Annotated in this window: 46 protein-coding genes and 1 pseudogene (2 of these 47 only partly in view); 16 read left to right on the top strand and 31 right to left on the bottom strand. The window is 67.3% G+C overall.

Annotation, left to right across the window (positions count from 1 at the left end):
• The 9 genes from deoA to AC1DW0_RS03060 form a co-directional block, all read right to left on the bottom strand.
• Positions 1 to 960, bottom strand: the 5' portion of a protein-coding gene (gene deoA, locus AC1DW0_RS03100) for a thymidine phosphorylase (RefSeq protein ID WP_477944902.1). 351 nt of this gene lie to the left of the window's left edge; the window shows 960 of its 1,311 coding nt (coding positions 1-960); the start codon lies at positions 958 to 960; the stop codon falls past the left edge of the window.
• A 2-nt stretch (positions 961 to 962) separates the two neighbouring features.
• Positions 963 to 1,727 carry a deoxyribose-phosphate aldolase gene (gene deoC / locus AC1DW0_RS03095; RefSeq protein WP_056196095.1) on the bottom strand — a complete coding sequence of 255 codons (765 nt, stop codon included), beginning with the start codon at positions 1,725 to 1,727 and terminating at the stop codon, positions 963 to 965.
• Positions 1,724 to 2,560: a purine-nucleoside phosphorylase gene (locus AC1DW0_RS03090; protein ID WP_457354927.1), complete on the bottom strand. Its 837-nt coding sequence runs from the start codon at positions 2,558 to 2,560 to the stop codon at positions 1,724 to 1,726. Before AC1DW0_RS03090 ends, deoC begins: the two co-directional genes overlap by 4 nt.
• A 9-nt stretch (positions 2,561 to 2,569) precedes the next feature.
• Entirely contained in the window at positions 2,570 to 2,986 is a 417-nt protein-coding gene (cdd, locus tag AC1DW0_RS03085) for a cytidine deaminase (protein WP_157281421.1), read from the bottom strand.
• Position 2,987: 1 nt separating this feature from the next.
• On the bottom strand, positions 2,988 to 3,953 hold the full coding sequence (locus AC1DW0_RS03080) for an ABC transporter permease (protein WP_457354929.1): 966 nt from the start codon (positions 3,951 to 3,953) through the stop codon (positions 2,988 to 2,990).
• On the bottom strand, positions 3,953 to 5,056 hold the full coding sequence (locus AC1DW0_RS03075) for an ABC transporter permease (RefSeq protein ID WP_457354931.1): 1,104 nt from the start codon (positions 5,054 to 5,056) through the stop codon (positions 3,953 to 3,955). Before AC1DW0_RS03075 ends, AC1DW0_RS03080 begins: the two co-directional genes overlap by 1 nt.
• Positions 5,053 to 6,585: an ABC transporter ATP-binding protein gene (locus AC1DW0_RS03070; RefSeq protein ID WP_477944901.1), complete on the bottom strand. Its 1,533-nt coding sequence runs from the start codon at positions 6,583 to 6,585 to the stop codon at positions 5,053 to 5,055. The genes AC1DW0_RS03075 and AC1DW0_RS03070 overlap by 4 nt, the downstream gene beginning before the upstream one ends.
• An 8-nt stretch (positions 6,586 to 6,593) precedes the next feature.
• Positions 6,594 to 7,577 (bottom strand): BMP family lipoprotein, encoded by a 984-nt coding sequence (locus AC1DW0_RS03065; protein WP_056196083.1) that lies wholly within the window; start codon positions 7,575 to 7,577, stop codon positions 6,594 to 6,596.
• A gap of 81 nt (positions 7,578 to 7,658) precedes the next feature.
• Positions 7,659 to 9,008, bottom strand: coding sequence for an MATE family efflux transporter (locus AC1DW0_RS03060; RefSeq protein WP_457447021.1), 1,350 nt, complete (start codon positions 9,006 to 9,008; stop codon positions 7,659 to 7,661).
• A 345-nt stretch (positions 9,009 to 9,353) separates the two neighbouring features.
• On the opposite strand from AC1DW0_RS03060, the gene acnA reads away from it, so the two are divergent.
• The 7 genes from acnA (at position 9,354) to AC1DW0_RS03025 (ending at position 18,450) form a co-directional block, all read left to right on the top strand.
• Positions 9,354 to 12,065: an aconitate hydratase AcnA gene (gene acnA / locus AC1DW0_RS03055; protein WP_477944900.1), complete on the top strand. Its 2,712-nt coding sequence runs from the start codon at positions 9,354 to 9,356 to the stop codon at positions 12,063 to 12,065.
• Positions 12,066 to 12,324: 259 nt separating this feature from the next.
• A complete protein-coding gene (locus tag AC1DW0_RS03050) occupies positions 12,325 to 13,398 on the top strand; it encodes a M35 family metalloendopeptidase (protein WP_477944899.1) in 1,074 nt (357 codons plus the stop codon).
• Positions 13,399 to 13,543: 145 nt separating this feature from the next.
• Positions 13,544 to 13,996, top strand: a complete 453-nt coding sequence (locus tag AC1DW0_RS03045; protein WP_457354940.1) for a hypothetical protein — start codon at positions 13,544 to 13,546, stop codon at positions 13,994 to 13,996.
• Between the two features lie 74 nt (positions 13,997 to 14,070).
• Positions 14,071 to 15,186, top strand: a complete 1,116-nt coding sequence (locus AC1DW0_RS03040) for an acyltransferase family protein (RefSeq protein ID WP_477944898.1) — start codon at positions 14,071 to 14,073, stop codon at positions 15,184 to 15,186.
• Positions 15,183 to 15,626: a helix-turn-helix transcriptional regulator gene (locus AC1DW0_RS03035; protein WP_477944897.1), complete on the top strand. Its 444-nt coding sequence runs from the start codon at positions 15,183 to 15,185 to the stop codon at positions 15,624 to 15,626. The genes AC1DW0_RS03040 and AC1DW0_RS03035 overlap by 4 nt, the downstream gene beginning before the upstream one ends.
• A gap of 40 nt (positions 15,627 to 15,666) precedes the next feature.
• The gene (locus tag AC1DW0_RS03030) at positions 15,667 to 16,077 is read left to right on the top strand and encodes a VOC family protein (protein ID WP_477944896.1); all 411 of its coding nucleotides are present in this window, start codon (positions 15,667 to 15,669) and stop codon (positions 16,075 to 16,077) included.
• Positions 16,078 to 18,450, top strand: a complete 2,373-nt coding sequence (locus AC1DW0_RS03025; protein ID WP_477944895.1) for an ATP-binding cassette domain-containing protein — start codon at positions 16,078 to 16,080, stop codon at positions 18,448 to 18,450.
• On the opposite strand, the gene AC1DW0_RS03020 is transcribed toward AC1DW0_RS03025, so the two are convergent.
• Together AC1DW0_RS03020 and AC1DW0_RS03015 are read right to left on the bottom strand one after the other, a co-directional pair.
• Positions 18,447 to 20,114 (bottom strand): ATP-binding protein, encoded by a 1,668-nt coding sequence (locus tag AC1DW0_RS03020; RefSeq protein ID WP_457354950.1) that lies wholly within the window; start codon positions 20,112 to 20,114, stop codon positions 18,447 to 18,449. The two genes, AC1DW0_RS03025 and AC1DW0_RS03020, sit on opposite strands and share 4 nt — an antisense overlap.
• A 9-nt stretch (positions 20,115 to 20,123) precedes the next feature.
• Positions 20,124 to 21,056, bottom strand: coding sequence for a hypothetical protein (locus AC1DW0_RS03015; protein ID WP_457354952.1), 933 nt, complete (start codon positions 21,054 to 21,056; stop codon positions 20,124 to 20,126).
• A gap of 493 nt (positions 21,057 to 21,549) precedes the next feature.
• On the opposite strand from AC1DW0_RS03015, the gene AC1DW0_RS03010 reads away from it, so the two are divergent.
• Positions 21,550 to 23,661, top strand: a complete 2,112-nt coding sequence (locus tag AC1DW0_RS03010) for a TonB-dependent receptor plug domain-containing protein (protein WP_056196057.1) — start codon at positions 21,550 to 21,552, stop codon at positions 23,659 to 23,661.
• On the opposite strand, the gene AC1DW0_RS03005 is transcribed toward AC1DW0_RS03010, so the two are convergent.
• The 5 genes from AC1DW0_RS03005 to AC1DW0_RS02985 form a co-directional block, all read right to left on the bottom strand.
• The gene (locus tag AC1DW0_RS03005; RefSeq protein WP_477944894.1) at positions 23,649 to 24,431 is read right to left on the bottom strand and encodes a citrate/2-methylcitrate synthase; all 783 of its coding nucleotides are present in this window, start codon (positions 24,429 to 24,431) and stop codon (positions 23,649 to 23,651) included. The two genes, AC1DW0_RS03010 and AC1DW0_RS03005, sit on opposite strands and share 13 nt — an antisense overlap.
• Complete coding sequence (locus tag AC1DW0_RS03000; protein ID WP_477944893.1) at positions 24,428 to 25,228, bottom strand: citrate synthase family protein; 801 nt, start codon at positions 25,226 to 25,228, stop codon at positions 24,428 to 24,430. The genes AC1DW0_RS03005 and AC1DW0_RS03000 overlap by 4 nt, the downstream gene beginning before the upstream one ends.
• Positions 25,225 to 27,078 carry a thiamine pyrophosphate-binding protein gene (locus AC1DW0_RS02995; RefSeq protein WP_477944892.1) on the bottom strand — a complete coding sequence of 618 codons (1,854 nt, stop codon included), beginning with the start codon at positions 27,076 to 27,078 and terminating at the stop codon, positions 25,225 to 25,227. Before AC1DW0_RS02995 ends, AC1DW0_RS03000 begins: the two co-directional genes overlap by 4 nt.
• 310 nt (positions 27,079 to 27,388) lie before the next feature.
• A complete protein-coding gene (locus tag AC1DW0_RS02990; protein ID WP_477944891.1) occupies positions 27,389 to 28,633 on the bottom strand; it encodes a M28 family metallopeptidase in 1,245 nt (414 codons plus the stop codon).
• Between the two features lie 33 nt (positions 28,634 to 28,666).
• The gene (locus AC1DW0_RS02985; RefSeq protein ID WP_477944890.1) at positions 28,667 to 29,578 is read right to left on the bottom strand and encodes a DUF6929 family protein; all 912 of its coding nucleotides are present in this window, start codon (positions 29,576 to 29,578) and stop codon (positions 28,667 to 28,669) included.
• A gap of 158 nt (positions 29,579 to 29,736) precedes the next feature.
• Between AC1DW0_RS02985 and AC1DW0_RS02980 the strand changes: the two genes are divergently transcribed.
• Together AC1DW0_RS02980 and AC1DW0_RS02975 are read left to right on the top strand one after the other, a co-directional pair.
• Positions 29,737 to 30,156: a hypothetical protein gene (locus AC1DW0_RS02980; protein WP_477944889.1), complete on the top strand. Its 420-nt coding sequence runs from the start codon at positions 29,737 to 29,739 to the stop codon at positions 30,154 to 30,156.
• A 113-nt stretch (positions 30,157 to 30,269) separates the two neighbouring features.
• Entirely contained in the window at positions 30,270 to 31,175 is a 906-nt protein-coding gene (locus tag AC1DW0_RS02975; RefSeq protein WP_477944887.1) for a TIR domain-containing protein, read from the top strand.
• Between the two features lie 81 nt (positions 31,176 to 31,256).
• Here the strand turns inward: AC1DW0_RS02975 and AC1DW0_RS02970 are convergent, their stop codons facing one another.
• The 11 genes and pseudogenes from AC1DW0_RS02970 to AC1DW0_RS02920 form a co-directional block, all read right to left on the bottom strand.
• Complete coding sequence (locus AC1DW0_RS02970) at positions 31,257 to 31,589, bottom strand: cation transporting ATPase C-terminal domain-containing protein (RefSeq protein WP_477944885.1); 333 nt, start codon at positions 31,587 to 31,589, stop codon at positions 31,257 to 31,259.
• Positions 31,590 to 31,731: 142 nt separating this feature from the next.
• A pseudogene (locus AC1DW0_RS02965) lies at positions 31,732 to 32,108 on the bottom strand (VIT1/CCC1 transporter family protein); the annotation flags it as partial.
• Between the two features lie 37 nt (positions 32,109 to 32,145).
• Entirely contained in the window at positions 32,146 to 32,463 is a 318-nt protein-coding gene (locus AC1DW0_RS02960; RefSeq protein WP_477944883.1) for a chaperone modulator CbpM, read from the bottom strand.
• Between the two features lie 5 nt (positions 32,464 to 32,468).
• A complete protein-coding gene (locus AC1DW0_RS02955; protein ID WP_477944881.1) occupies positions 32,469 to 33,437 on the bottom strand; it encodes a DnaJ C-terminal domain-containing protein in 969 nt (322 codons plus the stop codon).
• A 22-nt stretch (positions 33,438 to 33,459) separates the two neighbouring features.
• The gene (gene arsA / locus AC1DW0_RS02950) at positions 33,460 to 35,508 is read right to left on the bottom strand and encodes an arsenical pump-driving ATPase (protein ID WP_477944879.1); all 2,049 of its coding nucleotides are present in this window, start codon (positions 35,506 to 35,508) and stop codon (positions 33,460 to 33,462) included.
• Between the two features lie 39 nt (positions 35,509 to 35,547).
• Positions 35,548 to 38,205, bottom strand: coding sequence for a bifunctional acetate--CoA ligase family protein/GNAT family N-acetyltransferase (locus AC1DW0_RS02945; protein ID WP_477944877.1), 2,658 nt, complete (start codon positions 38,203 to 38,205; stop codon positions 35,548 to 35,550).
• 161 nt (positions 38,206 to 38,366) lie between these two features.
• Positions 38,367 to 39,440 carry an NAD(P)-dependent alcohol dehydrogenase gene (locus tag AC1DW0_RS02940; protein ID WP_477944875.1) on the bottom strand — a complete coding sequence of 358 codons (1,074 nt, stop codon included), beginning with the start codon at positions 39,438 to 39,440 and terminating at the stop codon, positions 38,367 to 38,369.
• Positions 39,441 to 39,578: 138 nt separating this feature from the next.
• Positions 39,579 to 40,058, bottom strand: coding sequence for a carboxymuconolactone decarboxylase family protein (locus AC1DW0_RS02935; RefSeq protein WP_457354985.1), 480 nt, complete (start codon positions 40,056 to 40,058; stop codon positions 39,579 to 39,581).
• Between the two features lie 48 nt (positions 40,059 to 40,106).
• Entirely contained in the window at positions 40,107 to 41,057 is a 951-nt protein-coding gene (gene sigJ / locus AC1DW0_RS02930) for an RNA polymerase sigma factor SigJ (protein ID WP_477944872.1), read from the bottom strand.
• Positions 41,058 to 41,114: 57 nt separating this feature from the next.
• Positions 41,115 to 42,923 (bottom strand): glycoside hydrolase family 9 protein, encoded by a 1,809-nt coding sequence (locus AC1DW0_RS02925; protein WP_477944870.1) that lies wholly within the window; start codon positions 42,921 to 42,923, stop codon positions 41,115 to 41,117.
• Complete coding sequence (locus tag AC1DW0_RS02920) at positions 42,920 to 44,041, bottom strand: hypothetical protein (protein WP_477944868.1); 1,122 nt, start codon at positions 44,039 to 44,041, stop codon at positions 42,920 to 42,922. The genes AC1DW0_RS02925 and AC1DW0_RS02920 overlap by 4 nt, the downstream gene beginning before the upstream one ends.
• Positions 44,042 to 44,358: 317 nt before the next feature.
• On the opposite strand from AC1DW0_RS02920, the gene AC1DW0_RS02915 reads away from it, so the two are divergent.
• The 4 genes from AC1DW0_RS02915 to AC1DW0_RS02900 all read left to right on the top strand — a co-directional run bounded on the left by AC1DW0_RS02915 (position 44,359) and on the right by AC1DW0_RS02900 (position 50,587).
• A complete protein-coding gene (locus AC1DW0_RS02915) occupies positions 44,359 to 45,609 on the top strand; it encodes an ROK family transcriptional regulator (protein ID WP_477944866.1) in 1,251 nt (416 codons plus the stop codon).
• Positions 45,610 to 45,673: 64 nt separating this feature from the next.
• On the top strand, positions 45,674 to 46,615 hold the full coding sequence (locus AC1DW0_RS02910; RefSeq protein ID WP_477944864.1) for a carbohydrate kinase family protein: 942 nt from the start codon (positions 45,674 to 45,676) through the stop codon (positions 46,613 to 46,615).
• A gap of 10 nt (positions 46,616 to 46,625) precedes the next feature.
• Entirely contained in the window at positions 46,626 to 47,864 is a 1,239-nt protein-coding gene (locus AC1DW0_RS02905; protein ID WP_477944862.1) for an MFS transporter, read from the top strand.
• A gap of 77 nt (positions 47,865 to 47,941) precedes the next feature.
• A complete protein-coding gene (locus tag AC1DW0_RS02900; protein ID WP_477944860.1) occupies positions 47,942 to 50,587 on the top strand; it encodes a TonB-dependent receptor in 2,646 nt (881 codons plus the stop codon).
• A 353-nt stretch (positions 50,588 to 50,940) separates the two neighbouring features.
• Here AC1DW0_RS02900 and AC1DW0_RS02895 read toward each other — a convergent pair whose 3' ends face one another.
• The 3 genes from AC1DW0_RS02895 to AC1DW0_RS02885 all read right to left on the bottom strand — a co-directional run bounded on the left by AC1DW0_RS02895 (position 50,941) and on the right by AC1DW0_RS02885 (position 55,474).
• A complete protein-coding gene (locus tag AC1DW0_RS02895; protein ID WP_457393400.1) occupies positions 50,941 to 51,369 on the bottom strand; it encodes a hypothetical protein in 429 nt (142 codons plus the stop codon).
• Between the two features lie 133 nt (positions 51,370 to 51,502).
• The gene (locus tag AC1DW0_RS02890) at positions 51,503 to 51,985 is read right to left on the bottom strand and encodes a hypothetical protein (RefSeq protein WP_477944858.1); all 483 of its coding nucleotides are present in this window, start codon (positions 51,983 to 51,985) and stop codon (positions 51,503 to 51,505) included.
• A gap of 225 nt (positions 51,986 to 52,210) precedes the next feature.
• Positions 52,211 to 55,474 carry a hypothetical protein gene (locus AC1DW0_RS02885; protein ID WP_457393404.1) on the bottom strand — a complete coding sequence of 1,088 codons (3,264 nt, stop codon included), beginning with the start codon at positions 55,472 to 55,474 and terminating at the stop codon, positions 52,211 to 52,213.
• Between the two features lie 522 nt (positions 55,475 to 55,996).
• Here AC1DW0_RS02885 and AC1DW0_RS02880 point away from each other — a divergent pair.
• Together AC1DW0_RS02880 and tsaA are read left to right on the top strand one after the other, a co-directional pair.
• Positions 55,997 to 56,392 (top strand): YciI family protein, encoded by a 396-nt coding sequence (locus AC1DW0_RS02880; RefSeq protein ID WP_477944856.1) that lies wholly within the window; start codon positions 55,997 to 55,999, stop codon positions 56,390 to 56,392.
• A gap of 30 nt (positions 56,393 to 56,422) precedes the next feature.
• Positions 56,423 to 56,830: a tRNA (N6-threonylcarbamoyladenosine(37)-N6)-methyltransferase TrmO gene (gene tsaA / locus AC1DW0_RS02875; RefSeq protein ID WP_477944854.1), complete on the top strand. Its 408-nt coding sequence runs from the start codon at positions 56,423 to 56,425 to the stop codon at positions 56,828 to 56,830.
• Here the strand turns inward: tsaA and AC1DW0_RS02870 are convergent.
• A protein-coding gene (locus AC1DW0_RS02870) for an ankyrin repeat domain-containing protein (RefSeq protein ID WP_477944853.1) crosses the window boundary here: on the bottom strand, positions 56,827 to 57,171 show its 3' portion. The gene runs 399 nt beyond the window's last position; 345 of the gene's 744 nt are visible here — the last part of the coding sequence; the start codon falls outside the window, past its right edge; it ends in the stop codon at positions 56,827 to 56,829. The two genes, tsaA and AC1DW0_RS02870, sit on opposite strands and share 4 nt — an antisense overlap.

The following is a 57,171-nucleotide window of genomic DNA, read 5'->3' as shown; positions in this document are numbered from 1 at the left end:
CGGGCCGCCCAGGGCAACCACCATCTTGGCGAACTTCTCGGCAGCGGCGCCGGAGTCCAGCGCAGCCTGCAGCTTGACGCGAGCGCCAGCGGTGTTGGCAGCCAGGCCGCCCAGCACCAGCATCTCGGCGCACAGCGCCAGCGTCACTTCGTGCAGGCGCGGCTCGCGGGCCTCGCCCTTCAGGTAGCGGATGGTCTCGATCACTTCGAGCGAGTTGCCGACATCGCTGCCCAGGATCTGGTTCATGTCGGTGATCAGCGCACGCGTCTTCAGGCCCGCGCCACCGGCGACCGCGACGATGCTCTCGGCCAGCTCCTTGGCGAACTCGGGCGTGGACGCGAAGGCACCGTTGCCGCACTTGATGTCCATGGCCAGGCCTTCGAGGCCGGCAGCCAGCTTCTTGGACAGGATGCTGGCGGTGATCAGCGGCACGCTCTCGACAGTGGCCGTCACGTCGCGCGTCGCGTAGAAGCGCTTGTCGGCGGGGGCGAGGTCGGCCGTCTGGCCAATGATGGCGCAACCCAGCGAGCGCACGATCTGGTCGAACCCGGCCGGGTCGGGCGTCGTCGTGTAGCCGGGAATGGCCTCCAGCTTGTCGACCGTGCCGCCGGTGTGGCCCAGGCCCCGGCCGGCAATCATCGGCACATAGCCGCCGCAGGCCGCCACCATGGGCGCCAGCATCAGGCTGACCTTGTCGCCCACGCCGCCGCTGCTGTGCTTGTCCAGCACGGGGCCGGGCATGTCGGGCCAGCGCATGACGCGGCCGGAGTTCATCATCGCGCGGGTCAGCAGCACGGCTTCGTCGCGGCCCATGCCCTTGAGGAACACGGCCATGCCGAGGGCGGCCACCTGGCCTTCGCTCCAGGAGTTGTCGACGAGGCCGCGGACGAAATGGTTGATCTGCGCTTCGTTGAGCGCCTGGCCGTCGCGCTTGGCGCGGATGATTTCTTGAGCAAGCATGGTCAGTAGGCCGCGGTGACAGCGGCGGATTGAGCGCCGGAGAGCACGGCTTCGATGTCGGTGAGCAGGCCGCTGGCGCCAAAGCGCAGGCGTTGCGGGTTGAGAGCGGCAGCGCCCAGGGCGGCTTCGGCCTGGGCGATATAGCCCGCGGCGTCGGCCACCGAGCGCACGCCGCCCGAGGCCTTGAAGCCGGCGGCGGACAGGCCGCTCGCGGCGATCTCCTTCAGCATCACGGCCGCCGCGGCCGGCGTGGCGCCGACTGGGGTCTTGCCGGTGCTCGTCTTGACGAAGTCGGCACCGGCCGCCAGCGCCAGGCGCGTGGCCTGGGCGATGCGCTCGGGCGTGGCCAGTTCGCCGGATTCGATGATGACCTTGAGCGTCAGCGGCCGGCTGGCGAAGCGGACCTCGGAAAGAAACTCGCTCACCTCGGTGCTGTCACCGGCAATCAGCGCGCGCCAGGGCAGCACGACGTCGACCTCATCTCCGCCCGCCTGCGCAATCTCCGTGACATCAGCCAGCGCGCGAGCCTGGTCCAAAGCGCCATCGGGAAAGTTTGCAACCGCCGCGACCTTGATGGATGCCGGCAAGGCGGCGCGCGCTTGGGCAACGAAACGCGGCCAGACGCAGACAGCGGCCACGGGGCCATGCGGCGACTGCGCACGGCGGCACAGCGCGTCGATGTCGGCGGCGGTGTCGGCGTCGTTCAGGCTGGTCAGATCCAGGCAGGCCAGCGCCGTACGGGCCGCGGCCTTCAGATCGGCCGTCATAGCGTCAGCTCGGCAAAGCTCGCAATGAGGGCCGCCAGAAAGCTCGCGGCGCGTTCGCCAGAGAGCTGCGCCTGCTTCAGCGTCAGATCATGCGTCAGCGCCTCAGCGGACAGGCCAGCCGCCATGTTGGTCATCAGCGCGATGCCCATCACCTTGAGGCCGGCGTGGCGGGCCAGGATGGTCTCAGGCACGGTGCTCATGCCCACTGCGTCAGCACCCCAGGCCGCAAACATGCGGATCTCGGCGGCCGTCTCGAACTGTGGGCCCAGGGCCCAGCAGTACGTGCCCTCGCCCAGCATCAGGTTCTCGCGCTTGGCCAAGGCGAGCGCGTGCTTGCGCAGGTCGGCGTCGTAGGCATTGACCATGTCGACAAAGCGATGGCTGCCCTGCTCGCCCACCAGCGGGCTGCGCTGCGGTGCGTTGATGTGATCGGCAATCAGCATCAGGCTGCCGGGCGGCATGTGGCCGCGCAGCGAGCCGGAGGCATTGGTCTGCACCAGCAGCTTCACGCCCCAGCGCTTGAGGGTGCGCAACGCGCCCGCCATGCCGGTGCAGTCGCCGCTCTCATAGGTGTGGGCGCGGCCGCGCAGGAAGATGACGCGCTGCTTGCCGATATTGCCGACGACGATCTCGTTGACATGGCCCTCGACCTTGGGCTGCGGGAAGGCCGGCAGCTCGGTATAGGGCAGGTTCTTGGCATCCTGCACATGGCTGACCGCGCCGGCCCAGCCGGAGCCGAGCACGACGGCGACTTCAGGGGCGTCGCCAAACAGGGATTGCAGCTTCTCGACGTTCGCGGAGATGGCGACGTCGAGGGTTTTGTTGTCGATCATGGGAAAACCTCAGATGTGCAAGTGACTGGGCCCGAAGCTGTGGGGCAGCAATTCGGCCAGGGTCCAGCGTTGGCGGATGCCGCCAGGATCGCCGGCAATGACGATGAGCTCTTCGGGAACGGAGAACTCCCGCAGCTTCTGGCGGCAGCCACCGCAGGGGGTGATGACATCGGGGCCGGGGCCGGTCACGAGGACGGCCCGGGCCTGCTTGCCGCCGGCCATGATCATGGCCGTCAGCGCCGAAGGTTCCGCGCACCAGCCCTGGGGGTAGGACGCGTTCTCCATGTTGGCGCCGATGTGGATGCGGCCTTGCTCGTCGAGGATGGCCGCGCCGACCTTGTATTTCGAATACGGCGAATGCGAGAACTCGCGGGCGCGCAGCGATTCGGCGAGCAGGCGGTTCAGCAGGTCCTGGGTCAATTCCATTTCAGCGCTCCTTCACGTAGGGCTTGCCCAGCGCCTTGGGGGCGATGGCAGAACCAATGAAGCCAGCCAACAGCACGACCGTCAAGATATAGGGCAAAGCCTGGATCAGCTGCACGGGTACTTCGCCGATGCCAGGCAACTGCACGCCCTGCATGCGGATCGCCACGGCATCCAGGAAGCCGAACAGCAGGCAGGCCGCCATCGTCGGCAGCGGCTTCCACTTGCCGAAGATCATCGCCGCCAGCGCAATGAAGCCGCGGCCGGCGGTCATGTTGGGCGAGAAGGACGCGTTCTGCGCCAGCGTCAGGTAGGAGCCGGCCAGGCCGCAGAGCACGCCATTCATCAGCAGCGCCTGGTACCGCAGGCCTTGCACGGACATGCCGGCCGCTTCCACCATGGCCGGGTTCTCGCCCACGGCGCGCAGGCGCAGGCCCGGTCGGGTGCGCTCCAGAAAGAACCAGACCGCAGCAACCATCAGGAAGGCGACGTAGACCAGCACGTTGTGGCTCAGCAGGCCGTGGCCGAAGACGGAGGCAAACCAGTTGCCCGGCTGCGGCTCGGCAAAGCCCTTGGCGAGGGCGGTCAGGCGCACGTCGGGCTCGATGGGCGGCGTCTGGCCACCTTGCTGGAACCAAGCGATGCCGAGCACGACGGTAAGGCCGGCGGCAATCATGTTCAGCGCGACGCCGGAGACGACTTGATCGCCACGGTTGGTCACACAGGCAAAGCCATGCAACAGCGAGGCAATACAGGCGACGGCAATGGCGGCCATCACGCCATAGGCCGTCGAATGCGTGACCGAGGCGGCGGCCGCGGCCGCGAAGGCGGCGAACAGCATCTTGCCTTCCAGGCCCAGGTCGACGACGCCGGCGCGCTCGGACAGCACGCCCGCCATCGCGCACAGCAGCAGCGGCGCGCTGACGCGCAACGTGGACGCCAGCACCGAGGCAATCAGGACTTCATCCATCAGCGGCCTCCCTTCACCATGCCGTAGAGGCGCGCAAACAGCGGCGCGCTGACCGTGGCCATCGCGCCCGAGAACAGCACGATCAGGCCCTGCGCCGTGACCACCATCTCGCGGCTGAAGCCTTGCAGCTCGAACGAGACCTCGACGCCGCCCTGGTAGAGCACGCCGAACAGCAGCGAGGCCAGCACGATGCCGACCGGATGGTTGCGGCCCATCAGCGACACGGCGATGCCGGTGAAGCCGGCGCCGGCGACGAAGTCCAGCGTCAGCTTGCCCTGCACGCCCGAAATCTCGTTGATGCCAACCATGCCGGCCAGCGCACCGGAAATCGCCATCGCGATCAGCACCTGGGCGCGCGGGCGGATGCCAGCGTAGTGGGCCGCGCGCGGTGCGCTGCCGACTGAGCGGACCGCGTAGCCGGCGGCGCTCTTCCACAGGAACCAGCCGACGAAGACGCAGGCGATCAGCGCGATGACAAGGCTGAGGTTGAGCGGCGAAGACGGCAGCTCATAGCCCAGCGCGGCGGCCATCTGGTGCAGGGCCGGCATGCGAGCGGATTCGCTGAACTCGGCCGACTCGACGGACATGCTGCCGGCCGGGCGCAGCCAGTTCACTAGCAGATAACCGTTCAGCGCCGCAGCGAGAAAGTTGAACATGATCGTCGTGATGACGATGTGGCTGCCGCGCCAGGCCTGCAGATACGCGGGCAGCGCCGCCCACAGCATGCCGAAGAAGGCCGCGGCGATGACCAGCAGCGGCAGCATGACGACGGCCGGCAGCTTGGCGCCCAGCCACAGCGCAACCAGGGCCACGCCCACGCCGCCCAGCGTCGCCTGGCCCTCGCCGCCGATGTTGAACAGGCCGGCGTGGATGGCGACCGCGACCGCCAGGCCGGTGAAGATGAAGGTCGTCGCGTAGTAGAGCGAGTAGCCCAGGCCGCGCACGCTGCCCAGGGCGCCGTTGAGCAGCACGGTCAGCGCCTGCCAGGGGCTGTGGCCGATGACCAGGACGACCAGCCCGGCCACGACCAGGGCGATGGCCAGGTTCCAAAGCGGCAGCAGGCCGATGTCGATCCAGCGGGGGAGAGTCAAAGGCTGGCTCATGCGGCAGCTCGTTCTTCTTGTGCGGCCATCAGCAGGCCCAAACGTTTTTCGTCGCAGTCTTCAATCGCCAGCTCGCCGGTAATGCGACCGCAGTTCATGACGATCACGCGGTCGGCCAGGGCCAGGATCTCGTCCAGCTCGCTGCTGACCAGCAGCACCGCGCAGCCGGCATCGCGCAGGGCGCGCAGCTGGCCGTGGATGAATTCGATGGCGCCGATGTCGACGCCACGGGTGGGCTGGCCCACCAGCAGCACGGTCGGCTGCTCGCCGATCTCGCGCGCCAGGATGAGCTTTTGCTGGTTGCCGCCGGAAAACTTGGACGAGCCCAGGTTCTCGTCGCGCGGGCGCACGTCGAAGCGTTCTTGCATGGCACGCGTCGCATCGCGCATCGCGGCGTGGTTCATCGCCGCGCCTTTGCGGTATTTGGGCAGATTCTGGTAGCCCAGCACGGCCGACTCCCAGGCTGGGAAGCTCATGACGAGGCCGACGGCGTGGCGATCCTCCGGCACATGCGCCAGGCGCAGCGGACGGGCGCGGGCCGTGTCCAACCAGGCCTCGGGCGTGAAGCTCGCGCCGCCGAGCTCCAGGCGACCACCCTCGGGCGACCGCAGGCCGGACAGAACTTCCAGCAGCTCGCTCTGGCCATTGCCCGACACGCCAGCCACGCCGACGATCTCGCCGGCCTTCAGCGTCAGGCTGACGTCCTTCAGCGCGGGTACGCCGTTGGCGTGCTTGAGGCTCAGGCCGGAGGCTTGCAAGCGCACTTCGCCGGCATGCACTTCCATGCCTTCAGGGCGACCCAGCGTGACCTTGCGGCCCACCATGGACTCGGCCAGCGACTCCTCGCTCCACTCGGAGATAGCACGCGTCTCGACCACCTGCCCCGCCCGCATCACCGTGACGGCGCTGCACAGGCTCATGACTTCCCGCAGCTTGTGCGTGATGAGGATCAGCGTCGTGCCGCGCTCCTTCAAGCGGCGCAGCGTGACGAAAAGCTGGTCGGTCTCCTGCGGCGTCAGCACGGCCGTCGGCTCGTCCAGGATCAGGATCTTGGCGCCGCGGTACAGCGCCTTCAGGATTTCCAGGCGTTGCAGCTCGCCCACGGGCAGGTCGGCCACGACGGCGTCGAGCTGCACGGTCAGGCCGGTCTCCTGCATCAACGCCTGCAGCTTCTTGCGCACCTCGGCCTTGGCCGGCGCCAGGAAGAAGCGCCCTTCGGCGCCCAGCATGATGTTTTCCAGGCAGGTCAGCGTGTCGACCAGCATGAAGTGCTGGTGCACCATGCCGATACCCAGGGCAATGGCCTGCTGGGAATTGGCGATGTGGACCTGCTGGCCGTTGACCTCGATATGGCCTGAATCGGCGTGGTAGTAGCCATACAGGATGGCCATCAGCGTGCTCTTGCCCGCGCCGTTCTCGCCCACGAGGCCATGCACGCTGCCCGCGGCGATGTCGAAGGACACCTCGCGGTTGGCCTGGACCGCGCCAAAGCGCTTGGAAATCGCCCGGAGGCGGACGGCGGGCGTCATCGCGCCGCTCAGAACTTACAAGCGTTGTCCGCCATGTAGTCGGCCACCTTCACCTTGCCGGCAATGATGTCGGCCTTGATGGCTTCGACCTTGGCCTTCAGCGGTGGCGTGATGAGCTTGGCGTTGTTGTCGTCCAGCGCATAGTCGACGCCGCCTTCCTTCAGGCCCAGCACGCTGACGCCGGGCTTCCAGGCCTTCAGCACGTTGTAGACGGCCACGTCCACATGCTTGACCATGGAGGTCAGCATGGTGCCGGGCTGGATGTGGTTCTGGTTGCTGTCCACGCCGATGGCGAGCTTGCCGGCGTCCTTGGCAGCTTGATATACACCGACGCCTGTGCCGCCGGCGGCGGCGAAGACGACGTCCGAGCCCTTGGCGAACTGGCTCTTGGCCAATTCACCGCCGCGGGTCGGGTCGTTCCAGGCGGTCGATGTGGTGCCCGTCATGTTGGCGAACACCTCGATCTTGGGGTTCGTCGCCTTGGCGCCCTGCTCGTAGCCGCACTGGAACTTGCGAATCAGCGGGATGTCCATGCCGCCGACGAAGCCGACCTTGTTGGTCTTGGTGACCAGGGCCGCCATGGCGCCGACGAGGTAGCTGCCCTCGTGCTCCTTGAACAGCAGCGACTGCACATTGGGCAGGTCGACCTTGGCGTCGATGATGGCGAACTGGGTCTTGGGGAAGTCCTTGGCCACCTGCTGCAGGGCCGACGCCTGGGCGAAGCCGATGCTGATGATGGGGCTGGCACCCCGCTCGGCCATGCGGCGGATGGCCTGCACGCGCTGGGTGTCGTTGCTGATCTCGAACTCGAGATAGGTCTTGCCGGTTTCCTTCTTCCACTGCTCGGCGCCCTGGTAGCCGGCCTGGTTGAAGGATTTGTCGAACTTGCCGCCCATGTCGAAGATCACCGCGGGCTGCTGGGCCTGGGCCATGGCCGATGCGACCAGCAGGGTCAAGGCAGCAAGACGGGGCAGAGAGGTCGTCATGGGCATGGGGTGAGCAAGGCGGAAGGGGCGCATTGTAGAAAACATCCCTCAAGTTTTACTGGATAGGAAAATACCGATTCACGCGAATCAATGGGCCCGGCTGTGGCGCAGCCGCCGGTGAGCCGCACGGGCATGGGGCAGCCAGCCGAGTGTCGCCCAACGCCGCCACATCAAAAGGCCGCGAATCCATTCATCAGCGGCATAAGCAATCCACACGCCAACCAGGCCCCACCCCAGGTAAACCCCGAGAAACCAGCTGCCGCCCGCTAGCACGATGGCCATGGAGGCCGAGCCCACCATCACCGGGTAGCGCGCATCGCCGGCGGCCCGCAGCGCGTTGATGACGACGAGGTTGAAGCTGCGCCCAGGCTCGACGAGCACCGTCCACCACAGCAGCGTGCAACCCAGCGCAATGATGGCCGGGTCGGAGGTGAAGCGGGTCAGCAGCCAGGGCCCTGCCAGCGCAAAGGCCGTCGAGACGACCAGCGCCAGCGCAATGCCCAGCGCCAGGGAACGCCGCACCAGCCGGTCAGCCCGACGCAACTTGCCCGCGCCGATCATGTGGCCGACCATGATCTCCACCGCAAAGCTGATGGCCAGGCTGAACATCAGGATCACGTGCAGGAACTGCGTCGTATAGGCGTGCGTGGCCAGCGCATGGGCGCCAAGCTGGGCCACGGCGGCCAGGCTGGTCATGAAGGCCAGGCGCCAGGAGATGTTCTCCGCCGCGCCGGGGATGCCGATGTGCAGCACCGTTCTCAACGGCGCACGCACCAGCCGCCACCAGTCGGCCGCGCGCAGCCGCAGGTTCAAGCGCGTGCGCCACAGCAAGATATGCAGCATCAGGCCCATGCCGCGCCCGCAGGTGCAGGCCAGTGCATAGCCCACCAGGCCCAGGCGCGGCATGGCCAGCAGGGCCACCACCAGCGTGACGACCTGGATGAGCACGACGACGGCCAGCGCCTCGCGGCTGCGCAGGTGCGAACGCATGACGCTGGACATGTTGGCGTTCCAGGCGTCCAGCAGCAGGGCCGGCGCCAGCGCCTGCAGCAGCGTCTTGGCCAGCGGCGCCACCTCGGGCGGTGCATTCACCAGCGTCAGCAGCGGGCCGGCCGCGAGCAGCGCCACCACAGCCCCGCCCACGCCCAGCCAGGTGCTGGCGCCGACCACGGCGCGGGCCACCGCATCGGCCTGGTCGCGCCGGCCGGCACCCAGGGCCTGGGTGACAGCCACGCTGACACCGGCACCGATGACACGGAACAATACAAAGACCGCGGCGAACACCTGGTTGGCCAGGCCGAAGGCGGCGCCGCTGTTGTCGGACAGCCGGGCGGCCAGGCCGGTGCCGATGATGCCGATGCCGATGCCCAGCAGCAGCTCCAGCAGCATCGGCCAGGTCAGCGCAAACAGACGGGGGCGAGCGGACAAGGCGGTCATTACCGGGTCTTAACGACGGGATTCACACAAGTCACGACAAGCTCGCCAGAATGGTTAGGGTCTATTGACCTGTGAATCGTCCCCGCGCTGGGGTGGCCAAGGGTGCAGAGCTAGGCGCAGTCCGCCGCCCAGGCTGGCCGCCTGGGCAAGGGCTGCAACAACGCGCTGCGCCCTTGGCCACCCCAGCCCGAAGGGTGAGGTCCCGCTCAGGGCCAACTCGTTGTTGCAAGTGCTCGCCGGGTCACCAACCCGACTGCGCCTTGCGCCTAGATTTGGCCCTGAGCGGGACCTCACGCGGGGACGACTCACAGGCCAATAGACCCCAGTCATCCTATAGGAGTAACCATGCCGAAACCCGCGGCCCACGCGTTTGCAAACACCCAGGCCAAGTTCAAGCTCGCCGCAGGCAAGTCTGGGCAGTTTTTCTCCCTGCCCAAGCTGGCCGAGGCCTACCCGAACGTGGCGCGCATGCCGATCTCGATGCGCATCGTGCTGGAGAGCGTGCTGCGCAACTGCGACGGCAAGAAGGTGACGGCCGAGCATGTCGAGCAACTGGCCAACTGGAAGCCCAACGCGGCCCGCGTCGATGAGATCCCTTTCGTCGTCGCCCGCGTGGTGCTGCAGGACTTCACCGGCGTGCCCTTGCTAGCCGACCTGGCCGCCATGCGCAACGTGGCCGCCGCGATGGGCAAGAACCCCAAGGCCATCGAACCGCTGGTGCCGGTGGACCTCGTCGTCGACCACTCGGTCATGATCGACTACTACGGCACCAAGAAGGCGCTCGACCTGAACATGAAGCTGGAGTTCGAGCGCAACCGCGAGCGCTACGAGTTCATGAAGTGGGGCATGCAGGCCTTCGACACCTTCGGCGTCGTACCGCCCGGCTTCGGCATCGTCCACCAGGTCAACCTCGAGTACCTGGCGCGCGGCGTGCACAAGGGCAAGGACGGCGTCTTCTACCCGGACAGCCTCGTCGGCACCGACAGCCACACGACCATGATCAACGGCATCGGCGTCGTCGGCTGGGGCGTGGGCGGCATCGAGGCCGAGGCCGGCATGCTGGGACAGCCGGTCTACTTCCTGACGCCTGACGTGGTCGGCTTCGAGCTGACGGGCCAACTGCGCGAGGGCGTGACGGCCACCGACCTGGTGCTCACCGTCACCGAGATCTTGCGCAAGCACAAGGTCGTCGGCAAGTTCGTCGAGTTCTTCGGCGAAGGCACCCGCACGCTGGCCCTGCCCGACCGCGCGACGATTGCCAACATGGCGCCCGAGTACGGCGCCACCATGGGCTTCTTCCCGGTCGACGAGAAGACCGTCGACTACTTCAAGGGCACGGGCCGCACCGCCGCCGAGATCGAGGCCTTCGAGGCCTATTGGCGGGCTCAAGGCATGTTCGGCGTGCCCAAGGCGGGCGACATCGACTTCACCTCGGTGGTCTCGCTGGACCTGGGCACCGTGGCGCCCAGCCTGGCCGGCCCCAAGCGCCCGCAGGACCGCATCGAGATCACGAATCTCGCCTCCACCTTCGCGCAGCTCTTCAGCAAGCCCACCGCCGAGAACGGTTTCAACCAGCCCGCGGACAAGCTGGCGCAGAACTTCGTCACCGAATCGGGCCTGCCGGTGAAGAACGGCGACGTGCTGATCGCTGCCATCACCTCCTGCACCAACACCAGCAACCCCAGCGTGCTGCTGGCCGCCGGCCTGCTGGCCAAGAAGGCGGTGGAAGCCGGCCTCACGGTCGCCCCGCACATCAAGACGTCCCTCGCGCCCGGCTCGCGCATCGTCACCGAGTACCTGGAGAAGGCCGGACTGCTGCCCTATCTGGAAAAGCTCGGCTTCAACGTCGCCGCCTATGGCTGCACGACCTGCATCGGCAACGCCGGCGACCTGACGCCCGAGCTGAACAAGCTCATCCAGGACAACGACCTCGTCTGTGCGGCCGTGCTGTCGGGCAACCGCAACTTCGAGGCCCGCATCCACCCCAACCTCAAGGCCAACTTCCTGGCCAGCCCGCCGCTGGTCGTGGCCTATGCCATCGCTGGTACCGTGACCCGCGACCTGATGACGCAGCCCGTGGGCTACAACAGCAAGGGCCATCCCGTCTTCCTGGGCGACATCTGGCCCAGCAGCGACGAGATCTACGCGCTGATGAAGCATGCGATGGACCCCGTTGCCTTCAAGGCCAACTACGACCAGGTCGCCACCAAGCCCGGCAAGCTGTGGGACGCCATCAAGGGCGTCAAGGGCCAGGTCTACAACTGGCCCAAGAGCACCTACATCGCCCAGCCGCCCTTCTTCGAGGGTTTCACGATGGTCCCACCGGCGCTGGTGTCGGGCGTCAAGGGCGCCAAGGTCATGGCGCTGTTCGGCGATTCGATCACCACCGACCACATCAGCCCGGCCGGCTCCTTCAAGGAGACGACGCCGGCCGGCCAGTTCCTGACGGCCAACGGCGTGGCCAAGGCCGACTTCAATTCCTACGGCGCGCGCCGCGGCAACCATGACGTGATGATGCGCGGCACCTTCGCCAATGTGCGCGTGAAGAACCTGATGCTGCCCGCCCGGCCCGACGGCTCGCGCGAGGAAGGCGGCTACACGCTGAAGGGCGGCCAGCAGACCACCATCTACGACGCCGCCATGGCCTATATCCAGGAAGGCACGCCCACCGTCATCTTCGCGGGCGAGGAATACGGCACCGGGTCGAGTCGAGATTGGGCCGCGAAGGGAACTCAACTGCTGGGCATCAAGGCCGTCATCGCCAAAAGCTTCGAGCGCATCCACCGCAGCAACCTGATCGGCATGGGTGTGCTGCCGCTGCAGTTCAAGGCCGGCACGAGCTGGGAGTCGCTGGGCCTGACAGGCGCGGAGACGATAGACATCGGCCTGGCCGAGGTGATCAAGCCGCAAGGCGACGCGGCGATGACGATCACCTACGCCGACGGATCGGTCAGGCAGGTACCGCTGACGCTGCGCATCGACACGGCCATCGAGGTGGACTACTACTACCACGGCGGCATCCTGCCGTTCGTGTTGAGACAGTTGCTCGCGGCCTGAGACCTCTCGCCCAAGGAGTACCTTGGTCGGTCTCCCGAGGAGACGGCGATGCTTGCCGGATTGACCGGCAAGCACATCGCCCAACGCGGGCCGGCTAGGGAGCGGCCCGGCGCTCGACCCGCAAGTCCTCCCCCTGTCTAGACAAGTACGCAGCAGGTTTATGGGACAGGTTTGTCCCACGACACGCACGCCATCCACCTCACCAGAATCCGCGGCTTCTTCAACCCAGTGCCCCGACCCGGGGCCGACAGGAGCTTGCATGAAGACCTGGTTCAAGCTGACCGCCGCTGCCCTTGCCGTTGCTGCCATGAGCAGCAGCCATGCCGCCAGTACCGAATGCCTGGATGTGCGCCTCACCAATGCCACGCCCGTCGTGAATGGCGATGTGGACGTCCACGTGGATGTCGCCGTGACCAACCAGTGCCGCACCGCCGTGCAGGTGCTGCGCTGGCAGCTACCCAGCGACACCATGAGCGGCTCGCTGTTCACCGTGACGCGCGACGACCGCCCGGTTCGCTACACCGGCGCCGTCATCAAGCGCGCGGCGCCCCAGGCCAAGGACTATGTGGAGATCGCCGCTGGCGCCACGCTGAACTACAAGGTCGAACTGACCGGCCACTACGACTTCAGCAAGAACGGCCGCTACGCCATCGAGTTCCACAGCGACCGCGGCACCCACGGCTCGGGCGCCCAGTCCATGCACAGCGCGACGACCACCTACCTGTGGGCGCAGGGCCGCAACGAGAAGCTGGACGCTGCCAGCGCCGACGACGAGGCGGCCACCACGATGCGCGCCAACGCCACCGCGGCAGCCGCCAGCATCTCCTACACCGGCTCCTGCACCAGCAGCCAGAAGTCCTCGCTGGCCTCAGCCGTCACGGCAGCCACCAACTACGCGTCCAGCTCGACCACCTACCTCAACGGCACGCCGTCGGGCACGCCGCGCTACACGAGCTGGTTCGGCGCCTACACCTCGTCACGCTGGAACACGGCCAAGGATCACTTCACCAAGGCCCGCAACGCCTTCCAGACCGCCGCCCTGACGCTGGACTGCAGCTGCAACGACAGCGGCACCTACGCCTATGTCTACCCGACGCAGCCGTACAAGATCTACGTCTGCGGCGCCTTCTGGAGCGCGCCGATGACGGGCACCGACAGCAAGGGCGGCACCCTGGTGCACGAGATGATGCATTTCAACGTCATCGCCGGTACCGACGACTGGGCCTATGGCCAGAGCGCGGCCAAGAGCCTGGCCAAGTCCAACCCGACCAAGGCGCTGGACAACTCGGACAACCACGAATACTTCGCTGAGAACAGCCCCTTCCAGAACTGAGTTCCCTCGCGTTTGACGCGCCGCCTTCGGGCGGCGCTTTTTTTGGGGGCTGCCGATCGTGCGGCCCTGGGCTAGGCTCGCAACCATGCGTCTTCACCGCCTATATCTCGCAACCGCAGCCTTGTTCACAGCCTGCCTTTCGTCCATGGCCCTTGCCGTAACGCCCCTGCAGCATGCCGAGCTGAGCTGCCAGTTCCAGGCCACACCCAAGCCCGACGGCCAGGTGTTGCTGCAATTCAAGCTGAGCAACAACGGCAAGCGCGATCTGCACCTGCTGCGCTGGGGCAGCCCCTTCGAGGGCGCCTGGTTCGGACCTTTCGTACAGGCCAGCACGCCACAGGGGAAACTGACTTTCCAGGGCGCGATGCGCAAACGCGGCGATCCGTCGGCCCAGGACTATCTGCACCTGCCAGCCGGCGAGAGCCTGAGCGCGGAACTGACGCTGAACGACGCCTTCACGGTGCCTCCCACCGGCACCCTGCGATTGAAGGCCCACTGGCATTGGCACGACATGATGCTCCGCGGCACACCGCCACGGCCGCGCGCTCAACACCGCGGTCTGGACCAGGACTGCGGCGAAGTCACGCTGAACCGCTGACGGCCTCACCTGACGAACGACTGCCGCCGACAGCGGCGTTACGCTGCCGCCCTTTCGCTCCCCCCCCGCCCTCCATGCACCGCCTTCCTGGCCTCGACCTCCTGCGCAGCATCGCCATCGTCTGGGTGATGTGCTTCCACACCTTCCTCATCGGTGGCCTGGGGCCGGACTGGACCTGGCTGACCCGCTTCGGCTGGGCGGGCGTGGACATCTTCTTCGTGCTCAGCGGCTTCCTGATCGGCTCGCAACTGCTGCGCAAGCTGCAGCGGAGCGAAGCGCTGCGCTTGAGCGACTTCTACTGGCGCCGGGCCTGGCGCATCCTGCCGGCCTTTGCCGTCGTGCTGGCCATCTACGTGGCCTTCCCGGTGCTGCGCGAGGAGCCGAACCTGGAAGCCTGGTGGCAGTTCGCCAGCTTCACGCTCAACCTGCTGATCGACTACGGCCACAACCAGGCCTTCTCGCATGCCTGGTCGCTGTGCGTGGAGGAGCATTTCTATCTGCTCTTCCCGCTCTTGGCCTGGTGGATCACACGTCGTCCCTCCGCCACACGCTTCGCCAGCCTGTGCGCCGCCCTGGTGCTGGGCGGCATTGCGCTGCGCGCCGGCATCTGGCTGCACAACGACGCCATCCAGCCGCAGCGACCCTGGTTCATCGAAGACATCTACTACCCGACCTGGACGCGCCTGGACGGTCTGTTGGTCGGCGTCATGCTGGCCGCACTGCGCGTGTATCGGCCGCAGCTGTGGACGCGGCTGCAGGCGCGCTCGACGGCCCTGCTGTTCGCCGGGCTGGCATTCGCCGCCCTCGCCTTCTGGCTGTTCCGCGACCGCACCGGCCTGGTTGCCAACGCCGTCGGCTGGCCGCTGCTGTCCTTTGGCTTCGGCCTGCTCGTGCTGTCGGCCAGCGCGCCGCAGGGCTGGCTGGGTCGCCGCGCGGTGCCGGGCGCCGGCTGGCTGGCGGCCGCCTCCTACAGCCTCTACCTGAGCCACAAGATCGCGATGCATGCCGTCCACACCTGGATCGCACCCGCGCTGCCGCTGCAGGGACCGGCCCTGTTCCCGGTCTATGCCGTCGTCATCCTGGCCGTGGGCGCCGCCCTGCACTATCTCGTCGAAAAGCCGGGCCTGCAACTGCGCGACCGCCTGGCCCGCTCGCCGCGAACCATTGAAACTGGCAGCATGCCGGCATGACGATCCAACCCGGCTCCGAACTCCATCTGCGTGACCTCGCCCGGCTGCGCCGCGTGCGCGACCGCATCGACCGCGAGTACGCCCAGCCGCTGGACGTCGAGGCCCTGGCCCACGGCGTGCACATGTCGGGCGGCCACCTCAGCCGGCAGTTCCGGCTGGCCTACGGCGAGTCGGTCTACAGCTATCTGATGACGCGGCGCATCGAACGCGCCATGGCCCTGCTGCGGCGTGGCGACCTGAGCGTCACCGAGGTCTGCTTCACCGTCGGCTGCTCATCGCTCGGCACCTTCAGCACCCGCTTCAGCGAGCTGGTGGGCCAGTCGCCAAGCGCCTACAAGCGCGACCAGGCCCAGGCGACGGCGGGCATGCCGTCGTGCGTCGCGCGCCAGGTAACGAAACCGATCAGGAATCGAGAAGCGCCGGAATCGAGCGAAACCTAGACTTCTTTCCGTGCCTTAACCACCCACGGAGATTGACCCCATGGACATCAGCATTCACTCCAGCTTCCTGCCCCAATCCGACCCGGAAGCCTCGCTGGCCTTCTACCGCGACACCCTCGGCTTCGAGGTGCGCAACGACGTCGGCTACAACGGCCTGCGCTGGATCACGGTCGGCCCGGTCGGCCAGCCCAACACCTCCATCGTGCTGCACCCGCCAGCGGTCACGCCGGGCGTCACCGAGGACGAGCGCCGCACCATCACCGAGATGATGGCCAAGGGCACCTTCGGCATGCTGATCCTGGCCACCGCTGACCTGGACAAGACCTTCGCCAAGCTGCAGGCCGAGGACGCCGAGATCGTCGAGGAACCGACGATGCAACCCTACGGCGTGCGCGATTGCGCCGTCCGCGACCCCGCAGGCAACCTGCTGCGCATTCAAGAGAAGCGCTGAATGGCCGACGCTGACAACCACGACCGCATCCGCGTGCAGGGCGCACGTGAGAACAACCTCAAGGACGTCAGCGTCGACATCCCCAAGCGGCGGCTGACCGTGTTCACCGGCGTGTCCGGCTCGGGCAAGAGCTCCCTCGTCTTCGGCACCATCGCAGCCGAGTCGCAGCGCCTCATCAACGAGACCTACAGCGCCTTCGTGCAGGGCTTCATGCCCACGCTGGCGCGGCCCGAGGTGGACGTGCTGGAGGGCATCACCACGGCCATCATCGTCGACCAGGAGCGCATGGGCGCCAATGCCCGCTCCACGGTCGGCACGGCCACCGACGCCAACGCCATGCTGCGCATCCTGTTCAGCCGCGTCGGCAAGCCCCACATCGGCCCGCCCGGCGCCTTTGCCTTCAATGTGCCCTCGGTGCAGGCGACCGGCGTCATTACGGTCGACAAGGGCGGCGCGAGCAAGGCCGTCAAGCAGACCTTCTCGCGCACCGGCGGCATGTGCCCGCGCTGCGAGGGCATGGGATCGGTGTCGGACTTCGACCTCGACCAGCTCTACGACTCGAGCAAGTCCCTCAACAGCGGCGCCATCAACATCCCCGGCTACAGCATGGAAGGCTGGTACGGCCGCATCTTCCGCGGCTGCGGCTTCTTCGACCCCGACAAGCCGATTGCCAAATTCACCAAGCGAGAGCTGCATGACCTGCTGCACAAGGAGGCGACCAAGATCAAGGTCGATGGCATCAACCTGACGTATGCCGGCCTCATCCCCTCGATCCAGAAGTCCTTTCTGTCGAAGGACGTCGATGCGCTGCAGCCGCACATCCGTGCCTTTGTCGACCGCGTCATCACCTTCCAGACCTGCCCCGAATGCCATGGCACGCGGCTCAGCGAAGCGGCCCGCAGCTGCAAGATCGGCAAGCACAGCATCGCCGACGCCTGCTCAATGCAGATCAGCGACCTGGCCGACTGGGTGCGCGGCTTGAAGGGCGCCGAGGTCGCACCGCTGCTGAAGGCCCTGAGCCATCTGCTCGATGCCTTTGCCGAGATCGGCCTGGGCTATCTGTCGCTGGACCGGCCAACCGGCACGCTGTCCGGTGGCGAGGCCCAGCGCGTGAAGATGATCCGCCACCTCGGCTCGTCGCTGACCGATGTCAGCTATGTCTTCGACGAGCCGACCACCGGCCTGCACCCGCACGACATCCAGCGCATGAACGAGCTGCTGGGCCGGCTGCGCGACAAGGGCAACACCGTGCTCGTCGTCGAGCACAAGCCCGAGGTCATCGCGATTGCCGACCATGTCGTCGACCTCGGTCCCGGCGCGGGTGCGGCCGGCGGCGAGGTCGTCTATGAAGGCAGCGTCGCCGGCCTGCGCAAGAGCGGCACGCTGACGGGCCGACACCTCGACGACCGCGCCGCGCTGAAGGACAAGGTGCGCAAGCCCGCTGGCGCGCTGAAGATTCGCGGCGCCAGCACGCACAACCTGCAGAAGGTCAACGTTGACATCCCGCTCGGCGTGCTCTGCGTCGTCACCGGCGTGGCCGGCTCGGGCAAGAGTTCGCTGATCCACGGCTCGGTGTCCAAGCTGGATGGCGTCGTCGCCATCGACCAGGCCGCCATCCGCGGTTCGCGGCGCAGCAACCCGGCCACCTACAGCGGCCTGCTCGACCCCATCCGCAGCGCCTTCGCCAAGGCCAATGGCGTCAAGCCGGCGCTTTTCAGCGCCAACTCGGAAGGCGCCTGCCCGACCTGCAACGGCGCCGGCCTGATCTTCACGGACCTGGGGCCGATGGCCACCGTGTCCACGGTCTGCGAAGACTGCGGCGGCAAGCGCTTCCAGGCGGCCGTGCTCGAATACAAGCTGGGTGGGAAAGACATCAGCGAAGTGCTGGCCATGTCGGTTGCCGAGGCGGCGGCATTCTTCTCCAAGCTCACGCCCGCTGCGCATGCGATTCTGGAAAGGCTGTCAGACGTCGGCCTGGGCTATCTCAGCCTCGGCCAGCCGCTGACCACCTTGTCGGGTGGCGAACGCCAGCGCCTCAAGCTCGCGACGCAGATGGCCGAGAAGGGCGACGTCTATGTGCTGGACGAGCCGACAGCCGGCCTGCACCTGGCCGACGTGGCGCAATTGCTCGGCCTGCTGGACCGGCTGGTGGACGCCGGCAAGTCCGTCATCGTCATCGAGCACCACCAGGCCGTCATGGCGCATGCGGACTGGATCATCGACCTCGGCCCAGGCGCGGGCCATGACGGTGGCCGGGTCGTCTTCGAGGGCACACCGGCCGATCTGATTGCCAAGCCCTCAACCCTGACGGGCGAGCATCTGGCGGACTACGTCGGCGCGGCCAAGCCCAAGGCGCGAGCCAAGAAATCCTAGGCCTGCACCGGCACGCTGATCTCGAACCAGAACCGGCTGCCTTGCGCCAGCCGGCTCTCCAGTTTGATCTCGCCGCCCATCATGCGCACCAGCTGCCGGCTGATGGCCAGGCCCAGGCCCGTGCCACCGACACGCTGCTCGGCATTGCCGGCCTGCTCGAAGGGCTCGAACAGGCGGTAGACCTGGTCGTCGGCGATGCCCACGCCGGTGTCCTGCACTTCGAAGCACAGCCGCACATGGCCCGGCTCGGTGTCGGCCAGCGGCGGCAGGGCGCGTGCCATCAGCAGCACGCCGCCGACATGGGTGAACTTGACCGCGTTGCCCAGCAGGTTCAGCAGGATCTGGTTGAGCCGCTTCTCGTCGGCCAGCACGACCGCTGGCAGCTGCGGGTCGAGCTGCAGATCGAGCGTGATGTGCTTGCCCTCGGCCATCACGCGCACGATGTCGATCACGGCCTGCAGGCGCGGGACCAGTTCGACGGGACCGATGCGCAGCTCGGCCTTGCCGGCCTCGATGCGCGACAGGTCGAGGATGTCGACAATCAACGTCAGCAGGTGCTGGCCGCTGCTGTGGATGATGTCCAGGCCGTTGCGCTGCTTCGGCGTCAGGCCGTCGTCCATCTTCAGGATCTGCGCATAGCCCATGACGGCGTTCAGCGGCGTGCGCAGCTCGTGGCTCATGCGCGCCAGGAACTGGCTCTTGGCGCGGCTGGCGATCTCGGCACGCTCCTTGGCGTCGCTGAGTTCCAGCGTGCGCTCGGTCACCAGGTCCTCGAGGTGGTCACGGTGGGCGCCAAGTTCGGTCTCGCGCTCCTGCAGCGCAGTGATCATGCGGTTGAAGGTCTCGGCCATCGCCGCGATGTCCCGCGGGCCGCCGGCCGGCGCACGGGCATCGTTGTCGCCCAGCTCGACCCTCTCCATGGCCTCGGACAAGGCACCCAGCGGCCGCGTCAGGCGCAGGATCAGGAAGCGCACCGCCAGCAGGAAGATGGTTGCAAACAGCACGGCCACGCCGAAGTTGGCGAGGAAGAGCGAGGCCTGGGTGCGGTGCAGCGTCGCCTTGCTCAGCACGATGCGCACATGGCCGAGCAGTTGCGCGGGGCGCAGCGTCACGTCAAAGGGTGAGGCCTCGGGGCGAGTCCAGACCGGTGCGGCGAAGGCCCAGCTGTCTTCCGTCTCCTGGTCGAGCCAGGGTTCGCTGGCCGCCGGGTCGGGCACGGCCGGTGACGTGGTTGTGGGCAGGCGGTCCCGCTCGGGGCCCAGCGCCAGCAGCAGCCGGCCCTTGGTGTCGCGGATCTCGATGCCCATCACGTCCGGGAAGGCCAGCGAGGCGCGCACCGCCTCCTCGGCGTTGTCGGCAGCGGCGTACAGTAGGGCCAGCGAGCTGTTGGACGCCAGGTTGGCTGCCACGCGCCCCCCCTGCTCCATCAGCATGGCCCGCACCTGGCGGCCACCTTGCCAGGCGTTGACGACCGCCATCAGCAAGGCCAGGCAGAGCGTGCCCAGCGCGACGGCGACGCTGAGATGGCGGCGGAACGAGGTCTCGCGCAACCAGCGCGCGTAGACGCGCAGCGGCCACGACCGCTGCGGCGGCGCGGCCACAGGCACGCTTTCATCCCGAAGGATGAGGGGCGGCTGGCTGTCCAGTGGAACGGGTGGCGTCACTCTCGAACCTCAGCTGGAGGGATAGACCAGATCGAATCCCGACTGCACGGTGGCGACGTCAAGTCCCAGGTGCGCGGCGGTGCGGATGTTGATGGCGGCGCGTGCCTGGCGCAACGGCAGCACGCCGGCCGCGCCCGCTTTAGGGTTGGACGCGAGGCGTTGGGCCGACACGGCCAGTGAGCGCCCGAGTTCATGGTTGTCCGGGTAGAGCGAAAACAGTGCGCCGCGCTTCACATGCGCCAGGTGGCTGGAGAACACGGCGATGTTGCGGTTCCAGCCTTCCTTGAGTACCAGCGTGAGCACGACGTTGTCGTCCACGGTCGTCGGGTCCTGCGGCAGCCAGACGGCGTCGCGGGCCGGGTCGGCCGAGGCCAGCAGCTGGGCGTAGGCGCGCAGAGCCTCGGCCTGATCGGCGGCTTCCTGGGCCAGCAGCTCCAGGCCTTCGGCCCGGGCCGCCTCGCGCGCCAGCTTCACCAGCCAGGTGTTCAGCTTGGGGTCGTAGACCAGGTGCACACGACGCGTGGACGACTTCAGGCGCCGGAGTCGCGCGAGCAGCAAGGCCGGGTCGGGCGCCAGCGTGTGGATGGGAAAGTTGCGGGCCTCGGACTCCTGCACCGACACGACGCAGCCGACCATCACGGCCAGCTCGTCGGCCAGCGCCGCCGCGACGCGCATGCCGCCGCGCCCCAGGCCGATCAATACCTTGACTTCTCGCTTGCGCACCTCGTCGGCGACCTGCGCCGGATTGGCGTTGCTGGCCAACGCGAAGCTCGTGACCGAGCCGCCGAGCCTGTCCTCGATGCCTTCGATGATGGTGGTGAAGACCTGGCGAAAGGGTTCGCCGAGTTCGGGATAGACAACCACCAGCGAGCGCCCGAGCTCGGCCGCCGCGGCCGAACCACCGGTCAGCACCACGGCACCGCCCAGGGCCTGCTGCAACAAGGCGCGGCGCGTGGCGGGGCGAAGGCAACCGGGCTCAGTCAAAAGAAGAACGCTGTGTGGCAGGGTCGGGACAGGTGGGCGGCATTATGCAAAGGCCCGGACGCCTTGGCGGTACAGAGCCGGAACAGCGGCGCGCGCCGAGGAACAGCGTCGTCCTCGACATGCCGTTGCGCAGCAGCGGTTCAGGCATGAACAGGCTGCAGATGCCGAGGCGGATGCACAGCGGCAAACGCCACCGCAACGACGCCGAAAGCCCGTCGCAACGGCGCATGGCAAGGGGCTTTCGATAGGCAACCGGAGGCAATCAATGGGGCTCTGAGCGTTCCGACGCCGGGCGCAAGGTGGGGCATTATGCAGACGGCCACAGGCCTCATGCGCTCCGCTCCGGGAGGAGTTCACGATCGCGCCACAGTCTCTGACGCGACTAGCCGGACCGCCCCTGGGTAACAGCACAATACGCGCCCATTCACCCTCCACCTCGGAGACGCTGGCAATGAGACCTTTCTTTGGCTTGGTGATCCTCGGCGGCGTCTGCCTGACGGCCGCGTCGTCACCTGCCCTCGCACAGGGGCCCAGCGAAGAGGAAGAACTGGCCCAGGTCTACGGCGACAAGACCACCATCAGCATCGCCACCGGTACGGCCCAGACCCTGCGCCGCGCGCCTGCCGTGGCGACCGTCATCACGGCCCAGGACATTGCCGTCATGGGCGCCGCCGACCTGGACGAGGTACTGGAGACCGTGCCGGGCCTGCACGTGAGCCGCAGCACCGGGGCCTATTCGCCGCAGTACCTGATCCGCGGCGTGGCCAGCGATTTCAATCCTCAGGTGCTGATGCTGCAGAACGGCGTGCCCATGACCACGCTGTATGTCGGCAGCCGTGGCGTCATCTGGGGCGGCCTGCCGCTGCAGAACATCGCGCGCATCGAGATCATCCGCGGCCCAGGCTCGGCGCTGTATGGCGCCGACGCCTATTCGGGCGTCATCAACATCATCACCAAGAGCGCACAGGACATCCAAGGCACCGAGCTGGGCCTGCGCGCCGGCTCCTTCAGCACCCGGGACGCCTGGCTGCAGCATGGCGGCAAACTGGGCGCCCTTGACCTGGCCGCCTTCCTGCGCGTCGGGCGCAGCGATGGTTTCAGGCGCATCGTCGAGTCGGACGCCCAGACCGGCCTGGACGCCGTGTTCGGCACCCACGCCAGCCTGGCGCCGGGCCCCGTCAGCACGGGCTATCACGCCGTCGATGGCGGCCTGGAGCTGGGTTACGGCAAGTGGCGGCTGCACGCCGGCTACAAGGACCGCCGCGACGTGGGCACAGGCGCGGGCATCGCCGGCGCCCTCGATCCCGTGGGGCGAATGGGATCGCAACGCGCCGAACTCGATACGGGTCTCAGTGATGTCGACCTGTCGTCGGGGTGGCGGCTGAGCGTGAACGCCAGCTATCTGCACTACACGCAAAAGCTCTCCGTGCCCGTCCAGCTGTTCCCGCCCGGGGCTTTTGGCGGCTCATTCCCGAACGGCGTGTTCGGCTCACCCAACACCTGGGAGCGGCAGGCGCGCCTGTCCACCGCTCTCACCTACAGCGGCTGGGCCGGCCATCATTGGCGCATCGGTCTCGGTCACGACGACCTGAATCTCTACCGCACCCGGGAGTTGAGGAACTTCAACGTCATCACGTCGGGGCCTCTCACCGGCGTGCCGGTTCCCACACCCGGCGGCCAGCTCATCGAGGCGCCGGTGAACGACTCCTTCCTGGCGCCTCACCAGCGCCGTGTCGACTACGCCTACATCCAGGACGAATGGAGCTTCGCCAGGGACTGGACATTGACGGCCGGCGTGCGGCAGGACCGCTATTCCGATTTCGGCCGCACCACCAACCCGCGCGTCGCGCTGGTGTGGGACGCCAGCCTGGACCTCACCGCCAAGCTGCTCTACGGCAGCGCGTTCCGGGCGCCGTCGTTCAACGAGCAATACGGCGTCAACCCGGTGGCCAGCGGCAATGCGGCCATCCGGCCCGAGACCATGCGCACGGTCGAAGCCGCGCTGCAGTGGCATGCCAGCCGGGAGCTGCAGCTGAACTTCAACGTCTTCCGCTATGCCATGGGGGACATCATCAAGACCACCTCCAACCCGGCGCCCGCACCCGGCGCGACCTTCCGCAATGCCGGCTCGCAGCATGGCACCGGCGCCGAGGTCGAGTGGGTGTGGGATGCGCGGCGCGATCTGCGCTTCACCGGCAACTATGCCTACCAGCGCTCCATCGACGAGTTGAACCGGACCGACGCCGGTTATGCCCCGCACCACCACCTGAATGCACGGCTCGACTGGTCATTCGCGGGTGATTCCACCCTCAGCGGACGGGTCAACCGCGTGGGCGACCGCGTGCGCGTCTACGGCGATGCCCGCCCCAACCTGCCCGGCTACACGACGCTGGACCTGAGCCTCAGGACCGCACTTGCCAAGACGGGCTGGGAGCTGTCCTTCGCGCTGCTGAACGCCCTCAACGCCGATGTGCGCGAACCCAGCCTGCCCAGCACCGGCATTGCCAACGACCTGCCCATGGCGGGGCGCTCGCTGACAGCTCAAGCCAGCTACAAGTTCTGAGTTCCAGGCCAGCGCCTCTTGGGCGCGCCCTCATAGGCCATGTGATCACAGGACAGCGGGAACAGCGCGCCCGCGGGGCGCTCGGCGGCCTCGATATAGCAGGGCGTCATGCCCGCCAGCAGCATCGGCACCTGGAAGTGGTGGAATTCGGTGACCGACAGGCCCAGGTCCGCGGCCAGTCCCGCGGTGAAAGCCGCATAGTTCATCTTCAGCCGCGCATCGCGTGCGACCAGCAAGCGCTCAACCTCGTGCGCCAGGGCGAGGTGGGGTCCGTCGGCCAGCCCCAGCTCGCGGGCAATGCCCAGCAGCCAGGGCAGGCGCTCATCGGTCGAGTGGATGGGTCGGCCGTAGCCAAAGATGCGCCGCTGCGCCAGCTCCTGCTGCACGATGTCCGCCAGCGGTTCACCCGCGCTGACGCCGCGCTGCGCCTTGATGAGAAAGTCGATCGCCCGCACGCAGGGATGACCACCGTAGACGGTCGCCTCCGACATGCCCAGCGCGGCCGACATGCCCAGCGCCGGCGTGCTGCGCGCACTGCCTGCCAGCGCCGCGACGCGGTTGTTCCACAGGCGCGCATCGGGGTAGCTGGTGCAGACCCACATCGCGTGCAGAAGCTTCAGCGCCGGTTCGTCGAAGCGCCGGCCGGTGATCGACAGCATGTAGAGCTCGACCCAGTCTGCGTGCCGCAGGTCTTCGTGCAGGTCATGGCCAAGGAAGACCGCACGGGTGCCGACAAAGGCCTTGCCGGCGCGTGTTGCCAACGGCTTCATGCGGCCACCTGTTCGGCAGGGTCGTTCAGCAGGTCCAGCTCGAAGAACGGGAACTGTTTGGGGCCGATGCCGCGCTGCTCCAGTGCATGCGCGGCGGCACCGGGCAGACGCAGCAGCAGGTAGAGCATCTCGCCCTGCTCTGCCGTGAAGCCCAGGTCGGTCAAGGCGGCGGCGGCCACGCCCGTCATGGCCAGCGGCATGCTCGCCACGGCTTCCAGCGCCGGCTGCTGGCTTGCCAGCCAGGCGCTGCGCAGGCTCCTGGTATTGCGCGCCAGGTGGGTCAGCAGTTGCTGGGCGAGGGGCGCCATGCGCTCGGCGTGCGCGTCGAAGCCCGGCAGGTGATCGCATTCGGGCCAGATGCTGGCCACGCCAGCGTCGGTCTGGCGGAGTGCCTGCGTCCACGGCGCGAGGTCGGTGCCGCAGCGCTGCCAGAGTTGCATCGCATGGAAGACCTCGCGCGCACCGCCTTGCTGGCCGGCGCCCACCGCCAGCGCGGCCATCAGGCTGGCGGCGGCGGTCGAACCACCGGTGCCGGCGCACATCGCCGCATGCACCGACGGGTCGCGCGGCCCCGGATTGGCCAGCGCAAGTGCCAGGTCTTCCAGCAAGGCAGCCTGTGCGGGCTCGGGCGCTTCACCGCGGAACAGCAGGAAGAGCATCTCGACCCAACGCGCACGCCCCAGCATCTCGCCATAGACGTCATAACCGTGGCAGTAGGCGGCGCGCGTGGCGAAGGCGTTGCCGGGCTCGGGCTCCTCCAGCCAGATGCGCGTGTGCACTCGCTGCAGCGCTGTCATCGCGCCGTTCCCAGCGTCTTCATACGCAGGTTCATCGGCGGCACTTCCTCGCCGTCGATGCGGATGTCCAGCAGCGTCGGCCCCTGGCGCGACAGCAGCGCGTCGAAGTCCAGCGCGTCCAGGTCCTTTGGCGAGCGGATCACATGCCCCGGGATGCCCATGGCGGCGGCCATCATCGCGAAATCGACCTTGGGCAGCTGGAAGCCGATGGGCTCCGCGCCCGCCAGGCGCTGGCCATGCTTGACCATGCCCAGCGCGCCGTCGTTGAGCACGACATAGAGCACAGGCAGACCCAGCTCGGCGGCCACCGTGATCTCCTGGCCGTTCATCAGATAGCTGCCGTCGCCCGTCAGGCAGACGACCGGGCAGCGCCGGTTGGCCATCGCAATGCCCACCGCCGAACCAATGGCCCAACCCATGGGCGCGAAGTCCATCGTCACGCGCAGCCAGCTGGAGCTGCGCGAGCGCCTTTCCTTGCCGGCCGGCAGATAGGCACCACCCGGCATGCGGGCGCGCTGGTCGTGCGGCGCCAGATAGTGCACCGCCCAGGCGGCGCTGTTGCCGGCGTCGGCGACGAAACGGGTCTGCGGCGGGCAACGCTCGCTCAGGGTGGCCAGCAGGCGCTGCGGCTTCACCGGCGCGCTGTCGCTGTGGATGGCCTGCGGGTTGTCGACCATGGCCTCGTAGGCCTGGCGCGCCACCTGCGGATGCATGAAGGGCAGCAGTTGCCCTTCCGGACCGTTCTGCGACGGGGCCAGCAGCGTCATCAACTGCTCGCACACCGACTTGATGTGGCCGCGCACATGCAGCCGCGCCATCTGCGAGCGCATCAGGTTCTCGTCGCTGTCGTCCACATGGACGAGGCGGCTGTTCAGCAGCGCGGCTGACCACCCCCCGCTGTTGAACTCACCGAAGCCCGTGCCCAGGGCGATGACCAGATCGGGCTCGCTCGACAGCAGCTCGGCCGCGCTGGCATGGCCACCAAAACCGAACACGCCTTGATACCGCGGGTGACGCGGGTTGATGAAGCCCTTGCCGTCGGGCGTCGTGATGAAGCTGCCGTCGGTCAGCTGCACCAACTGCATCAATTCGTTGGCGGCATCGCCGCAACCGTCACCAATCAGCCACACGGGCTGGCGGGCCGAGAACAGCAGGCGCGCGAGCTGGCGCACGGAGGGCAGGTCAACCATGGCCGGCGCGCGGCGCAGCAGGCCGGCAAAGTCCGGCGTTTCCATGCCGTCGGGCAGAGGCTCGCGCAGGATGTCCACCGGGATGGACAGGTGACTGGGGCCGCTGGGGGCTCGCTGCGCCTGCATCAGCGCGTTGAAGAGCTTGGTGGGCAGTTGCTCGGCGTGTGAGACCAGCGAGTTGTAGCGCGTGCAGGGGCGGAACATCGCCATTGTGTTGATGCCGGTGCAGCTCGATTCCTGCAGCGCGCCCTTGCCGAAGTTCTTGATCGGCGGCTGGCCGGTGATGACCAGCATGGGCACGTTGTTGTCATAGGCGCAGGCCACGCCGGTGATCAGGTTGGTGGCACCCGGCCCCGAGGTGGCGATGCACACGCCGATGCGGCCGGTCTCGCGGGCATAGCCGTCGGCCATGTAAGCCGCACCTTGTTCGTTGCGGGCCACGACGGCCTGTGGGCCACCGCGGCGAGCGCTGCGCGCCAGGGCGTTGTAGAGCGGTTCGATGGCGCCGCCCGGGACGCCGAACACATATTCGACGCCCAGCGCGGCCAATGCATCGACCAGCAAATCGGCGGCGTCGCGCACGGCAGGTTCGCGCGCCCCATCCGACGCCGGATGGGGCGCCTCGGTATAGAACGGGGCGAGAGCAGTATTTGATTCCACGTTGCAGCAGTCGATAGACACCGCACCGGAAGGCCGCATGGCGCTGCGAAGAGCGCCATGCACCTGCTTGTCGGCACGACATCGGGAAGGATGAGTCCACCATCGATGAACCCAGAACGGTCGTCCGAAACCATTCGGACAACCTCGCTCCTCCCTACGTGCGCTTGGGGCGCCGGTGCTGACTACACCCGGCCCTGCGACATCTATGCCAGCACGTGAATACGTTTCCGCAACCGCGCAATGACCGCAACTGTATCCATATGCAACAAAACTACATCCCCGCGAATGCGGGCGGCAGGACATCACAGGGTCAGGGCTTGACCTTCACTCCTGTAAGTTGCGCGACAGCTGCGAGTGTTGTCTGCGCCGCGTTGAGGCCGAGCAGGAAATCCTTGTCCGAGTAGTTCACGAACAGGTCGGTCGGCTGATGCCAATGCGGGTTCCAGCCTGCGCCGATCTGCTGGCCGCGCTCGTTCTCGCGCAGCGAGATGGCCGGCACCTCGTCCATGAAGGGTGTGGAGTCGGTGTTGGTCATGTGAAAGCCCACGGCCGCCGGGTAGTTCGTCGCGTACTTGTCGTTCGCAGCGCGGAAGTGCCAGGCCAGCTTGGCCGCGCCGTCCGCATGCTTGGACGTGGACTGATACTCGATGTTCACGTCGGCCTCGGCACGCTGCTCCTTCGGCGGCGCGTAGACCGGCTGGCCTTTGGCATCCAGCACCGGCTTGCCCGCCGCGTCCAGCTTGGGCACAGGCATGCCGTGGTCGAACATCATCATGTCGTGCTGGATCATGCCCAGCCACTTCGGCTCCGGGTAAAGCCCTGAGCCCTTGGGCGACTCGATGCCCTGCAAGCCCTTGCGCTGCTCGACATAGGCATAGGCGCCGTTCAGGCCGGTCTCCTCGTTGTTCCACAGCACGAAGCGGATGGAGCGCTCCGTCGTCACGCCGGGCAGGCTGAGGATGCGCGCCAGCTCCATGACCAACGCGGTGCCAGAGCCGTTGTCATTGGCGGCTTCGCCCCAGCCGATGCCGTCCATGTGCGCGCCGACGATGTACATCTCGTCCGGCCGAGTGGTGCCGACCTTGGTGCAGTACACGTTCTCGCGCAGCGAAGTGCCCTCGGGCGTCGGCTCGGCATTGAGCTTGCGCAGGCGCTCGTCGGGTTGGGCCAGCGGGTCGGTATTCACGCCGATGGGCGCGCGCTTGCCGAACAGCGTGCTGCCGCCCTGCCCCGCCGGGCCACCGGCCAGCGGGCCGCGCGGCGCGGCCGGTGTGCGCTTGGCGGGTTCGGTGAAGGAGTACTGCAACCGCTCGGTGTTCGTGCAGCCATAGCTTTTCAACTGCGCCTCGATCCAGTCCAGCGCCGCCCGGTTGCGCGCCGTGCCCTGGCGGCGGTCGCCGAACTGCGTCAGGCCCTTGATGGTGGCCTTGTACTTCTCGAGCTCCAGGTGCTTGACCAGGGTGGCGACGGGATCGGCCGCATCGGCGGCTTGCGCCTGGGCCAGGCCGGTGGCAGCGATCAGTGCGGCGGCGACGGTGGCGGTCTTGAAGGACATGGCTGGCGAAGTTGAGTCGGGCAGGCACGCATCCTAGGCCGGCAGCCCCAGGCTCGCTGACAGCAGCAAGGCCGGCGTGGCGCGGTCATCCGGGTCGGTCACTAGCAACAGTTGCAGCGCGCCGTTCTCGACGGTCACGGCGATGCCCTCGGCCTTGCAGCGCAAGGACAGCGGCCACATGCCGACCAAGCGCCCATCCGCCGCCACGACCCCGACGGCCGACCCTCGGCACGGGCCGTCCAGATAGCTGTCGTCCGTGGCCTCCGCCGCCGCGCAGAACACCCAGCCCCCGTGCGGCAGCGCCGCGCCATCGGTGAAGCACATCGGCACGCCGTCGATGTCACCCAGTTCGTACTGCATGCCCGACACCGGCTCGGGCGCCTGCCCCGCGCCGTCCAGCCAGGCCTGGATCGCCAGCCAGTCGTAACTGATCAGCACATTGACCGGGCTGGCCTGGTTGCCCCGCTGCAGCAGGCAGAACCGGCCGGCAGCGACAAAGGCGCCCTCGATGTTCAGCTGCTCGTGCCGGGCGTGCAGCGGCTCGTACAAGGGCGAGAGGTCGATCTCGCGGACAGCGCCATGGAGCTCACCCGCCGCGTTGCACGCCAGCAGCGCCGCGCGTTGGCGTTGGGGCCGGGACCCGGAACCCAAGGCCAGCAGAGCACCCTGCGGGCAGCCCGCCCAGGGCGGCAAGCGGGCCAGCGCCTCCAGGTCGGGCTTGGCGGCCTTGCGGGCCTTGGGCTTGTCAGGCAGTTCGCCGTCGAAGAGCCTGTGCAGCCGGCCGGGGCGGTCGCCCGACAAGCCAAAGACGGCCAGCGTGTGCTCGTCATCGGCAACGACGAACAGCCGCTGCCCAACCTGAACCAGACTGCTGGCTGCGCTGAGGTGGCCCAGAGCGGCATTTGTCTCGACGGACAGGGTTCGGACGACTCGGACCTTCAGCATGGCAAAGCTCCCTGCAAGCGGGCGGGCGATGCTAGCGGCGCTGGGAGAGCGGCTGAAGTTGTGTGGCCAGTTGGGGCGTCTGGCTGAGACGATTTGCAGCGGGATCGAACATTAACCACTCATCGGTACGATGCTGTGTGGGGTAGCGGGCCGCAGCCATGACGATCTTGATCCAGACTGCCAACCATTCAAGAAGGCCTAGTGAAAAAGCGATGCGACCTGCGCGACCGAAGACGGAAAGAGAGTTGCGGCAAGACGCCCTGATGAAAAGGCTGCATGAGCGGAGCAACGTCATACCTGCGGTCTGCCTGTTGGAAAGTGACCCGCCCGAGCAACGGTTCGCCATCAGGGAGATGACGCTAGACGATGTCGGTGCGGTCGTTGACATATCGCGGCGCACCCTGACACCGAAAGCAGGAAGTTCCGAAGAGCTTAAGCACCTGATTGGGCAACTTATCGAGCAAGCTGAACTGGGGGAGGTTAATTGTGGACAACCGCCTAGAAAAGTCTGCAAAGCGGAGCTCGAAGAGTTCCAACTCTTGATCGGGTTGCCGGTCTTCAGCTACCGCGCGACGTAGGTTTCAGCGGATGGCGAACGACCGCTCGCCTTAAGCGGTCGTCGCAAAGGCAGCTTGCTTCTTTGACGGCAAGCTGCAGGAGTTCTTGCTGGCTCCGGTACATTTTCTGACATATGGATAAGCCAACCGTATTTATCGCGTCCTCGAAAGAGGGCTTGTCCATCGCAGACGCCATCAATGTGAACCTTGATCACGAGATGCAATGCACCCTGTGGCGGAACGGGACTTTTAAGCTTGGATCAGATCAGCTCGGCGATCTAGTCAGGAAGTCTTCTTCCGTTGACTTTGCGATCTTTGTTTTTTCTCCTGACGACGTCTCAACCATCAGAGACAAGGCCCAGGTGGTTGCTCGTGACAATGTGGTGTTCGAGCTGGGCCTGTTCATCGGCGCGCTCGGCAAAGACCGCTGCTACGTAGTCAAGCCACGGGGCGTTGACATGCATCTACCTTCAGACCTGGCAGGCGTAGTTACAGCCGACTTTGCGGCGGACCGTTCTGACGGCGACATCGCATCAGCCTTAAATGCCGCCTGCAAGCAAATCAAGGATCGAACTAAGGAGTTGGGTGTGCTGCCTCGTTCAGCAGTCTCTCAATGGCGTTCTCCTGGTCAGCACGTTGCAAACCCCGCTGAGTACGAGTTGAGCGACCTGGACCTTGAACTGCTTGGAAAGTGCGCTCATGGCCATGTTGCTTTTCCGCAAGGCCGCTCGTACCACCACATAGTCGACAAGGTCGGTGGACCTGACTTTCGAATCGCGCTTTCGATGGTGAAGTTGGGGCGTCTAGGCTATATCGAAAAGTCCATCGAGACGGACGAGCACGACGCCTACTACGCATATCGAATTACTGACGCTGGCCTTGATGCATTTGTGGCGCATGAAGATCGGTACGCCGACATGCACGAAGCGGAGGCGAGCCGTGGGTATGGCGCTCCTGCTTCCAGGCCGCGACGTCCCACGCCAGCCGCGGCGCCCAAGTCGACCGGGTTTGACGACATGGATGACGATATTCCGTTCTAGGGCTAGCCACACAACGCGGAAGCTCGGCGATGAATGCCAGCTCGCAGCCTGAAGTCGAGTCTCGCTCCAGAGTTATGGGGCTCACCACGCACTCGCCTCACGCCCCGCCACTCGCGTCATCCCCTTGCGCAGCTCCCCCACCCACAGCACGCTGCTCGCCATCCCCACACAGACGGCCCACTGCTGCAAGCTCAGCGGCGCAGTACCGAAGGCCAGGTTCAACGGCGCGAAATGAACCGCCGCCACCTGTAGCAGCACCGACAGCGCAATCGCGCCCCACAGCCAGCGGTTGACGAAGAGATTGCGAAACGCGCTGGCCGTCTCTGACCGAGCGTTGAAGCAGTTGAACAACTGCGCCAGCACCAGCACCGTGAAGCCGGCCGTGCGCGCGGGCGAGGTCGCCCTCCCCCGCAATCAGGCCGCCGGGCAAGTAGAGGTCAATCGTCGCCAGCGTCGCGAGCGCCATTGCCAAGCCTGTCCACACCACGCCCCACAGCATGGGCGCGTCGATGGCGCGCTCGTCGGGCCGGCGGGGCGCTGGCAGCGCTTCAGCCTGTCACGCCGCCACCCCGAACAATTTGCCGACGCCCGCCGTGATCGCCATCGCCAGCGCGCCCCAGAACGTCACCCGCACGATGCCGCGTGCGATTGGGGCGCCGCCCGTGTAGGCCGCCAGCCCCCCAGCAGCGCCAGAAACAACAGCGGCGTGGCGCCAACGATCAGCACGAGGGAATGCGCCGGTGCCAGCCAGGCGCTGAGCAGGGGCAGGCCTGCCCCGACCGTGAATGCGGCTGCCGATGCCCATGCCGCCTGCAAGGGCCTGGCGCCGACGGCCTCCGAGATGCCGAGTTCGTCGCGGGTGTGGGCGCCGAGCGCATCGGTGGCCATCAACTGCCGGGCGACCTGTTGCGCAAGTGCGGGGTATAGGAGCCTGTCGGGCTTTGGGTCGGGTGCGCGCCGGGGCAACGCGTCATTCGAGGCCGGCGCGCCGCAGCCTGGCGCGCAAGGCATTGATCTCCTCCAGCAGGTCGAGCACCAGGGCCGCGCCGGCGGTGCCGAGTGCGAGGTCGGCGTTCAGGCGCAAGGCCGTGCGCGTCGCGCGCAGCGATGTCCCCGTGAAGGCCCACTGCTGCGGCGCGTCGCCCTCGGGTTGCAGCACGCCTTCGTCGACCAGCGACAGCACCTGGGCCGGGCTCGCACCGGCGGCCTGGCACAGGCCGCTCAGGCTGAAGACGATCTCTTCCTCGACGATGACAGCGTCGATCACATCACTTGAGTTGTCGGCCATGGTTGTCATCCTTCCTGCGCGACGCGCGGGTCATAGTCCGGAAACGCCGCCCGCAGCGCGGCATAGGCCGCCTGGGCCGCGTCGGAGTCCGCGCGCGGCAGCGTTAACGTCAGCACGGCATACAGGTCACCCGGCGGCTTGGCCGGCAGGCCACGGCCCTTCAGGCGCAGCTTGCGGCCCTGGGTGGAGCCGGTGGGAATGGTGAGGTGCACCTCACCCGAGGGGGTGGGCGCTGCGACGGTGGCGCCCAGCGCGGCTTCCCAGGGAGACACCGGCAGGTCGACATACACGTCTCGGCCATCGATCCGGAACTGCGGATGCGGTTTCAAGGCGATCTCCAGGTACAGGTCGCCCGCAGGTTCGCCGCCGTGGCCAGGGCCGCCCTGGCCCGCCAGGCGCAGGTGCTGCCCCTCGCGCACGCCGGGCGGAATGTTGACCTCCAGCTGGCGGTCATGCAGGGCGACATGCCCCTGGGCATCGGCCACCGGCACGCGCAGTGAGATCGTGCGACGCGCACCGCGATAGCTGTCTTCCAGGTCGATCATCACCTTGGCGTGGTGGTCGCTGCCGGGCGCCTGCCGGCGGCCGCCTGCGGCGGGCCGTGCGCCCGGCCCACCGCGCCCGAAGATGGATTCGAAGAAGGCGCTGAAGTCCTCGGCGCTGGGCGCTTGCTGCCTACCGGGCCCGGCGCCGCCCCGGCCGCTGAACTCGAAGCCGCTGTCCCAACCCGGCGGCGGCTCGAAGGTTTCGCCGCGCGCGTGGCGCTGGCTGATGTCGTCGTAGGCCGCGCGGCGCTCGGGGTCGATCAGGGCTTCATGCGCCTCGGCCACATCCTTGAAGCGCGATTCGGCATCCGCCTCCTTGCTGACGTCGGGGTGGAACTTACGTGCCAGCTTGCGGTAGGCCCGCTTGATCTCGTCCTGGGTGGCGTCTCGCTGCACCCCGAGCGTGGCGTAGTAGTCCTTGAATTCCATCGAGTTCCCCTCTGCGGTGTCGTCAGTTGGAGCCGGCGGGTACAGGCTCAGGCGCGGGTGCTTCAGCGTTGGATGCCTTGGCGACCAGCCTGGACAACTCGGCAAATCCGATCGGCGGCACGGTCAGCCAGGGCAGCGTGAAGAGGCGCCTGGCCAGGCCATTGGCCATGCGTGCCATCTGCTTGCGTTCGCCCGCCAGCCGCGCTGCCAGCAAGGGGTCGCGCGTGCCAGCCGCCAGCACGCTCTTGTTCAGCACCCAGGCATAGGGCTCGATGCTGGCGCGGCGCAGGTCGTCCTGCAGCGCAGCCGCCTGCGACACGGGCGTCACTTCCGGCAGCGTGACCAGGATGATCTTGGTGTACGTGCTGTCCTGCAACCGCATCAAGGGTGTCACCACCCGGGCCGCTCCCGGCCCCTCGAACTCCCGCATCATCTGGCGGTGATAGGCGCCGGTGGCGTCCATCAGCAGCATGGAATGGCCCGTGGGCGCGGTGTCGAGCACGACGAAGGCACTGCGGCCCTCGCTGACGATGCGCGAGAAGGCATGGAAGACGGCCACCTCTTCCGTGCAGGGCGATTGCAGGTCTTCCAGCAGCAGCGCCTGCTCGGCCGCGTCGAGCTTCGGTGACCTGGCCGCCATGATCTTGTCGATGTAGCGCTGCGTCTCGACCTTGGGGTCGATGCGGCTGACGCTCAAACCCGGCACGTCGCCGGCCAACGTCGAGGCCAGGTGGGCCGCCGGATCGGTGGTGCTGAGGTGCACGGTCTTGCCGCGCTGGACCAGCCCCAGGGCCAGGGCCGCCGCCACGGTCGTCTTGCCGACGCCGCCCTTGCCCATCACCATGATCAGCCCGTGCCCGGCGGCGGCCAGTTCGTCGGCCAGCGCGTCAAGGCCTGGGAGCTTGCCGCTGGCTTCCACGACCGCAGCCGTGGGCGGCGCGACCGGGCCGGCATCGGTGGTCAGCAGTGCGCGCAACGCGGGCAGGCCGACCGTGTCGAAGGCCCGCAGCGGGACGCGGTCCTGCGGCAGCGCACGCAGCGATGCGGGCATCGCGTCCAGCGCCTGCTGCCCCAGGTCTTCGATGGCGCAGGCCACGGCGTCGCTGCGCTCACTGGCGTGGAACACGCCGTTGATGGCCAGCCGCTGGTTGTGCAAGCCCAGCTCATGCAGCTCGGCCGAGGTGTGCGCGGCTTCATTGATCGCGCCCTTGTCCGCCCGCGTCACCAGGATGACGGTGGTCTGGGCCGGGTCGCTCAGCGCTTCCAGCGCCGCCCTGAAGCGCTCCTCCTGCATCTTCAGCCCCGAATGCGGGCCCAGGCAGGAGGCGCCCCGGTCGTTGCCGTCGAGAAAGCCGCTCCAGGCCTTGGGCAGGCTCAGCAGTCGCAACGTGTGGCCGGTCGGCGCGGTGTCGAAGACGATGTGATCGAAGCGCCCGTCCTTGTCGGACAGCAGCGCGGCGAACTCGTCGAACGACGCGATCTCGGTGGTGCAGGCGCCGGACAGCTGCTCGCTCACCGTGGAGAGTTCGGCGTCACTGGCGCCAGTGCCCATCTGCGCCAGCACCCGCTGCCGGTAGGACTCGGCCGCCGTGTCGGGATCGATGTTCAACACGGACAGCCCCGGCGCGCCGGGCACCGGCGTTGGCGTGTTGCGCAGCTCGATGCCCAGCATCTCATCGAGGTTGGAGGCCGCATCGGTGCTCACCAGCAGCACCTTCTTGCCGCCATCGGCCAGCGTCAGCGCGGCGGCGGTGGACAGCGAGGTCTTGCCGACGCCGCCCTTGCCGGTGAAGAACAGGTGCCGTGTGGCCTGGGTCAGGAAGCTCGGCGCCTGCGCGGCCGGCATCAGCCAGGCTTGCACCTCGGCATGCGAGGGCAGCCCGCCGCTGTGCACGACCCGGCCGCCGATGACGACCGCCGGCGTCGCGCTGACGCCATGGCTCTGGATCGCCTCGTGATCCTCGACCTTGATGATCTCGACCTCGACGCCCTGCTCCTTCGCCACCCGCTCGATCATCGCGATGGTGGCGTGGCATTTGCTGCAACCCGAACCTAGAACCATGATCTGCATTGGGACTCCTCGTGCTGGGCCGAAAGACTGTTCAACGTTTCAAATCAGGTCCAGCACATAACGCATGGTTTCATGGTCAGACCCGGCCTTGTCGAGCCTGAACCCGCCCTGCGTCGCCAGCTCGCGCATGCCTACGTTCTCGCGCAGCACCAGCGCCACCAGGCGCTGCGTGCCGTGGCCTTGCAGGTAGCCCACCATCTTGTCCAGCAGCCGTTGCCCCAGGCCCTCCCCTTGCAGCTCGGTGGCCAGGATGATGGCGAACTCGGCCTCGACGTTGTCGGGATCGGCCACGGCGCGCACGACGCCCAGCGTGCACTGCGTGCCGTCGGCCTGCGCCTCAATCACGACGAAAGCCATCTCGCGGTCGTAATCGATCTGCACCAGGCGGGCCAGCTCGCTGCGCGGCAGTTCGCGCCGCATGCTGAAGAAGCGCAGGCGGATGTCCTCGGGTGCGAGCTGCCCGGCGAAGGCGAGGTGCCGGGCCTCGTCCTCGGGGCGAATGGGCCGCACCAGCAGCTGGCGGCCCTGCCAAGCCCAGGTCTCGGCGAGTTCGGCCGGGTACGGTTGAATGGCAAAGCGCGAGGTGCCGGCGCTGGCTGCCGGGGTGACGCGCAGGCGCGCGTCCAGTGCGATGACGCCGTTGCTGTCGGCCAGCAGCGGGTTGATGTCCAGCTCGGCCAGCTCGGGCAGGTCGGCCAGCATTTGCGAGACGGTCACCAGCACGTCGCAGATGGCGTCCATGCGCGCGGGTGCATGGTCGCGGTAGCCGGCAAGCAGCTTGGCCACGCGTGTGCCGGCCACCAGCTCGCGGGCCAGCACGCGGTTCAGCGGCGGCAGGCCGATGGCGCGGTCGGCCATCACCTCCACCGCCGTGCCGCCCTGGCCGAACAGGATGACCGGGCCGAACACCGGGTCCACGCTGGCGCCGACGATCAGCTCCTGCGCATGCGGCCGGCTCACCATGGCCTGCACCGTGAAGCCGGCAATGCGTGCTAGCGGCTTGATCGAGCGCACCCGCGCCAGCATCTGCCGGGCGGCCAGCCGCAAGGCCGCGTCGTCGCTCAGGCCCAGCACCACGCCGCCCACGTCCGACTTGTGGCTGATGTCGGGCGACAGGATCTTCAGCGCGACCGGGTAGCCGATGGCGACTGCGGCTGTCACCGCTTCGTCAGCGGTGGGACCCACCGCGACCGTCGGCACGACCGGGATGCCATAGGCCTGCAGCACGGCCTTGGCCTCCAGCTCGTCGAGCATCTCGCGGCCATCGGCAAGCGCCGCCTCGACGACGGCGCGCGCCGCCGCGCGGTCCGCCGGCCCGGCCTCGCTGGCGGTGGGCGCCTCGGTGAGCAGCGCCTGGTTGCTGGCGTAGCGGGCCAGCATGGCGAAGGCGCGCACGGCTTCCTCGGGCGTGTCGTAGCCGGCCACGCCCGCGCCTTCAAAGGTGCGCCGCGCCTCGGCCACGCCGGCGTCGCCCAGCCAGCAGCTCATCAGGCGACCGGCGGCCTCGCGGGCCAGTGGTGCGCAGGCAAGGGCGATGTCCTCGCTGCGCACGATGGCCGTCGGTGCGTGCATGAAGAGCACCGTGCCGGTGTCGGGGTCGTCGAGCAGCGCGCGCAGCGTGGCGGTGTAGCGCTCGACCGGCGCGTCGCCAATCATGTCGACGGGGTTGCCGTGCGACCAGGTGGGCGGCAGCACGGCGCCGAGTTTGCCGCGCAGCGCCTCGCTCAAGGGCGGCAGCTCGACGCCGGCCAGCGCGGCGGCGTCGGCCGCCATGACACCGGCGCCGCCGCCGTTGGTCATCAGCGTCAGGCCGCGCTGTGGGCTGCCGCGGAAATGCGCCAGCGTTTCGGCCGCCATGAACAGGTCTTGCAGCGTATCCACGCGCAGCATGCCGGCGCGGCGGATGGCGGCATCGATGACCACGTCCGACCCCGCCAGCGCACCCGTGTGCGACGCGGCGGCCTGCAGGCCCTCGCCCGCGCGGCCGGCCTTCACCACGATGACCGGCTTGTTGCGCGCCGCCGCACGGGCCGCCGACATGAACTTGCGCGGCGACTCGATGGACTCGATGTAGAGCAGGATGGCCCGCGTGTGCGGGTCGCTGGCGAAGTGGTCCAGCAGGTCGCCGAAGTCCACGTCGGCCCGCTCGCCCAGCGACACCATGTGCGAGAAGCCGATGCGCCGCGACCGCGCCCAGTCGAGCACCGCCGTCACCAGCGCGCCCGACTGCGACACGAAGGCGATGTCGCCGGGCAAGGCGTCGACATGGGCGAAGCTGGCGTTCAGGCCGATGCGCGGCGACAGCAGGCCCAGGCAGTTGGGGCCCAGCAGGCGCAGCAGATGCGGCCGGGCGGCGTCCAGCGCGGCCTGCTTCTGAACAGCGTTCAGGCCGGCGGTCATGACGATGGCGGCGCGCGTGCCCAGCTGGCCCAGCTCGGCAATGAGGCCGGGCACCGTGTCGGGCGGCGTGCACAGCACGGCCAGGTCGGGCGCCTCGGTGAGGTCGCCGACGCGGCTGGCAAGCGCCACACCATCCAGCTCGGCGTGCTTCGGGTTGACGCCGAAGACGGCGCCCGCGAACGTGCCGGCGCGCAGGTTGCGCCAGACGGTCGCCCCGACGCTGCCGGGGCGGTTGGAGGCGCCGACCACCACGACCGAGCGTGGTGACAGAAGCTGGTCGAGGTGGCGGATGCTCATAGAGGGTGTGAGTGAATTCGGCGTGCTCGAGCGGCCCGTTCAAACGCGCCCAATCAAGGCGCAAAGCGGAGCCGTAGTGGGGCTACGGCGAGCATTTGCAACGCCGAGTGGGTGTGTTTGGGCGGGATGAGCGGGCATGCAGGATTTGCTCGCACCCTCTTTCAGGGCGTGATCGCCACCTTGAGCACACCGTCGCGCTGGTGGCCGAACAGCTCATAGGCCGCCTCGATGTCGTCGAGCTTGAAGCGGTGGGTCACCATCGCCTCCAGGTTGACGCGCCGCGCGGCGATCACGGCCATCAAGCGGCGCATGCGCTCCTTGCCGCCGGGGCAGAGGGTGGTGACTATTCTGTGGTCGCCCAGGCCCGCGGCAAAGGCCCCGAGCGGGATGGTCAGGTCGGTGGAATAGACACCCAGGCTCGACAGCGTGCCACCCGGCCGCAGCACGCGCAGGCAGGCCTCGAAGGTCTGCTGCGTGCCCAGGGCCTCGATGGCGACGTCCACGCCGCGGCCGTCGGTCAGGCGCATGATTTCTTCCACGGGGTCGACCTTGCTGGCGTCGATGACATGGTCGGCGCCCATCTGCGTGGCGATGGCCAGGCGGTTGGCCAGGCGGTCGACGCCGATGACCATGGACGCACCGCTGAGCTTGGCGCCGGCGGTGGCGCACAGGCCGATGGGACCCTGCGCAAACACGGCGACGGTGTCGCCGATGCGCACGCCGGCGCTCTCGGCGCCACTGAAGCCGGTCGACATGATGTCGGGGCACATCAGCACCTGCTCGTCGGTCAGCGAGTCGGGCACCGGCGCCAGGTTGGCCATGGCGTCGGGCACCAGCACGTACTCGGCCTGGCAGCCGTCGATGGTGTTGCCGAATTTCCAGCCGCCCATCGCCTTCCAGCCATGCGCCGTGCCGGCGCCGTCCTGCGAGCCGCAGCCGCACAGGCAGGCGGTGCTCCAGCCGCTGGGCGTGATGGCGCCGGCGATGACGCGCTGTCCCTCGCGGTAGCCGCGCACACCCGAGCCGAGCTTCTCGATGACGCCCACGGGCTCGTGGCCGATGGTCAGGCCGCGTTCGACCGGGTACTCGCCCTTGAGGATGTGGATGTCGGTGCCGCAGATGGTCGTCGTGGTGACGCGGATCAGCGCGTCCTGCGGGCCGACATCGGGCATGGGCTTGTCCTCCAGCACGATGCGCCCGGGCTCGACGAAGACAGCGGCTTTCATCATGACCATGGGAAATCCTCCAAAAGGCGCTACGCGCCTGGAAGGTTCCATGACGTCAGGCCACCCTACTCCGAGGCCTTGCCCAGGTGCAGGGTGGGAGCGCCGTTGCAGGGTAGGACGCGAGGCCGGCGGCCGCTTTGCGCCAGATCAGTTCAGGCCCGCCTTGTCCAGGCCGAACATCTTGTCCGCCGAGCCCGGCACATTGCGCACCGCCACATTCATGCGGTTCCAGCCATTGATGGCGGCAACGCGCCAGGTCAGCTCGGACAGCTCTTCCGGGGAGAAATGCTCGCTGACCTCGGCATAGGCGGCGTCGGAAATGCCTTCAGGCGGGATGCGGGTCAGCAGCTCGGTCCAGGCCAGGGCGGCGCGCTCCTTGGGCGTGAACAGCGTCGACTCGCGCCAGATGGCGACGTGGTGCAGGCGCAGCTCGCGCTCGCCGTGCATCTTGGCCTGCTTGACGTGCATGTCCAGGCAGAAGGCGCAGCCGTTGAGCTGGGAGGCACGGATGTCGATCAGCACGGCCAGGGTCTTGTCCATGCGGAAGGCCATGCTGAAGTCCAGGTACTTCTTGGACAGGTCGGCGGACTGGCGGAAATAGTCGAGGCGGGCTTGGTGCGTGCTCATGGCGATGTCCTTGGGTGTTGTGGGCCGACAAAATCGCCGGCCTCACACTCAAGACGGATCAGCCGCGGCGTTTGTGACACGCATCCGGATCCCGCTGAGCTTGTCGGGGTTGCGCTGGATATAGACGGCACCCACCTGGCCCGACTCAGCCGACGGTGCCAGCGCAATGGTCTGCACGAGTCGACCGCCGTTGCTGTCGTCGAGGATGAGCAGGCCCGGCAGGCCGTTGACGACCGCCGGCAACAGGCGCCAGGACCGGCTGGTGGGCAGTTGCGCGAAGCCGATGAAGGTGCGCGCGATCTGCGCACCGCCATGCAGGGGCTTGGGCACCGCGCTGACCTTGCCGCCGCCGTCGGCCATCAGCACGGCGTCCTCGCTGAGCAACTGCGCCAGGGCCGAGACGTCCTGGCTGCGCACGGCATCCATGAAGGCGTTGACGAGCCGATCGGCCTCCTCCTTGGCCACCTCGCGGCGCGCATAGTCGGCCTTGATGTTCTTGCGCGCCCGGCTGATGAGCTGGCGGCAGGCGGCCTCGCCGCGGTCCAGGTGACGGCCGATCTCGTCGTAGTCGAGGTCGAACACGTCGTGCAGCAAAAAGGCGGCGCGCTCCAGCGGCGACAGGCGCTCCAGGGCCAGCATGAAGGCGATGGACACGTCCTGGGCGAACTCGGCCTGCTTCTCGGGGCCGGGGGCCCAGCCGAACAAGGCTTCGTCCTCCAGCATGGGCTCGGGCAGCCAGACGCCCACGTATTGCTCGCGCTGCACGGCGGCGGAGCGCAGCTTGTCCAGGCAGAGATTGGTCACCAGGCGCGACAGGAAGGCGCCCTCGTGCTGGACGGTGGCGACATCCACCTCGGCCCAGCGCAGCCAGGCCTCCTGCACGATGTCCTCGGCCTCGGCGCGCGAGCCGAGCATGCGGTAGGCCAGCGCGCGCAGGCGGCGCGCATGGTCACGGTCAAAGCGCAGGGCGCGGGCGGTGGGCGAGAGGTCGTCGGTCATGGCGAGAGTTTCGTGCTTCAACTCCCCCCTGACGAAACGGATCCCACGTTTGTGACATCAGCGCGCTGATTCCACCGCCGCCAGCAGCATCCAGGTCGAATGCGGAATCCACTGCTCCACCCAGCGCCATTGCTCACCGTCAGGCCCCGGGCCGAAGGCGATGCCTTCACCGGTATCGCTGCCCACCGCGCCGGTAATGCCGTTGGAGATGCCGCCGGCAAACATGTCGCCCGCGCTCGACGGCACGGCCGGCGGGTTGCGCTTGCCAAAGCCGTAGAGCATGGAGATGCCATAGGGGTTGCGGCCCAGCGTCCAGTCGAGCTGGCTTTGCGCATAGCCCGCCCAGCCTTCCGGCATGGCCGCGCCGAGGGCACGGCGACCGGCGGCCATCGCCGTGGTCAGCGAGGCCAGGCGGGCACTTTCGCCCTGCCACCAGTAACCGGTCTCGTTCTTGTGGGGGATGAAGAAGCCCTCCATGACTTCGCCTTCGGACTTGCCGTCCTTGCCGGCGAGCTGGAAGGTTTGCCGGGCATAGCCATAGGGATTGGCGACGCGCTGGGTGATGGCGATCTCATGCTTCAGAGCCGCCGCGATGGCCGAGGCCGCGCGGCCACGACGCGCCTCCTGGGTCTCGATGGCCAGATAGTGGGTGAGGCTCAGCGCGGGCAAACCCGCTTCGACCGCGTGGTAGTAAGGTCGCGAACCACCATCGCTGATGAAGCCACCGGCGGCGGTCTGGCGGCCCATCAAGCTCTCGGCGCGCAGCCGGGCCGCATCCAGGAAGCGCGGCTCGTGCGTCGCGTGGAAGAGCTCGACGGCGGCCATCAGCGCCGTGTAGTCGTCGATGATGTTCTCGACGCCATTGGCGGTGTACTGCGCATTGAACTGCTGCAGATGATCGAAGGCCTTGACCGCATCGGTGAGGTAAGTCGCGCCGCTGAACTCGCCCTGCCGGCCGGACTGCTTCGCCAGCAGTGAGGCCCGCGCCAGCGCGGCGATGGCCATGCCGCCGCCCGCGCGGTAGGCCGAGCGATAGAGCCGGGTGTATTTGCCGTCCTCACCCTCGTAGCCGACCACCATGCGCTCGGCCTTCTCGTCGCCCCATTTGTCGAACACCGTCGTGTAGAAATAACCCTCGGTGTCGAGGATGCGGTGCAGATAGTCGGCGCCCCAGAAGGCCTCGTTCTCGGCCCGCTTCAACAGCCCGGCGCGGCGGTAGAGGTCGGCCGAGCCGTGCGATGTATAGGCCAGCACCCAGGCCGCCATCGACGTCTGCTGCGGATTGAAGAAGTTGGCATAGCCCAGGTGGGACAAGTACTTGCCGGTGTCGCCGCCGGCATCCTTCCAGCCGCCATGCACGTCGACGAAACGGTCGGTCTCGAAAATGCGGATGTGGCTGTCCCCCTTGCCGGTATGGCGGCTGCGGTGGAAGTAGTCCAGCGTCTTGTCGGCAATCGTCGTGAACAGGGCCCGGTCCCGCACAGGGACCGGCGCCGACAGCGCGCGCTTGTTGTCCAGCGTGGCCTCGACGCGATAGACGCCCGCCTTCTCGATGGCCGAGAAGTCGACCTCGAAATAGCGCTTGCCCGCGCCCCATGCCGAGAACTCGGGCAAGGCTTTCAACTCCCCCTGGGCAACGACCTTGCCACCGGCCAGCACGCGGTAGCGCCCGGCCTGGGCCAGGCCCGTGGACTCGACGACAGCCCTTTTGGGGCCGACGCGTTCCAGCGCCACCTGGTTGATCTGCACCAGCAGCGGATCGGTCGGCAACTTGACCGACACCGTCGTCACCGGCGCAGCCGCCTCGGCGGCCACGGCCAGCGGCAAGGCGGTCGCCAGGGCCGCTGCAATCAGGATTCGCTTCATTCCCATGCCATGTTCTTGGACCACTTGATGCCCGAGGTCGGGCATTTGCCGCTGTTGTCGGGGTAGCTGCTGTTGATGACCGAGTTGACCGTGCTGACGCTGTTCATGGCCGGGTTCTTCTTGTAGATGTCCAGGGCCATGCTGGCCCGCCAGCAATTGCCCGCATCGTCGCCGAGGCTCCCGGACTTGAGCCAGCGGATGTACTGGTCGGTCAGGTAGGTGGCGAAGCAGGTTTCGGCGCTCAGGCTGCCGCAATTGCCAGCGTTCTTGACCGAGGTGAAGGCCGAGACGCTGCCAATCGAGCCGGTGTTGACCTGCACCTGGAAGGCCATGCCGACGAGGTTGTGTTTGTCGAAGGCCGTGAAGCCGATGCCCTTCAAGGCGCTCAGGACCGGCAGCAGCTTGTCGTTGTTGATGTGCGCGTAATGGCTCATCACATACTTGTCCTGCTGGTTGTCGAAGGCCGACTGCAGGGCCTTGCAGATCTTGGTCAGGGCCGCGCGCTTGGTGGAGTTGGAGCGGCTGAGGTTGGGATAGGGGTCGAGCCGCGAATCATCCGCCTTGAAGTTGGCGGCCGACACGCCGGTGACCTGCACGCCCCAGTTCTTCATGTCGGTGTTGGTCGCGCCGGTCTTGCCCAGCACATAGGGCGCGAAGGCGTTCTTGAAGTAGTCGGGGAAATCGCCCACCGTCGTCACACCGACCGGGCCGAAGGTGTCACCGCGGTAGTCGGAAATGCCTTGGCTGGCCTCGTAGTCCACCTCGCAATAGCGCCAGGGGCCGACGTCCTGGTAGTTGGTGGTGCCGTTCTCAGGGTAGGCGTCCATGCTGAGCACGGCCTGCCATTGGGCGACGGTCAGCTTGCGGTTCTTGTCGAAGACGTTGCCGTAGACCTTGGCGTCGCCCACGGGGATGACGCCGCTGGCCGCCGCCGGCTGGACGGCCGTCACCAGGGCCTGGCCGCTGGCGGTCTCAGTCTGGGTGTACAGCCAGCCGTCCTGCACAAAGGCCGTGCTCTTGGCGGCATTGCTGCCGGCCGCATTGCCAGCCCCAATTGCCAGCGAAGACAGGCTCAACAGGGCGAGGGCCGCACACGAGCCGATCCGGAGTGATTGCATGTTTGCCTCAACGAAGTCTTGTGGCGATGGAAGAGCCACGGGGTTGTGGATGCCCACGAGCAGCGCAAGCACTGCCGGCGAGGAGCGCAACTTCACTGCTGGGTGCGCCGGGCCAGACCTCGTCCCTCCAACGGGACTTCACGTCTCATGGGCGGCGAATGTAGGGCCGCCAAGCCGGCATCGTCAATATTTAAATCCAATGGTTGTATAAATTTATTTCAAACGTGATCGACGCCGGAACCACCGCCTCGGACAGAATCGCGGCCCGGGCACAGGCCCCACCTATCATGGGCACCAAGAAAGCGCCGTCAGCACGCATGAGAACTACCGGCCGAGGAGCCACCCAACAGTCCAGCGCCCCCTTCAACCGCCGCGTGGTGCTGGACTTCATCCGCCAGCAAGGCGCCGCCTCGCGCAAGGACATCGCCGACATGGTGTCCCTGAGCCCGCAGACGGTGGCCAACATCACCAACGACCTGGAGGCCATCGGCCTCATCGTGTCGCGGCGCCAGAAGGTCGACAAATCGCGCGGCCAGCCGCCCATCGCCTTCGAGCTGAATCCCCAGGCCGGCAACGCCATCGGCATCAGCCTGGAGCCGGGCCGGGCCTCGGCCGCCCTCGTCAACCTCGTCGGCGAGATCCGCAGCCGCTGCGAGGTCGAGCTGGACACCAGCGACCGCCAGCAGATGCTGGCCTCCATGCTGCAGCTCGTGGCGCGCCTGCGCCGCGAATCGACCGAACGCCTCTGGGGCATCGGCGTCGCCCTGCCCGGCCCGCTCGGCCATACCGACATCAGCTTCGTCGGCCCGACGGCGCTGGAAGGCTGGAACGACCTGTCCGTGCTGGACGAACTGCGCGAGACCACCGGCCTGCCTCTTTTCTACCGCGTCGACAGCGTTGCCGGCGCCCTGGGCGAGACGCTGTTCGGCGTCGCCAGGCACCTGGACGACTTCTTCTACCTGCACCTGGGCCTGGGCCTGGGTGGGGCCCTGGTCATCGGCCGCTCGGCCTACCCCGGCGCCGACGGCAATGCCACCGAGATCGGCCATGTGCCCATCGTGCCCGGCGGCACGCCCTGCTATTGCGGCAACCGCGGCTGCCTGGAGCGCTACGTCTCCATGCACTCCCTGGCCGAAGCCCTGGGCGTGAGCGATCACGATGTCTGGACCCTGGACCTCAGCGCACGCCTGCAGCAGCCCGCCGACGAGGCCCTGCACCGCTGGTGCCGCCAGGCCGCCGACCGCCTGCGCGACGCCGTCTGCATGATCGAGAACATGCTGGACCCGCGCTCCATCGTCATCGGCGGCTCCGCGCCCAAGGTGCTGGTGGAGCATCTCGTGGCGCTGGCCCTGCCCTGGCACCGCTCGGTGCGTGGCGGCATGGCGGCGCCCGAGACCCGCATCGTGCTGTCCGACCGCCAGGACGACTCCTCCATCCTCGGCGCCGCCGTGCTGCCCATCTACGAGATGCTGTCGCCGCGCCTGGAAGTGCTGCAGCAGGACCGCCGCAGCGACCTCGACGTGGGCGAATTGCTGGGCCATCGCCCCGTCACCAAGCGAATCGGATAAATATTTCAATCCATTGGATTTAATTATTGACACGACTTCCGGCGGGCTCCTATAGTCGGCGCCCATGGACACGGATCGCGCCCTTTTCACCCCTCAGCTCAGCGTCGTCGGCGACGTCGGCGTCGACCTGGTTCTCGGCTCGCTGGAAGGCTGGCCCAGCATCGGCACCGAACTGCTGATGCCGCGCAGCGAGCTGCGTGCCGGCGGCTCGGGCGCCAACGCGGCGCTGGCCGCCCGCCACATCGGCCAGGCCACCCACCTCATCTCGGCCGTCGGCAACGACCATTTCGGCCACTGGCTGGCCGAGCAGTTCAGCGGCATCCGCACCCACCTGGAAGTCTGCGACCGCGAGACCACCATCTCGGTCGGCCTGATGCACAGCTGCGGCGAGCGCAACTTCTTCACCACCCACGGCCATCTGCAGCAGCTGTCGGTGCAGCATGTGCTCAAGCACCTGCACGCCACGCCGGTGCCTTCCATCGCCCTCTTCACGGCGCCCTTCCTGCTGCCCCACCTGCGCATCCGCTACGCCGACCTGCTGGCCGAGGCGGCCTCGCGCGGCTATCGCATCGCCCTGGACACCGGCTGGCCGCCCGAGGGCTGGGACCGCGACGAGGTGCTGGGCTGGCTGCTGCACTGCGACCACCTGCTCATCAACGAGCTCGAGGCGCGCAGCATCGCCGGCACCAAGGATCTGGACGATGCGCTGACGTTGATCGCCAAGGCGCTGAAGCCAGGGGCCAGCCTCGTCGTCAAGGTCGGCGCTCGCGGCGCGCTGGGCATCGAGGCTGGACGTCGTGTCGCCCACGACACCGAGCCGGCCGACATCTTCGACACCATCGGCGCGGGCGACGCCTTCAACGCTGGCTACTTGGCCGCCCGTCTGCGCGGCAGTGATCTTGCTGAGAGCCTGGCCGCAGGTTGCCGCACGGCGCGGGCCATCCTGTCCCGCTTCCCGCGCAAGACCATCCGCGCCGGCGAATTCGCTGACTGCGTGGCCGTCTGAGCACCAAGCCATGAAGCACCGCGCGCTGATCGTCGGCTACATCCTGCTGATCTGGTTCGTGATCTCCTTCGTCACCAACCTGATCGGCCCACTGATGCCGATCATCATCCAGGACTTCAAGCTGAGCCTGGCGCTCGCGGGTTTCCTGCCCTTCTCCTTCTTCCTCGCCTACGGCCTGGTCTCGGTGCCCGGCGGCATGCTGGTCGAGGCGCGCGGACCGCGCTTCACCATCCTGATCGCCTTCCTGCTCAACCTCGCCGGGTCGCTGGCCATCGCGATGTGGCCCAGCTACGGCACGGCCATCGCCGGCCTCTTCGTCATCGGCCTGGGCATGGCCCTGTTGCAGGTCGTCATCAACCCGTTGCTGCGCACGGCAGGCGGCGAGGCCCATTTCGCCTTCTTCTCGGTGATGGGACAGCTCGTCTTCGGCCTGGCGTCCTTCCTCAGCCCCTGGGCCTTCCAGCTGCTGATGGAGAGGCCCGGCGCGGCCGGCAGCCCGCTGGTGTGGGTCGCCTTCTACTGGATCTTCACGGCCGGCTTCGTCGCCCTCATCCTCGCCAACCAGACCCTGCCCCTGCCCCGGGTCGAGTTGAAGGACGACGAGCGCGCCGGCGGCTGGGCGGCCTACAAGGAGCTGCTGGCGCGGCGTGATGTGCGCCTGTTCTTCCTTGGCATCCTGGCCTATGTCGGCACCGAGCAGGTGCTGGCCAACTGGATGTCGCAGTTCCTTTCGACCTATCACGGCTTCTCGGCCACGGCTGAGGGCGCCGATGCCGTCGCGCGCTTCTGGGGCCTGATGTCCGTCGGCTGCCTGCTCGGCCTGGTACTGCTGAAGCTGCTGGACTCGCGCGTCGTGCTGGCCGGCTTCACCGTGCTGGCCATGGTCTGCGTCGGCATCGCGCTGTTCGGCCCCGCGGCCGCGTCGCTGTGGGCCTTCCCGGCCTCGGGCTTCTGCCTGTCGGTGATGTTCTCCATCGTCTTCTCGCTGGGCCTGAACTCCGTGCCCCGCCACCACGGCGCCTTCTCGGGCGTGCTGTGCACCGGCATCCTCGGCGGCGCCGTCGTGCCGCTGCTGGTGGGCGTGCTCGGCGACGCCATCGGCCTGCGCGCCGCCATGACCACCGTCTTCCTGACCCTGGCCTACATCCTGAGCGTCAGCGCCTGGGCGAGGCCACTCGTGCGCAACGAGACCGTCTCGTTGGCGCAGTTGTTGTCCGGCACCAAACCCAAGCCCAGACCCGGGGCCTGACTTCCCGACTCAAACACGCCGTGGCTTTCGGGCCAGGACGGCGGCCGCCCATACACAGACACAAGGAGCCGAGAGCGATGAGAACGAACCGAGCTGGATACGCCAAGACCGTCACCGCAGCCGCCGTGAGCCTGCTGGCCGGCGCGGCCTTTGCCCAAGAGACGACGACCGCCACGACGGACAAGGACAACGCCAGGAATGAGCTGCCCACCGTCACCGTCAGCGCGACGCGCGTCAACTCCAACCTGCTGAAGACGCCGGTCGCCGTCACCGCCATCACCCAGGAGGCGCTGAGCCGCGAAGGCATCCACGACGTGCGCGGACTGTCCGGCACCGTGCCCAATCTGCAGATCTCCTCGGGCGCCGATTCCGGCATCCAGATCAACATCCGCGGCGTCGGCTCGACCAACTTCACCGAGATCGGCGACCCCGCGGTGGGCCTGCACGTAGGCGGCCTCTACTCGCCGCGGCCGCAAGGCGCACTCGCCCTGATGTTCGACCTCGAGCAGGTGGAAGTGCTGCGCGGCCCACAGGGCACGCTGTTCGGCCGCAACTCCACGGGTGGCAGCGTCAACATCATCCCGGCCAAGCCCGAGTTCGGCTCGACCTACGGCAATCTCGAGACCGACTTCGGCAACTACCGCAAGCGCCAGGTCAACCTGATCCAGAACATCGCCGTCAACGACAAGTTCGCGCTGCGTGCCACGGTCAGCAAGGTCACGCGCGACGGCTGGATCAACCAGCAGCAGGACTTCTATGACGTCAATCTGCCGGCGCATGGCTTTGTCGCCGATGGCATCCCTGACGTGGACCAACGCCGCAACACCCTGGTCTCCAAAAACAAGTACTACTACAACCGCGACGAATGGGCGGCGCGCATCGCCGGTCGGCTCAAGTTAACCGACAACATCGAGTGGCTGCTCGCCTACGAGAAGTTCCAGAACAACGGCGCCGGCGACGTCGCCATGAAGGACTGCGACATGGCGGCCGGCACCGCCTTCGCCTGTACCGGCGGCAAATGGGACGTCAAGATCAACGTGCCCGGCAAGACCGACATGTCCATCGGCACGCTGCGCTCCAACCTGGTGTGGAACCTCAGCCCGCAGAGCAGCATCGAGTACGGCTTTGCCTTCGCCAACCAGAAGCGCACCCAGCAAGCCGACGACGACGGCGGCTACCACCCCATCGCCAGCCAGGTGACAGCCAGCCTGCCCGTTGGCCCCGATGGCGACTGGGGCACCTGGCCCGTCAGCGACATGACCTCGTTCACGCTGGGCTCGACCTACAAGTCCAGCGTGCACGAGCTGCAGTTCAAGCACCACACCGACACGCTGCAGCTCGTCACCGGCCTGTTCTGGATGCACGAGAAGAACGCCATCGACTACGCGCAGGAGCAGCTGGTGACGGCGCCTTTCGGCTTCCCGACCAGCCAGTTCTATCACCAGCCCGACCGCCAGATCGACGCCAAGGCCGTGTTCGCCCAGGCCGACTGGAAGTTCACGCCGACCTGGACCGCCACCCTCGGCGCCCGCTACAGCGTCGACAAGAAGACCGACAAGAACGGCCAGGTCTTCGGCGGCTGGGACGGCTCCACGCCGGCCTACTACAACGGCCTGTTCCATCCCGGCACGCCCGGCGAGCCGGGCTTTCGCGCCCACAACGGCCGCGATTTGACCGAGCAGATGGGGCCCTTCGCCGGCACCGCCGCCTATGCCGAATGGGGCCCACCGGCCGGCAACGACAACGCCCAGAGCTGGAAGAAGGTCACCTACCGCCTGGGCCTGCAGAAGCAGCTGACGCCGCTGGACATGGTCTACACGTCGCTGTCCACCGGCTACAAGGCCGGCGGCTTCGGCGACAAGGACGACCGCTGCGGCGGCCACGACTGCGTGGACGGCCCCGCCGGCCCGCAATACACCTTCTTCCCCTACAAGCCCGAAACCGTCACCAACTTCGAGATCGGCTACAAGGGCCTGCTGCTGAACAAGCGCCTGAGCCTGTCGGCCACCCTCTTCTTCAGCCGCTACAAGGACATGCAGGTCACGGGCGACAACTTCGCCTCGCGCATCAAGCGCACCGAGCCCTGCCCCGAAGACAACCCGACCTGCGACATCGTCACCAAGTGGCAGACCGTCAACGTCGGCGTCGTCAGCATCCCGGGCATCGAGCTGGAGGTCGACTACAAGCCCTGGCCCGGCGCGCGCCTGGGAGCCTTCTTCAGCTACATCAACAGCAAGATGAAGGACTACCCGTCCTACAGCGACACCTGGAACTGCGGTGTGCGCGAGGAGATGGGCGCACCGCACTGCCCCGAGCCCTACAGCGGCCCCATCCGCGAGTTCGCCGGCCGCCAGATCCTGGACATCACCGGCAACCACCTGCCCCTGTCGCCCAAGTACAGCTTCGGCATCAACTTCTCACAGAGCTTCATGTTCGGCGAGGGCTGGGAGCTGACGCCCTGGGTCAACCTGAAGTGGCAGGACAAGATGTACTTCACCCTGCTCAACCTGGACAACCCGCACATCTCCGACGGCCAGAAGGCCTTCACCAAGATCGACGCCAGCCTCAAGCTGCAGGCGCCCAAATACTGGCGCGCCGAGCTCTATGTGCTGAACGCGACCAACAAGATGACGAAGAACGCGGTGCAGGACGGCGGCGGCTTCGTGCGCGCCTACTGGAATGATCCGCGCACCTACGGCATTCGGGTGGGGATCGACTACTGAGGGTCACTCATGCTTGCCGGCGCGGGTTCGGCATTCAGGTGGCTGTCGGCGCTAGGCGATTTGTCGAACGGAGAGCGCGGAAATTCCGTTTTGCAGCGGGTGCCGTCATCGGCGATCAGCCGCCGAGTTCACGCTGCCTGGCAGGAAGCAGTCGCCGGCGCACCTGGCCGGCTGACGGCTTCAACGACCGGTGTCGAGGGCGCTACGGTCGTCCAACCTGGCCGCCCGCGGCTGTCGCCGTCAACTCGCGCCGGAATGTCTGCTGCTCGAAGCGTTGGAATGGCGCTGTCGACCCGTTGCAGTCATCGATGCTCTCGGAATAGGGTGCTCGGAGCTGACGCTCGGGAAATGCGCTACTCAGTCTTCTTCGTCGCAAGAACAAGCGCTGTTCCGAGCAGTAGCGAGCCCATGCCCGCGTAAAAGTGCGCCACCGTGAGACAAAGACCCCCGCATACAAGGCCGGCGCCAAAGTGATGACTGCCCTCTCGTCGGGCGGAGGCGCAAACGGCCAGCAACAAGGCAGTGACTCCCAGTACAACGCCAAAGCACAGCATCGCGTCCAAGGCGGTTTCGTCGGTGAACGAGAACAGGCTTGGCGCCTTGGCCTCGTCCATACTGCCCTCTGACGGCTGGCGAATGAAGCCGAGCTCGTCAGCCGTGTTCAAGAGCCATGCGCTGGCAGTGCCACGGAACGACTCGCCATGCCGAGCCACGATCACAAAGATCAGTCCGACCGAACCCGCCAAGATTGAACCTAAGCCTGCAAGCGCTTGCACCCTCAACTGTTGAATCCTCTCCGCGGCCCACGAGGGCGTGTCGTTTGTCCCCCGACTGCGACCAAATGGTCGAATGTCAAAAGCCTACCTGAGTGCGGCCGATGGCCAGCGACAGCCCCTGGCCGGTCGGCGCCGATCGTCATCGCAACGCCACGCGTGCCGCAAGGATCGTGAAGGAAGCATCCTTGCCTGATCCATATCGAAAAACGCGATAGCGCGACAAGTCGATGCGGCTTGCCAGGAGGGGCGGTAGGCTCAACACCTCTTCTCCGAGTGGCGTCATCGGGTAAGGCGTCTGGTTCGGGTTCGGTGTATGGACGTAAACGGCGTCGCTCGCGGAGTCAGCAGGCTTGACCGATGCGAACACTTGGTACGCGTCTTCGAAGCTAGTCAACTCGACTTGAGCTCTTCGAAATGCATGCAGGAGCACCGCCAAATGCCGGCGCCGATCAAGCCAGCTCTTGTTGCCGAGACCGTCCCAATCGAAATGCTGGTGGGAATAGTCGCACCACTGCTTGCGCGCCATGTCGACCTTGTATGAACGCGCCTTTCGCCATATGGCGACGTAGTAGGCACGATCAGGCTGACGTAGCATCTTCACTCGCGGGTTCGGACTCTTCATTGCGCTTGACTGTATCGAACGTGTCTGCATCGCTCGATACCAGACATTTGTGAGAGGCAGCTCCTGGCCGGGCGCAGTCAGATTGACTCATACACATCCATGAGCGCATTGCCTTTTGGGCTGCTCTTTAGCCCGCTTGTCGTATCGATCCTAGGCATCGGCGTAGGTCCAGCAGCGGTGGTGGTAATTGCTTGGTCGGGGTCGCCTGCTTGACGAGGAAGAACACTATCCCGTCTGGTTCGCATTCGCCGCCTCGCTCGGTACACGCACGAGATCCGCCGTATCGGACACCCATTGATCCGGATCTCCGCGATACGTCTCCAACCGCCGACGCGCTTCGGACCTCCAGCCGCCTTTCGCTGCCAGTTCGCAAAGCAGCGCCAACCCAATGCGGCGAAGAGCTCCGGATGCCTCCCCGCCCAGTGCCCCCTCCAGCGTGACAAGGCTCTGCTCGCTTCGGCCAGCCACGCACTGGGCCATCGAAGCAACCGCGTCTGCGACGACGCCCGGGTGCAGCAAGCTCTTGGCCTGCAATCGACGAAGCAGATCCAAGGCCTGGTCGGGTGCGAAGACGGTGAGCGCTACCTGGACGGCTTGACCAACGTGCCAGCGTCGATCGATCAGCGCATCCGCAAGCGGGGTCGCAGAGGTGGTGAGTTCCGCCGCGCCTTCGCGCCTGAGATGACGGTATGCAGAGACGATGGCCGCGAGCGAACTCGGCTGCTTCACCGCAGCGAAGTTGGCCGCCAAAGCTTGGCCAGCGGTGCGGCCATAGGTTGCGAGCAGAACCTGCGCCGCCAGTTGAACCAGCGCGGTGTCGATGTCGTCGAGCTGCCCGACGAGGGCGTCTCGCAGGGACGACTCCCCTTTCGCTGGTGGCATCTGAACGAGGCGCTCGAGAGTTTCCTTGCGAATGAGCGCGTCGGCATGTTGAAGCAACAGGGCCATGTGCTGCCCCCACGCGCGTTGGCCTTCGGGCGTCAATCCGACCTGGGGCACACGGATCGTGGAACGTGCCAACGCCGGAGAGCCGTCGAGCGCGGCGGCGCGAAGGCGCAGCCAGGTCTCCGGCTTGTCGAGGAAGTTCCAGTACGCGCGCAGCAGCGCGATGCGCACGTCCGGGTGCAGAGACGCGTCCTCATCGAAGCCTTCCAGGAAGTTGTACGCAGCGTCGCTGCGTAGGTCGCCGACGAGCCGCACGACTTCCTTGGCCACGGTGACCTTGTCCCGTGGCACCTGGCCGATCAGCCGGAGTGCCTGCGCAGCCGGCATGGCGACCACCGATTGCCGCAAGGCGTAGATCGCGACGCGGGCGCGCGCATCATCGAGCGCGGAGATCAGGGTGGGGACTCCACGGCCGCCGTCCGCGCGCCCGAGTGCTTCCAGCGCCTTGTCGCGCAGCGCCGCATCCGGAGAATCCAAGCGCGCGAGCCGGATGACCGGATCCAAGGCGAGCGACGGCATTGCGGCGTATCGCCGGACAACGCCATACAGTTCCCATGCGTTCCGTTTGGGGCTGTTCAGAATCGCAAGCAGCGAGTCGCCATAGCGCTGTTGCTGAGCCGCGGTCCAACGCTCGAAGCCGCTCTCAAAGACCGGCAGGAAGGCCGCCTGACCGGAGGAGAACCGGCCGCTGAACTGGCGCGGGGTCAAGAACGGCGTCAGCAGGTCTTGCCGGTTCCTGTGCAGGTGCTGAGCCACGGTGCTGACGGTGATCCAGCCAGGCTCTCGATCGAGCAACGGTGGGATCCATTCGTCCAACCGCTTCGGAGGCCCTATGTGCGCCAATGCCTCGAGGCCTGATCGGGCGTCATTGGCACGGCCGTCGCGGGAAAGTGCGAACAGGAGATCGGTGAAGGATTCGACCGCCCTCGCCCGGCAACCGAATGCCAGGATCAGCCGAACGGCGACGGTCCCCTGGTTGCGCTGGACCCAGGTCTCCAGCATCGGCATCAGCGGCGGCGCAACTCGCCGCATCTCCCGGTCACTCATGCGCGATTCCCAATGGGCCGCGCCGATCCGACCGATGCCTCCCAGTCGCTCGACCAGACGCGGCAAGGTGGTCGCGACGAAATCGGAGTGCATGACGATGACCCCCATCAGCCACTGCACCGCAGCCGACATGGTCATGGACGAGCAGTCACGCGCGCGAAGCGCCGCATCGATCAGCGCTGTGAAGCTGGGCAGATGCCTGGCCTCCCAGCGCGAGACAGGCAGCGCCGCCAGTGCCGTGAACATCGCGAGCCGCACCGGATCCTGCTCGTTGTCACGTGCCATGCAGAAGTCGAGCACGGCGTCCAAGCTCGCGGATTCATAGCGGGCGGAATGGACCACGGCAGCAACAGCCTGCGCGCGCAGCTCGCCATCCGGCTGCGACAGGTAAGGCCGCGCCAGTTGCGAAGCCTCAGCAAACGGCAGACAGCCGAGGAATGCCACGCGCGTCATCGGCTCTGTTTCGAGGAGGCGCGCTGAGAAAGCACGGCGTGCTTCTGACTGACGCGTCTCCTTCGATAACGCGCGTACCAGCGAGACGGGCACCGCGCCGCTGGGCGCTCGCCACCCTTCACCTGCGAGGCCGTACAGCGCTGCGCGCAGCACTGGCGTCAGCCGAGGGAATACGGCCTGCAGGTTCGGCAGCGCATCCGCCGCGTGCAGAGCACATAGGGTCTCGGGATCCAGCCTTTTCAGCACATTGACCGGCAAACCGACACGCGCCGTGCCTGCGTGATTCAGCAGGATGCCGGCCACAGCCTGAGGGAAGTGCGCCGCGTAGCGGCCCAATGGAAGCGTCGTGATCGGCATCCGGCCTGCCGCGGCCGCAAGCAGCGTCAGCCCGGCGTCGCGATCCTGGCGTAGCAGGCCATGCAGGGCTGCCACGACCCTCAGGCGAAGGACGTAAGAGACCGGCTCGGCTTCCTCAAGTTCGCGAACTAACGCATCGCGGGTGTCCCCCGGCAGCCGCTGGGCCAGCGTTGCCCATCGCGAGGGTGCGAGTGAAGCAATTTCGTCAGTGGCGAGCCTTGCAGCGATGAAGGCATCACTGGTCCAAGGCAGAAGAGGCAAACAGTCCGCCTGCGACAGCCGGGAGTGCACCGCATCGTTGACGTGCGCCCGGCCCGCCTTCCATAGCCGCCAGGCCAGTGTCTGGCGACAGCGCGGCGCCAAACCGGGCATCCGCTCGAGCACCACGTCGTCAGGAACCGTCCGCGCAGCGAGTCGCGCGGCGCGCAGGGCGAGGGATTGAGACGGATCACCCAGGAAGCCGGCAATGACGCCTACATCCCGCGACCCCGACGCGGCCATCACGGCCAGCAACCGCTCGTAGTGCACCTCCGAGCCCGCCAGGGTCTGCAGCGCTTGCGCCAGCCGGCGATTCTGGGCCGACTCCCGTCCAAGCTCGATCATCCGGCGGAATCGCTGGTCATGGCTGAGGGCGCTGACCTCATCGACGATGTCCCTCGCGGTGGGTGCGGTCCAGGGGAGCTTCATGACGATGGGAGGGTGTGGCGATAAGGGGACCGGAGGATACGGCGTCACCGTAGGAGCGTCCGGACGAAACAGGAAGCTCGCAACCGTGGATATTCACCAGCGCATTGACTCACGGGAGTTGCGACCCGGTGATCCCGCCAAGGCGTGCGAAAGGCGCGCGCCTGTGCGCCGAAATGTGCCGACTCGAAAAGCGGCCTTTGAAGGTATCTACCCGGTCCGGCTTACACCGGAAACGGCCACGCAGCCTACGGGTCGATTTGAGCCGCTCGCGCCGAGCAGAAGCGGTCGCTGAACCGGGTACGGTGCGGCGGGGCACTTTCGAGCGACAGGTTCGGATCGCGAAGCGGCCGGTTATGGCGGGAGCGGTCGCTCAGACCTTGAAGCGCGACCGACCGAGATCAGCCAGAAGCTGTCTATCGGAGGCTTCAGCAATCGATGCAAAGGCCGTGGCGCGGGAGGTCTGGCTCCCCAACTCGGCCTCCGCGGAACGCTCCACGGTCCCCCTGCATTTACCATCCACCCATGAACCAATCGCAGCACGAATACCTCGTTGTGTCGCGTGGGCTGTGGGACGAAAAAGCGTCTCGCGAGGACGTCCAGCGCGCCATCGATCAGTTCTACGTCTGGTACGAGGGCCATCTCGCGGCGGGGCGGATGATGCCCGGCAGCCGGTTGGCGCCCGAAGGCAAGCTCGTTGCCCATGGGCTGGTCACCGACGGTCCCTTCGCGGAGACCAAGGAGATCGTCGGCGGCTACTGGTTCATCGTCGCCACGAGCCTGGAGGAAGCGGCCGAACTCGCCGCGCAGAACCCCTGCCTGGCCTTCGGTCTGACGCTGGAGATCCGCCCCCTCGACGCCGAGCGGGCGCGAGCGACGGACATCACCAACGAAACGCCGCCGCCCTGGCGTCAGCGTTGAGGCCTGGCGCCGCGCCGTCGCGCAGAACAGATGTTCGTCCTCCAACCTATCGGCCATGTGCGCTCACCGCTGACGAGCCGGGAGCAGGCGCCCAAGCAAGGCGATGAAGGCGCCCCCACGGCGTGGCTGGAGTTCCTGCCCGCTTTCGAGGCGGGCCTGCGCGACCTGCAGGTCGGTGACGACATCCTGCTGCTGACCTGGCTGGACCACGGCCAGCGCGAGACCTTGAGCGTGCATCCACGCGACGACCTGAACGCCCCGCTGCGCGGCGTGTTCAGCACGCGCTCGCAAGACCGGCCCAACCCCGTGGGGCTGCACCGCGTCACGCTGGTCGAGAAGGACGGCCCACTTCGCTACAAGGCGCTCCATCTCGAAGCGTTCGACGGCACGCCGATCATCGACGTCAAGCCGGTGCTGGATCGCCTGCGGGAGCGCTAGCGCAGATACCGGTTCGGCAGATTGCCCAGCCGCGGCGCGGGCCGCCCCAAGGCCGCGAGCAGTTCGACGATGTTGGCGTAGGTATCGGCCTCGGTGCGCTGCATCTGCGGCAGCAGGCCAAGCTGGGCATAGGACAGCGGCGTCACGTCGTAGCAGACCGTCTCCCAGTCGAAGCCGCGGCCCCAGGTGATGCCTCGCACTCGCACATCAGCCCGCGCGCCAGCCGTAAGCAGCAGGCGCATGACGGGCGCCGAACGGTTGGCATTCGAGTTCACGGCGTGGAAGAGCGGCGTCTGGCCGTTCAGCCCGTCGGCGTCGACATCGGCCGCGGCGTTCGGGTC

Source organism: Roseateles sp. P4_D2 (assembly GCF_056401875.1).
This window is presented reverse-complemented; position numbering and strand designations above follow the sequence as displayed.

What these genes read in the sequence shown, in the direction of transcription:
- AC1DW0_RS02990 (WP_477944891.1), bottom strand. Translation starts at nt 28,633, where the DNA reads ATGTCCTTCAAGACCGCCACCGTCGCCGCCGCACTGATCGCTGCCACC.
- acnA (WP_477944900.1), top strand. Translation starts at nt 9,354, where the DNA reads ATGCCGAAACCCGCGGCCCACGCGTTTGCAAACACCCAGGCCAAGTTC.
- AC1DW0_RS02955 (WP_477944881.1), bottom strand. Translation starts at nt 33,437, where the DNA reads ATGGAATTCAAGGACTACTACGCCACGCTCGGGGTGCAGCGAGACGCC.
- AC1DW0_RS02945 (WP_477944877.1), bottom strand. Translation starts at nt 38,205, where the DNA reads ATGAGCATCCGCCACCTCGACCAGCTTCTGTCACCACGCTCGGTCGTG.
- AC1DW0_RS03000 (WP_477944893.1), bottom strand. Translation starts at nt 25,228, where the DNA reads ATGACAGCGCTGCAGCGAGTGCACACGCGCATCTGGCTGGAGGAGCCC.
- AC1DW0_RS03010 (WP_056196057.1), top strand. Translation starts at nt 21,550, where the DNA reads ATGAGACCTTTCTTTGGCTTGGTGATCCTCGGCGGCGTCTGCCTGACG.
- cdd (WP_157281421.1), bottom strand. Translation starts at nt 2,986, where the DNA reads ATGGAATTGACCCAGGACCTGCTGAACCGCCTGCTCGCCGAATCGCTG.
- AC1DW0_RS02890 (WP_477944858.1), bottom strand. Translation starts at nt 51,985, where the DNA reads ATGAAGAGTCCGAACCCGCGAGTGAAGATGCTACGTCAGCCTGATCGT.
- AC1DW0_RS02985 (WP_477944890.1), bottom strand. Translation starts at nt 29,578, where the DNA reads ATGCTGAAGGTCCGAGTCGTCCGAACCCTGTCCGTCGAGACAAATGCC.
- AC1DW0_RS03040 (WP_477944898.1), top strand. Translation starts at nt 14,071, where the DNA reads ATGCACCGCCTTCCTGGCCTCGACCTCCTGCGCAGCATCGCCATCGTC.
- AC1DW0_RS02925 (WP_477944870.1), bottom strand. Translation starts at nt 42,923, where the DNA reads ATGAAGCGAATCCTGATTGCAGCGGCCCTGGCGACCGCCTTGCCGCTG.
- AC1DW0_RS03050 (WP_477944899.1), top strand. Translation starts at nt 12,325, where the DNA reads ATGAAGACCTGGTTCAAGCTGACCGCCGCTGCCCTTGCCGTTGCTGCC.
- AC1DW0_RS02940 (WP_477944875.1), bottom strand. Translation starts at nt 39,440, where the DNA reads ATGGTCATGATGAAAGCCGCTGTCTTCGTCGAGCCCGGGCGCATCGTG.
- AC1DW0_RS03075 (WP_457354931.1), bottom strand. Translation starts at nt 5,056, where the DNA reads ATGAGCCAGCCTTTGACTCTCCCCCGCTGGATCGACATCGGCCTGCTG.
- AC1DW0_RS03005 (WP_477944894.1), bottom strand. Translation starts at nt 24,431, where the DNA reads ATGAAGCCGTTGGCAACACGCGCCGGCAAGGCCTTTGTCGGCACCCGT.
- sigJ (WP_477944872.1), bottom strand. Translation starts at nt 41,057, where the DNA reads ATGACCGACGACCTCTCGCCCACCGCCCGCGCCCTGCGCTTTGACCGT.
- AC1DW0_RS02910 (WP_477944864.1), top strand. Translation starts at nt 45,674, where the DNA reads ATGGACACGGATCGCGCCCTTTTCACCCCTCAGCTCAGCGTCGTCGGC.
- AC1DW0_RS02960 (WP_477944883.1), bottom strand. Translation starts at nt 32,463, where the DNA reads ATGGCCGACAACTCAAGTGATGTGATCGACGCTGTCATCGTCGAGGAA.
- AC1DW0_RS03060 (WP_457447021.1), bottom strand. Translation starts at nt 9,008, where the DNA reads ATGACCGCCTTGTCCGCTCGCCCCCGTCTGTTTGCGCTGACCTGGCCG.
- AC1DW0_RS02915 (WP_477944866.1), top strand. Translation starts at nt 44,359, where the DNA reads ATGAGAACTACCGGCCGAGGAGCCACCCAACAGTCCAGCGCCCCCTTC.
- AC1DW0_RS03065 (WP_056196083.1), bottom strand. Translation starts at nt 7,577, where the DNA reads ATGCCCATGACGACCTCTCTGCCCCGTCTTGCTGCCTTGACCCTGCTG.
- arsA (WP_477944879.1), bottom strand. Translation starts at nt 35,508, where the DNA reads ATGCAGATCATGGTTCTAGGTTCGGGTTGCAGCAAATGCCACGCCACC.
- AC1DW0_RS02980 (WP_477944889.1), top strand. Translation starts at nt 29,737, where the DNA reads ATGACGATCTTGATCCAGACTGCCAACCATTCAAGAAGGCCTAGTGAA.
- AC1DW0_RS03035 (WP_477944897.1), top strand. Translation starts at nt 15,183, where the DNA reads ATGACGATCCAACCCGGCTCCGAACTCCATCTGCGTGACCTCGCCCGG.
- AC1DW0_RS03090 (WP_457354927.1), bottom strand. Translation starts at nt 2,560, where the DNA reads ATGATCGACAACAAAACCCTCGACGTCGCCATCTCCGCGAACGTCGAG.
- AC1DW0_RS03045 (WP_457354940.1), top strand. Translation starts at nt 13,544, where the DNA reads ATGGCCCTTGCCGTAACGCCCCTGCAGCATGCCGAGCTGAGCTGCCAG.
- AC1DW0_RS02975 (WP_477944887.1), top strand. Translation starts at nt 30,270, where the DNA reads ATGGATAAGCCAACCGTATTTATCGCGTCCTCGAAAGAGGGCTTGTCC.
- deoC (WP_056196095.1), bottom strand. Translation starts at nt 1,727, where the DNA reads ATGACGGCCGATCTGAAGGCCGCGGCCCGTACGGCGCTGGCCTGCCTG.
- AC1DW0_RS02880 (WP_477944856.1), top strand. Translation starts at nt 55,997, where the DNA reads ATGAACCAATCGCAGCACGAATACCTCGTTGTGTCGCGTGGGCTGTGG.
- AC1DW0_RS03025 (WP_477944895.1), top strand. Translation starts at nt 16,078, where the DNA reads ATGGCCGACGCTGACAACCACGACCGCATCCGCGTGCAGGGCGCACGT.
- AC1DW0_RS02885 (WP_457393404.1), bottom strand. Translation starts at nt 55,474, where the DNA reads ATGAAGCTCCCCTGGACCGCACCCACCGCGAGGGACATCGTCGATGAG.
- AC1DW0_RS02920 (WP_477944868.1), bottom strand. Translation starts at nt 44,041, where the DNA reads ATGCAATCACTCCGGATCGGCTCGTGTGCGGCCCTCGCCCTGTTGAGC.
- AC1DW0_RS03030 (WP_477944896.1), top strand. Translation starts at nt 15,667, where the DNA reads ATGGACATCAGCATTCACTCCAGCTTCCTGCCCCAATCCGACCCGGAA.
- AC1DW0_RS03080 (WP_457354929.1), bottom strand. Translation starts at nt 3,953, where the DNA reads ATGGATGAAGTCCTGATTGCCTCGGTGCTGGCGTCCACGTTGCGCGTC.
- AC1DW0_RS02905 (WP_477944862.1), top strand. Translation starts at nt 46,626, where the DNA reads ATGAAGCACCGCGCGCTGATCGTCGGCTACATCCTGCTGATCTGGTTC.
- AC1DW0_RS02935 (WP_457354985.1), bottom strand. Translation starts at nt 40,058, where the DNA reads ATGAGCACGCACCAAGCCCGCCTCGACTATTTCCGCCAGTCCGCCGAC.
- tsaA (WP_477944854.1), top strand. Translation starts at nt 56,423, where the DNA reads ATGTTCGTCCTCCAACCTATCGGCCATGTGCGCTCACCGCTGACGAGC.
- AC1DW0_RS03070 (WP_477944901.1), bottom strand. Translation starts at nt 6,585, where the DNA reads ATGACGCCCGCCGTCCGCCTCCGGGCGATTTCCAAGCGCTTTGGCGCG.
- AC1DW0_RS02900 (WP_477944860.1), top strand. Translation starts at nt 47,942, where the DNA reads ATGAGAACGAACCGAGCTGGATACGCCAAGACCGTCACCGCAGCCGCC.